The 52453-nt window shown below is 54.7% G+C and carries 70 protein-coding genes and 1 pseudogene (2 of these 71 only partly in view); 21 read left to right on the plus strand and 50 right to left on the minus strand.

All coding sequences use genetic code 11. The features are described 5' to 3' along the window. From ACVBEG_RS14720 to ACVBEG_RS14730, 3 genes are all read right to left on the minus strand, one after another. Positions 1–852, minus strand: partial view of a YagK/YfjJ domain-containing protein gene (locus tag ACVBEG_RS14720; RefSeq protein ID WP_322178692.1) — the 5' portion only. Its footprint begins 114 nt before the window's first position; only the first 852 of its 966 coding nucleotides appear in the window; the start codon lies at positions 850–852; its stop codon lies beyond the left edge, outside the window. Between the two features lie 378 nt (positions 853–1230). Beyond that, on the minus strand, positions 1231–1431 hold the full coding sequence (locus ACVBEG_RS14725) for an AlpA family transcriptional regulator (RefSeq protein WP_322178691.1): 201 nt from the start codon (positions 1429–1431) through the stop codon (positions 1231–1233). Between the two features lie 55 nt (positions 1432–1486). After that, the gene (locus ACVBEG_RS14730; protein ID WP_322178690.1) at positions 1487–2869 is read right to left on the minus strand and encodes a hypothetical protein; all 1383 of its coding nucleotides are present in this window, start codon (positions 2867–2869) and stop codon (positions 1487–1489) included. 144 nt (positions 2870–3013) lie between these two features. On the opposite strand from ACVBEG_RS14730, the gene ACVBEG_RS14735 reads away from it, so the two are divergent. The 8 genes and pseudogenes from ACVBEG_RS14735 to ACVBEG_RS14770 all read left to right on the plus strand — a co-directional run bounded on the left by ACVBEG_RS14735 (position 3014) and on the right by ACVBEG_RS14770 (position 11912). Further along, positions 3014–4093: a hypothetical protein gene (locus tag ACVBEG_RS14735; protein WP_322178689.1), complete on the plus strand. Its 1080-nt coding sequence runs from the start codon at positions 3014–3016 to the stop codon at positions 4091–4093. Positions 4094–5748: 1655 nt separating this feature from the next. Continuing rightward, entirely contained in the window at positions 5749–7287 is a 1539-nt protein-coding gene (locus ACVBEG_RS14740; RefSeq protein WP_322180550.1) for a cryptochrome/photolyase family protein, read from the plus strand. Further along, positions 7284–7424, plus strand: a complete 141-nt coding sequence (locus tag ACVBEG_RS14745) for a DUF2256 domain-containing protein (protein WP_443690643.1) — start codon at positions 7284–7286, stop codon at positions 7422–7424. The genes ACVBEG_RS14740 and ACVBEG_RS14745 overlap by 4 nt, the downstream gene beginning before the upstream one ends. A gap of 118 nt (positions 7425–7542) precedes the next feature. Further along, a pseudogene (locus ACVBEG_RS14750) lies at positions 7543–8013 on the plus strand (hemerythrin domain-containing protein). Between the two features lie 558 nt (positions 8014–8571). Then, the gene (locus ACVBEG_RS14755) at positions 8572–9336 is read left to right on the plus strand and encodes a COG4705 family protein (protein WP_447107942.1); all 765 of its coding nucleotides are present in this window, start codon (positions 8572–8574) and stop codon (positions 9334–9336) included. Positions 9337–9365: 29 nt separating this feature from the next. Continuing rightward, a complete protein-coding gene (locus ACVBEG_RS14760) occupies positions 9366–9803 on the plus strand; it encodes a hypothetical protein (RefSeq protein ID WP_447107943.1) in 438 nt (145 codons plus the stop codon). Between the two features lie 106 nt (positions 9804–9909). Continuing rightward, entirely contained in the window at positions 9910–10575 is a 666-nt protein-coding gene (locus tag ACVBEG_RS14765; RefSeq protein ID WP_322180558.1) for a response regulator, read from the plus strand. Beyond that, positions 10551–11912 carry an ATP-binding protein gene (locus tag ACVBEG_RS14770; RefSeq protein WP_322180560.1) on the plus strand — a complete coding sequence of 454 codons (1362 nt, stop codon included), beginning with the start codon at positions 10551–10553 and terminating at the stop codon, positions 11910–11912. Before ACVBEG_RS14765 ends, ACVBEG_RS14770 begins: the two co-directional genes overlap by 25 nt. Here the strand turns inward: ACVBEG_RS14770 and ACVBEG_RS14775 are convergent. After that, positions 11902–12864 (minus strand): IS30 family transposase, encoded by a 963-nt coding sequence (locus ACVBEG_RS14775; RefSeq protein ID WP_322178783.1) that lies wholly within the window; start codon positions 12862–12864, stop codon positions 11902–11904. The genes ACVBEG_RS14770 and ACVBEG_RS14775 overlap by 11 nt on opposite strands. Positions 12865–13033: 169 nt before the next feature. On the opposite strand from ACVBEG_RS14775, the gene ACVBEG_RS14780 reads away from it, so the two are divergent. Beyond that, complete coding sequence (locus ACVBEG_RS14780; protein ID WP_322180563.1) at positions 13034–13252, plus strand: hypothetical protein; 219 nt, start codon at positions 13034–13036, stop codon at positions 13250–13252. A gap of 946 nt (positions 13253–14198) precedes the next feature. On the opposite strand, the gene ACVBEG_RS14785 is transcribed toward ACVBEG_RS14780, so the two are convergent. The 44 genes from ACVBEG_RS14785 to ACVBEG_RS15000 form a co-directional block, all read right to left on the minus strand. Beyond that, positions 14199–14507, minus strand: a complete 309-nt coding sequence (locus tag ACVBEG_RS14785; protein WP_447107944.1) for a hypothetical protein — start codon at positions 14505–14507, stop codon at positions 14199–14201. 285 nt (positions 14508–14792) lie between these two features. Further along, on the minus strand, positions 14793–15050 hold the full coding sequence (locus tag ACVBEG_RS14790; RefSeq protein ID WP_322180567.1) for a hypothetical protein: 258 nt from the start codon (positions 15048–15050) through the stop codon (positions 14793–14795). Next, the gene (locus ACVBEG_RS14795; protein ID WP_322180569.1) at positions 15047–15421 is read right to left on the minus strand and encodes a hypothetical protein; all 375 of its coding nucleotides are present in this window, start codon (positions 15419–15421) and stop codon (positions 15047–15049) included. Before ACVBEG_RS14795 ends, ACVBEG_RS14790 begins: the two co-directional genes overlap by 4 nt. Next, positions 15418–15753 carry a DUF6527 family protein gene (locus ACVBEG_RS14800; protein ID WP_447107945.1) on the minus strand — a complete coding sequence of 112 codons (336 nt, stop codon included), beginning with the start codon at positions 15751–15753 and terminating at the stop codon, positions 15418–15420. Before ACVBEG_RS14800 ends, ACVBEG_RS14795 begins: the two co-directional genes overlap by 4 nt. Then, positions 15750–16187, minus strand: coding sequence for a cell wall hydrolase (locus tag ACVBEG_RS14805; protein WP_322180573.1), 438 nt, complete (start codon positions 16185–16187; stop codon positions 15750–15752). Before ACVBEG_RS14805 ends, ACVBEG_RS14800 begins: the two co-directional genes overlap by 4 nt. A gap of 243 nt (positions 16188–16430) precedes the next feature. Continuing rightward, positions 16431–17219, minus strand: coding sequence for a DUF2793 domain-containing protein (locus ACVBEG_RS14810; protein WP_322180575.1), 789 nt, complete (start codon positions 17217–17219; stop codon positions 16431–16433). Beyond that, positions 17216–18832, minus strand: coding sequence for a phage tail protein (locus tag ACVBEG_RS14815; RefSeq protein WP_447107946.1), 1617 nt, complete (start codon positions 18830–18832; stop codon positions 17216–17218). The genes ACVBEG_RS14810 and ACVBEG_RS14815 overlap by 4 nt, the downstream gene beginning before the upstream one ends. Further along, positions 18829–19407: a hypothetical protein gene (locus tag ACVBEG_RS14820; RefSeq protein ID WP_322180579.1), complete on the minus strand. Its 579-nt coding sequence runs from the start codon at positions 19405–19407 to the stop codon at positions 18829–18831. Before ACVBEG_RS14820 ends, ACVBEG_RS14815 begins: the two co-directional genes overlap by 4 nt. Then, positions 19407–20339, minus strand: a complete 933-nt coding sequence (locus tag ACVBEG_RS14825) for a hypothetical protein (protein ID WP_322180581.1) — start codon at positions 20337–20339, stop codon at positions 19407–19409. The genes ACVBEG_RS14820 and ACVBEG_RS14825 overlap by 1 nt, the downstream gene beginning before the upstream one ends. Further along, positions 20339–21352 carry a hypothetical protein gene (locus tag ACVBEG_RS14830; RefSeq protein WP_322180583.1) on the minus strand — a complete coding sequence of 338 codons (1014 nt, stop codon included), beginning with the start codon at positions 21350–21352 and terminating at the stop codon, positions 20339–20341. Before ACVBEG_RS14830 ends, ACVBEG_RS14825 begins: the two co-directional genes overlap by 1 nt. Continuing rightward, entirely contained in the window at positions 21349–21756 is a 408-nt protein-coding gene (locus tag ACVBEG_RS14835; protein ID WP_447107947.1) for an NlpC/P60 family protein, read from the minus strand. Before ACVBEG_RS14835 ends, ACVBEG_RS14830 begins: the two co-directional genes overlap by 4 nt. Next, positions 21753–22670 (minus strand): DUF2163 domain-containing protein, encoded by a 918-nt coding sequence (locus ACVBEG_RS14840; RefSeq protein ID WP_322180588.1) that lies wholly within the window; start codon positions 22668–22670, stop codon positions 21753–21755. Before ACVBEG_RS14840 ends, ACVBEG_RS14835 begins: the two co-directional genes overlap by 4 nt. Beyond that, positions 22667–23260 (minus strand): DUF2460 domain-containing protein, encoded by a 594-nt coding sequence (locus ACVBEG_RS14845; RefSeq protein WP_322180590.1) that lies wholly within the window; start codon positions 23258–23260, stop codon positions 22667–22669. Before ACVBEG_RS14845 ends, ACVBEG_RS14840 begins: the two co-directional genes overlap by 4 nt. Further along, positions 23260–26601: a phage tail tape measure protein gene (locus tag ACVBEG_RS14850; RefSeq protein WP_322180592.1), complete on the minus strand. Its 3342-nt coding sequence runs from the start codon at positions 26599–26601 to the stop codon at positions 23260–23262. The genes ACVBEG_RS14845 and ACVBEG_RS14850 overlap by 1 nt, the downstream gene beginning before the upstream one ends. Positions 26602–26610: 9 nt before the next feature. After that, positions 26611–26868 carry a hypothetical protein gene (locus tag ACVBEG_RS14855; RefSeq protein WP_322182778.1) on the minus strand — a complete coding sequence of 86 codons (258 nt, stop codon included), beginning with the start codon at positions 26866–26868 and terminating at the stop codon, positions 26611–26613. 23 nt (positions 26869–26891) lie between these two features. Next, positions 26892–27248: a phage tail assembly chaperone family protein, TAC gene (locus ACVBEG_RS14860; protein WP_322217290.1), complete on the minus strand. Its 357-nt coding sequence runs from the start codon at positions 27246–27248 to the stop codon at positions 26892–26894. Further along, positions 27248–27745, minus strand: a complete 498-nt coding sequence (locus ACVBEG_RS14865) for a phage tail tube protein (protein ID WP_322180596.1) — start codon at positions 27743–27745, stop codon at positions 27248–27250. The genes ACVBEG_RS14860 and ACVBEG_RS14865 overlap by 1 nt, the downstream gene beginning before the upstream one ends. 58 nt (positions 27746–27803) lie before the next feature. Further along, positions 27804–28169 (minus strand): tail completion protein gp17, encoded by a 366-nt coding sequence (gp17, locus tag ACVBEG_RS14870; protein WP_322180598.1) that lies wholly within the window; start codon positions 28167–28169, stop codon positions 27804–27806. An 8-nt stretch (positions 28170–28177) separates the two neighbouring features. Beyond that, positions 28178–28642: an HK97-gp10 family putative phage morphogenesis protein gene (locus ACVBEG_RS14875; RefSeq protein ID WP_322180600.1), complete on the minus strand. Its 465-nt coding sequence runs from the start codon at positions 28640–28642 to the stop codon at positions 28178–28180. Continuing rightward, the gene (locus ACVBEG_RS14880) at positions 28635–28973 is read right to left on the minus strand and encodes a phage head closure protein (RefSeq protein WP_322180602.1); all 339 of its coding nucleotides are present in this window, start codon (positions 28971–28973) and stop codon (positions 28635–28637) included. Before ACVBEG_RS14880 ends, ACVBEG_RS14875 begins: the two co-directional genes overlap by 8 nt. After that, positions 28973–29314, minus strand: a complete 342-nt coding sequence (locus ACVBEG_RS14885) for a head-tail connector protein (RefSeq protein WP_322180607.1) — start codon at positions 29312–29314, stop codon at positions 28973–28975. Before ACVBEG_RS14885 ends, ACVBEG_RS14880 begins: the two co-directional genes overlap by 1 nt. Position 29315: 1 nt before the next feature. Continuing rightward, positions 29316–29576, minus strand: a complete 261-nt coding sequence (locus ACVBEG_RS14890) for a hypothetical protein (protein WP_322180610.1) — start codon at positions 29574–29576, stop codon at positions 29316–29318. Between the two features lie 64 nt (positions 29577–29640). Further along, positions 29641–30834 carry a phage major capsid protein gene (locus ACVBEG_RS14895; protein WP_322180612.1) on the minus strand — a complete coding sequence of 398 codons (1194 nt, stop codon included), beginning with the start codon at positions 30832–30834 and terminating at the stop codon, positions 29641–29643. Between the two features lie 69 nt (positions 30835–30903). After that, positions 30904–31767: a head maturation protease, ClpP-related gene (locus ACVBEG_RS14900; protein ID WP_322217297.1), complete on the minus strand. Its 864-nt coding sequence runs from the start codon at positions 31765–31767 to the stop codon at positions 30904–30906. Between the two features lie 2 nt (positions 31768–31769). Further along, a complete protein-coding gene (locus ACVBEG_RS14905) occupies positions 31770–33071 on the minus strand; it encodes a phage portal protein (RefSeq protein ID WP_322180617.1) in 1302 nt (433 codons plus the stop codon). Continuing rightward, positions 33064–33225: a hypothetical protein gene (locus tag ACVBEG_RS14910; RefSeq protein WP_322180619.1), complete on the minus strand. Its 162-nt coding sequence runs from the start codon at positions 33223–33225 to the stop codon at positions 33064–33066. The genes ACVBEG_RS14905 and ACVBEG_RS14910 overlap by 8 nt, the downstream gene beginning before the upstream one ends. Beyond that, positions 33222–34910: a terminase large subunit gene (locus tag ACVBEG_RS14915; RefSeq protein ID WP_322180621.1), complete on the minus strand. Its 1689-nt coding sequence runs from the start codon at positions 34908–34910 to the stop codon at positions 33222–33224. The genes ACVBEG_RS14910 and ACVBEG_RS14915 overlap by 4 nt, the downstream gene beginning before the upstream one ends. A gap of 58 nt (positions 34911–34968) precedes the next feature. Further along, complete coding sequence (locus ACVBEG_RS14920; RefSeq protein ID WP_322180623.1) at positions 34969–35154, minus strand: hypothetical protein; 186 nt, start codon at positions 35152–35154, stop codon at positions 34969–34971. Next, positions 35155–35643 (minus strand): terminase small subunit, encoded by a 489-nt coding sequence (locus ACVBEG_RS14925; RefSeq protein WP_322180625.1) that lies wholly within the window; start codon positions 35641–35643, stop codon positions 35155–35157. It abuts the gene before it with no gap. Between the two features lie 159 nt (positions 35644–35802). Further along, a complete protein-coding gene (locus tag ACVBEG_RS14930) occupies positions 35803–36123 on the minus strand; it encodes an HNH endonuclease (RefSeq protein WP_322180627.1) in 321 nt (106 codons plus the stop codon). Then, a complete protein-coding gene (locus ACVBEG_RS14935) occupies positions 36116–36307 on the minus strand; it encodes a hypothetical protein (protein ID WP_322180630.1) in 192 nt (63 codons plus the stop codon). Before ACVBEG_RS14935 ends, ACVBEG_RS14930 begins: the two co-directional genes overlap by 8 nt. Before the next feature lie 198 nt (positions 36308–36505). Further along, positions 36506–36787 (minus strand): phage holin family protein, encoded by a 282-nt coding sequence (locus ACVBEG_RS14940; RefSeq protein ID WP_322180632.1) that lies wholly within the window; start codon positions 36785–36787, stop codon positions 36506–36508. Next, on the minus strand, positions 36788–37162 hold the full coding sequence (locus ACVBEG_RS14945) for a putative holin (RefSeq protein ID WP_322180634.1): 375 nt from the start codon (positions 37160–37162) through the stop codon (positions 36788–36790). It lies immediately after the preceding gene. A 241-nt stretch (positions 37163–37403) separates the two neighbouring features. Beyond that, positions 37404–37745, minus strand: coding sequence for an antiterminator Q family protein (locus tag ACVBEG_RS14950; RefSeq protein WP_322180636.1), 342 nt, complete (start codon positions 37743–37745; stop codon positions 37404–37406). 10 nt (positions 37746–37755) lie between these two features. Then, positions 37756–38070: a hypothetical protein gene (locus ACVBEG_RS14955; RefSeq protein ID WP_322180638.1), complete on the minus strand. Its 315-nt coding sequence runs from the start codon at positions 38068–38070 to the stop codon at positions 37756–37758. A 4-nt stretch (positions 38071–38074) separates the two neighbouring features. Beyond that, entirely contained in the window at positions 38075–39355 is a 1281-nt protein-coding gene (locus tag ACVBEG_RS14960; RefSeq protein ID WP_447107948.1) for a tyrosine-type recombinase/integrase, read from the minus strand. Beyond that, positions 39352–39783: a VRR-NUC domain-containing protein gene (locus ACVBEG_RS14965; RefSeq protein WP_447107949.1), complete on the minus strand. Its 432-nt coding sequence runs from the start codon at positions 39781–39783 to the stop codon at positions 39352–39354. The genes ACVBEG_RS14960 and ACVBEG_RS14965 overlap by 4 nt, the downstream gene beginning before the upstream one ends. Further along, complete coding sequence (locus ACVBEG_RS14970) at positions 39780–40151, minus strand: Ref family recombination enhancement nuclease (RefSeq protein WP_447107950.1); 372 nt, start codon at positions 40149–40151, stop codon at positions 39780–39782. The genes ACVBEG_RS14965 and ACVBEG_RS14970 overlap by 4 nt, the downstream gene beginning before the upstream one ends. Then, positions 40148–40351, minus strand: coding sequence for a hypothetical protein (locus tag ACVBEG_RS14975; RefSeq protein ID WP_322217318.1), 204 nt, complete (start codon positions 40349–40351; stop codon positions 40148–40150). The genes ACVBEG_RS14970 and ACVBEG_RS14975 overlap by 4 nt, the downstream gene beginning before the upstream one ends. Beyond that, the gene (locus ACVBEG_RS14980) at positions 40344–41132 is read right to left on the minus strand and encodes a hypothetical protein (protein ID WP_447107951.1); all 789 of its coding nucleotides are present in this window, start codon (positions 41130–41132) and stop codon (positions 40344–40346) included. Before ACVBEG_RS14980 ends, ACVBEG_RS14975 begins: the two co-directional genes overlap by 8 nt. After that, positions 41125–41988, minus strand: coding sequence for a helix-turn-helix domain-containing protein (locus ACVBEG_RS14985; RefSeq protein WP_447107952.1), 864 nt, complete (start codon positions 41986–41988; stop codon positions 41125–41127). Before ACVBEG_RS14985 ends, ACVBEG_RS14980 begins: the two co-directional genes overlap by 8 nt. Further along, complete coding sequence (locus ACVBEG_RS14990) at positions 41985–42686, minus strand: phage antirepressor KilAC domain-containing protein (protein ID WP_447107953.1); 702 nt, start codon at positions 42684–42686, stop codon at positions 41985–41987. The genes ACVBEG_RS14985 and ACVBEG_RS14990 overlap by 4 nt, the downstream gene beginning before the upstream one ends. A gap of 69 nt (positions 42687–42755) precedes the next feature. Beyond that, complete coding sequence (locus ACVBEG_RS14995) at positions 42756–43181, minus strand: phage regulatory CII family protein (RefSeq protein ID WP_447107954.1); 426 nt, start codon at positions 43179–43181, stop codon at positions 42756–42758. 140 nt (positions 43182–43321) lie between these two features. Continuing rightward, positions 43322–43555, minus strand: coding sequence for a Cro/CI family transcriptional regulator (locus ACVBEG_RS15000; protein WP_447107955.1), 234 nt, complete (start codon positions 43553–43555; stop codon positions 43322–43324). A 65-nt stretch (positions 43556–43620) separates the two neighbouring features. Here ACVBEG_RS15000 and ACVBEG_RS15005 point away from each other — a divergent pair, with 65 nt between their 5' ends. The 12 genes from ACVBEG_RS15005 (at position 43621) to ACVBEG_RS15060 (ending at position 52035) form a co-directional block, all read left to right on the plus strand. Continuing rightward, entirely contained in the window at positions 43621–44493 is an 873-nt protein-coding gene (locus ACVBEG_RS15005; RefSeq protein ID WP_447107956.1) for a S24 family peptidase, read from the plus strand. 117 nt (positions 44494–44610) lie between these two features. Further along, complete coding sequence (locus tag ACVBEG_RS15010) at positions 44611–45255, plus strand: BRCT domain-containing protein (protein WP_447107957.1); 645 nt, start codon at positions 44611–44613, stop codon at positions 45253–45255. A gap of 41 nt (positions 45256–45296) precedes the next feature. Continuing rightward, positions 45297–45521 carry a hypothetical protein gene (locus ACVBEG_RS15015; protein ID WP_447107958.1) on the plus strand — a complete coding sequence of 75 codons (225 nt, stop codon included), beginning with the start codon at positions 45297–45299 and terminating at the stop codon, positions 45519–45521. Continuing rightward, complete coding sequence (locus tag ACVBEG_RS15020) at positions 45522–45788, plus strand: hypothetical protein (RefSeq protein WP_447107959.1); 267 nt, start codon at positions 45522–45524, stop codon at positions 45786–45788. 10 nt (positions 45789–45798) lie between these two features. Then, the gene (locus ACVBEG_RS15025; RefSeq protein ID WP_447107960.1) at positions 45799–46038 is read left to right on the plus strand and encodes a hypothetical protein; all 240 of its coding nucleotides are present in this window, start codon (positions 45799–45801) and stop codon (positions 46036–46038) included. A gap of 146 nt (positions 46039–46184) precedes the next feature. Further along, positions 46185–46388, plus strand: a complete 204-nt coding sequence (locus tag ACVBEG_RS15030) for a hypothetical protein (protein WP_447107961.1) — start codon at positions 46185–46187, stop codon at positions 46386–46388. A 62-nt stretch (positions 46389–46450) separates the two neighbouring features. Then, positions 46451–46690: a hypothetical protein gene (locus ACVBEG_RS15035; protein ID WP_447107962.1), complete on the plus strand. Its 240-nt coding sequence runs from the start codon at positions 46451–46453 to the stop codon at positions 46688–46690. 279 nt (positions 46691–46969) lie between these two features. Then, positions 46970–48088: an AAA family ATPase gene (locus tag ACVBEG_RS15040; protein WP_447107963.1), complete on the plus strand. Its 1119-nt coding sequence runs from the start codon at positions 46970–46972 to the stop codon at positions 48086–48088. Between the two features lies 1 nt (position 48089). Then, positions 48090–50324, plus strand: a complete 2235-nt coding sequence (locus ACVBEG_RS15045; RefSeq protein ID WP_447107964.1) for a S8 family serine peptidase — start codon at positions 48090–48092, stop codon at positions 50322–50324. A 204-nt stretch (positions 50325–50528) separates the two neighbouring features. Beyond that, positions 50529–50741, plus strand: coding sequence for a hypothetical protein (locus ACVBEG_RS15050; protein WP_447107965.1), 213 nt, complete (start codon positions 50529–50531; stop codon positions 50739–50741). 171 nt (positions 50742–50912) lie between these two features. Continuing rightward, positions 50913–51254, plus strand: coding sequence for a helix-turn-helix domain-containing protein (locus tag ACVBEG_RS15055; RefSeq protein ID WP_447107966.1), 342 nt, complete (start codon positions 50913–50915; stop codon positions 51252–51254). A 304-nt stretch (positions 51255–51558) separates the two neighbouring features. After that, positions 51559–52035, plus strand: a complete 477-nt coding sequence (locus tag ACVBEG_RS15060) for a hemerythrin domain-containing protein (protein ID WP_447107967.1) — start codon at positions 51559–51561, stop codon at positions 52033–52035. 62 nt (positions 52036–52097) lie between these two features. Here the strand turns inward: ACVBEG_RS15060 and ACVBEG_RS15065 are convergent, their stop codons facing one another. Beyond that, complete coding sequence (locus tag ACVBEG_RS15065; RefSeq protein ID WP_447107968.1) at positions 52098–52385, minus strand: type II toxin-antitoxin system RelE family toxin; 288 nt, start codon at positions 52383–52385, stop codon at positions 52098–52100. Next, positions 52375–52453, minus strand: partial view of a type II toxin-antitoxin system Phd/YefM family antitoxin gene (locus tag ACVBEG_RS15070; protein WP_447107970.1) — the final stretch only. It continues 209 nt past the right edge of the window; 79 of the gene's 288 nt are visible here — the last part of the coding sequence; its start codon lies beyond the right edge, outside the window; the stop codon is at positions 52375–52377. Before ACVBEG_RS15070 ends, ACVBEG_RS15065 begins: the two co-directional genes overlap by 11 nt.

Here is a 52453-nt window from a genome sequence, read left to right on the forward strand (position 1 = left end):
ACATGCCTCGCTGTCAGCTCGCTTGATCACCCCGATTCCGAGCTCGTCACCATATCTGTCCTTGTCATCGTTGCAGCTGAAGAAGTAACCCAGGCCACAAGTGATCTGCTCCCACAACTCGCCAATCTTTCTCGCTTTAGCAAAATCGCTGCGTACCCCAGCACCGTTGAAGAAGAAGGCTGCATGGATATGAAAGCCTTTATCCTCTCCGTGCTCAACTGAGCAGATATAGCCTGTCTCATGCTCGAAGATGGGATTACGCTCCCGCGCACGAATGAGCTTATCCAAGTCATTGAACACATGCTCAATGCGCAAGCGTGGCCAAGCCATCGCTCGATAATGCAGATCAACACGGACGACCACCGTGCGTGAGTAACGATCAAGCACCTGGCTGACGTACTCGCTGAGCGTGGCTTGCTTGCGACTAGCCTCGTAGCGGCGGTCATCCGCCTTGCGCTTGTACCTCTTGCTGCTGATTAGCTGACGAATCCGAGCAACCAGTACGTTCATGGCATGATAGAAATCCAGATAGGCCGTCCCTTGCACATTCAGGCAGGTCACTCCAGCAGGACTACGCTCCAAGCCAATGTCCTGACAGGCTTCCCAGAAGGCTTGCAGGTGCTCGCTATAGCCGTAGGGGTGACGATCATCGAAGAGATCGAACATCTGCTGCATGGAGTCGACGTATTTGGAAATCCTGGTCCGTTGTACACGTTCGTATCCAGATTGAGTTTGGATGATCTCGAAAGCCGGCTTGTCAGTACGCTCAATGGACTGAACGAGTCGTTCGATCCTGATCGAGGCTTGAGACTGGGAGAAGCTGGCGAAAACGGTAGTGTTGAATGAGTACATGATTGAGTACCTGGTTGGTTGGATGCACACCAGATACTTAGTGAGTGTGTTTTAACTGCTGAGACGTTCTCTGCTTGAGACTATTGAAAGGGGGTAGCTTATTGGATATGGCTATAGTTGACTGTAGATATGCCTATGCCTATATCAATAAAACCAGCTTTGTCAAGGGAGGTACTGCCCGGAGAAGCCGGGCAATGGAAAGCGATAGAGCCCTGCCTATCGAGACTTTTTGCTATGAGTCGACCGAGGGTGTTGTCTGAGATGCCACCATGGCAGCCGGCTGATGTGGCATATAGGCCATGACCGGGGAAGCCCCAGTCATGGCCTATTGAGACTGCCGGGAGCGCGCATCCAAAGCTCACTCCGGATGCCTGCGAATCACGCAGCGCTTCCCTCGTGAGCATCACGCGCCTCGATTCGGGCCATGACCCAGCCCATCACTTCGCTTTCAACCCACGCTACAGCTCTCTCACCCAATGACACTGACTTCGGAAAGCCCCCTTCTTCGATGTACTTGTAGATCGTGGACCGACCTAGGCCGGTGGCGTGCTTGACGTCTTTCAGGCGAATTAACCTCATGAACTGGCTCCTCTGTATTCCGTTCAGAGGATTCGGGTGGCCTGTAAGAAAATACCTACGGGTTCTTCACTTTGCTGCCTGGCCGGGTCAGCAAGCCAAATCGGTATCGATCCTCAAGGGGAATATCGGACTCGCAGGGAAAGAACTGCGGCTCCACCCTATTGTCAGCATTCGGCTCAATGACTACGCCGCCACGCCAGCCATCTGACGAGCGGGGCAAGGCAAGCAATGTGAGAAGAAAATAACCAGACCTCAAAAGTCTAGGGATGATGACGAAATCCATTGCCCCAAACGGAACCCCTGATACTTGGTCAAATAGCTCAGTAATCCAGATCGCCAAGCTATAAGCACCATGATAGAGCTCATCGACTAAAATGCCGCACCGGTCTCTGCCGAATACTTTCAGACAATCATCACCAGAGTCTGAGAGCCGAGCCGGAGGCCGAAAGTCATTACGAATCCGCGCCTGTAGCTCTTGATCATCAATCCACTGACTAGAAGGGCAGTTAACAAGCACAGACCAATATTTGGAGAGCAGATGAGCGGCGTACTTCTCCAACATGACCTGTAAAAAATGAAAGAACGAGGGTTGCTGGTCCTTACAGAGGCTAAGAACCTCTCCGTATGGATAATTCTGATGTGTCGTGGGATTTTGACGAGTATTCCTACGGATCGTATCCGCATGCTGCGCTCTAGTGGGAAAATCAAGTCTCGTCGTGCAAACCAAAACTGAAGTGGCATTGTCCCCGCCTGATAGCTCTGGATGGTTCAGATTGAGGAAGTAGATGCTTTTCATTTTTTCGAAAAGAACCGAGCTGGTTGCACCGGGCACATAGGTTCTTATCAGGCCCAGGTCAATCAGGCACAGCACTCTATTCTTCAATCGTTCTTTACTGAGCCCCGTGATCTTGCATAGAGCTGAAAAGCCCAGGCCACTGACCACCCCTAGACGGTCAGCGCGACACAACAGCACGCTCAGCAACAGGCTATTCACGATACTCAACCGGCCGGGCTGTCTTTTCCTCCGTGCGTCGGCCGCCAGATCCACACCCTCATTATGCTCCTCGGCTTTTTCGCTTGCTTGGGCAGCCTTCCTATTTTCGTGCTTCAGCAGCCTGCTGACAGCTTCCTCATGGTCCGTGGCTGGCTGCGCGGATGCTTTATTGAGTTTGTTGTGAAAGTCATCCGTGAGTTGGTAGCTCCTTTTTGGTCGCCCCTTACCCGCAGGAGTGGATAAAAAGGTCATCACGCCGCGCTTATCCAACTCTTTTAGCGACGCAGTCACATGGCGATCAGAGAGCCCAAACTGCTTCGCCAAAGCCTTCACACCAAGCTCCACCGGCTCTTCTCTTCCGAAGTGCTGAATGAAGCGCACCAGGAAATATTTATCCTCTGGCTCAAGCCCTTTCACTTCATAAAACAATGCAGATAGAAACACGCCAATCCTCCATAGGCCCAGGACAGAATATGGCTATTTTATCGCAATAAATACAGCCTGTTTTCAATACTTAGTCATGATGCTGAAACGTGACGATAAACGTGATGAAGTAACGTGATGAATAAGGAGCTATAGTTTCACAAAATGACGCTAAAAATTTGGGGAGGGGGTTTGGGTATGAGTCGGAGGTCGCTTGGACTTACATGGCTTGATAGCAATGATCACAAGCAGCAGAAATGGGCTCACAAATATCTGCAAGGGAAAGACGAAATAGACCAGCAACATCGCTCCTCAACGATCGATCAGCTCCTTCGGATCGGCGAGAGACTGGAGGATTCAAAAGAGGGCATATTGATCATTGGCCAGATGAGAGGCGCATGGCGGCAGGTAAAATGCAGCGCTTCAGATAAAGACCGAAAGACCTATGCCTTCAAGCTCAAAATCGATGTAAAAAAAGATCTGGTATGGCTCGCCAAGAAGAACAAGATCACTGCAGCCGACATGCTCAGCAGGTTGATCTCTATGGAGCAGGATGCTCATGTAAGGTTTGAGGAGAAGCTCAACGAGGTAAAAAAGACGCACAAAGAACTGCTGAGCCGCTCCAGAAACGTCACTGCCCACTACAGACAGATCAACGGGACTCTAAAGGAGTTGCTGCACGTCAGTGTGGCGCAACTGTGTCAATCTGAGATTCTGCTGGAAGATGCCTCAATCTCGACAGAGAGCATCACCGAGGATCAGCAGCGCAGGATAGAAGAGCTACGCAAGCAAACAATGGCCGAAGTTGGCGCAGATATAACAGGTGAGATTAGGCTTCGACGCTCAGGGCTCCTTGATCGCCCCATAAAAGGAAGCAATGCCAACCGCCAAGTAGCGAAAGAGGCAGAGCCCAAAACCACGCGCAGCACACTAAAGCACCAGGCGGACTTGACTGGCCAGAAGCCAGCCACCCGTCAACAGACCCCAGAAGCAAAGCCAAAGCCCAGCTCGACGCTCGTAAGCGATAGCGCCAGCCCAATAATCAAACATCCTGCCAGTGAAAATCTAGAGGCGCAGCCTAATAAGAATGTCTCATCTCACATCAAGACAGGCGGAGCACTCCAGGGCGCCCAGATAGCCACACAAAACCCACCCGGCAGCTTTAGGGTCTATGTAACTACAGGGGCAGATGGAGTCATGAACTTATTTATAAAGAAGCATCCCGCCAGGGCGAGGGCTGATTAGAGTCAGGCTGAACGCCTCCTTGGGCAGGCCGCCCAACTGCTCCTCCTGGGGCCGCTCGTGAAAGCCACGGTGTATCCCTGGAGAGTCTGTTTTGAGCTGGCAGGAAGGGCCAACCTTGCATCGGCACTGACCCCTATTCGGTATCGATGGCGATTCAATACAGTGATTGCGACATGACGACGATAGCGTACTGACTGAGCGCAGCCGTAACGCCTCAGGGTGCTAGAGCGGGCATGTCATCATCCACCATTATGATTTTCTAGACCTAGCGCTCACACTGCTGCATCCATGCCCCTTAAAAGGCCGTAGAGTAAAATCACGCAAAAAGAGAGCGGGGGAACATATGGGGGAACAGAAACAACAGAAAGCAAAAAGGCCCCATAAAATGGGGCCTTTAGGTACAAATATGGCGGAGGCGATGGCCCGCTACTGGAGGACTCAATCTCAGCATAGTGAAATACCCCCACTTAAATGATGGGGGAACGCCAGAGAGTCAGCAAATCTCAATTCACTACCAATTCACTACCAAAAAGCAAAAATCGCAAAAATGAAAAAGCCCAATCTTTTCAGACTGGGCTAAGTCATTGAATTATATGGTCGGGACGGAGTGATTCGAACACTCGACCCCTAGCACCCCATGCTGGGGACGGTAGCGAGCTAACCTATTGAATTAAAACGGATACCACCCCTTTTAAGGGTGGCAAAACATCCGTTTTTTTGTGCTTATGCAAACGTAAACTCGTGGCCTGCAGCGGAGGTTTTGCGCACCTATTCTTCAGGCTTCTAGCCGACCGGACACCGCGCAACTATTGATTGGCGGCTATGGTTACGACTCATATGTGTTCATGCCCAGGAGAAGATCATGACGAAATCTGGCGGAACAAAGAGTGGATCGGGAGGAAAAGGAACGGGAAGCGCGCCGAAGAGCGCTCCGGTTCCAAATCTGCCCAGCACAACAGGGAATAAATCTGGTGGCGGACGTGGGAATGCACCGCCGAAAGGTAAGTAGGTGCATCATTTCGGCGCCTTCGCGAAAGGCGCCGAAATTGTTTGAGCCACCATCATGTCAAGGTGACTTCTATTAAAGCCTATCCTATTGAATGTAAAAGAAAATATCTACTTTATTAGCTACCAAAAAAGCCCCAATACACACTATAAGAATCAATAACTTAGCGTTGTATTTTCATACAGTAGTAGCCCCTACTCCGGCGTCCTGCCGACCGAACACAATCCCCACCAAACACACCAACTGCTGTGCTGTTCACTCCACCGAGGAACACCAATGCCGAACTCTGACCTGCTCCCGCCCCTGCTCTCAAACTCTACGAAAACCAACTAGCCTTGAGGCTCCATCATTATGGCGTTGATCGATTAGGGCGAGAAGGTGACCTTCGCTCAAGATCGAGAAAGCATCTAGGGACTTTCCATCAGCGTTGGCGATCCTGATCCATCGCAATAAAACCGTTTGGAGCTAGCGGCTTGCGCATCCAATCTGAAAAGACCGCTGGCGTTTTCCAGCAAAGGCGATATAAAAAACTTGTACATTATTTTTTATTTGTACAATAATTCGCAACTTCCCTTCTCACAATACGTTCTGTGGATTAAAGCTAGGAAGTCCCTGGGCCTTTACGCTCACCTCAACTGGATTCTGTTTGATGAATACGACTCGCCAGCTATGCCTCGTCTTGGGCGACCAATTATCTTTCGACCTTGCCTCACTGCAGGGTCTGGATAAGGAGAGCGATACGGTGCTCATGGTCGAGGTGATGGAAGAAGCTAGCCATGTCCCACATCATCCGCAAAAAATCACCCTGATCTTCAGTGCTATGCGCCATTTCGCCGAGGCTCTGCAGCAGCGTGGAATCCGAGTTCAATACGTCACCCTTGATGATCAGCAAAATAGCGGATCGGTGCCGAGCGAGTTACGCCGCTGGCAGGCACTCCTACAGCCAGATGAGCTACACATGACTGAATGCGGCGACTGGCGTTTGGAGCAATCAATCAAGGACTGCGGCTTAGCGATCGAATGGCATTCCGATACTCGCTTTCTCTGCACGCGCACCGAGTTCTCTAACTGGGCGAAAGGCAAAAAGCAGCTGCGCATGGAATTCTTTTACAGAGAGATGCGGCGCAAGAGCAGGTTATTACTCAATGGCGACGGCAGTCCGGTCGGGGGCGCTTGGAACTTTGATACAGAAAACCGCAAGGCATTACCAAGGGGAGTTAGGCCGCCTTCGCCTGCCCGCTTCACGCCCGACGCAATCACCCAGGATGTGCTTGCGTTGGTGGCAAGACACTTCACCAGCCACTATGGCACCCTCGACACGTTCGACTACCCGGTAACCCATGCGGAAGCTCAGGCCCTATGGGATTACTTCCTCGACTGGGGCATGGCAGCTTTCGGCGACTATCAAGACGCCATGGCCAGCGACGAGCCCTTTCTGTTTCATGCCCGTATAAGCGCTGCACTCAATATTGGCCTACTGGATCTTCGTCAGCTTTGCAGCGATGTGGAGTCAGCGTACTGGTCGGGCAGCATTGCACTCAATGCTGCCGAAGGCTTTATTCGCCAACTAATCGGCTGGCGGGAATATGTCCGGGGCGTCTACTGGCTGAAGATGCCTGACTACGCCAATGGCAATGTGTTCGGTAACACAAGGTCGCTTCCAGAGTTCTACTGGACAGGCGAGACCAAGATGAATTGCATGCGCCAAGCTATCAGCCAAAGCCTCGAGCATGCCTATGCTCACCATATCCAACGGCTGATGGTGACCGGCAATTTCGCCCTGCTCGCGGGCATCATACCGAGTCAAATATGCGAGTGGTATCTGGCGATCTACATGGACGCCTTCGACTGGGTGGAGCTACCCAACACACTGGGCATGGTCATGCACGCCGATGGCGGTTACCTGGGCTCTAAGCCTTACTGTGCGAGTGGCCAGTACATCAAGCGGATGTCTGACTATTGCCGTGGCTGCGCTTACAAGGTGAGCGAAAGCACCACTGACGACGCTTGCCCCTTCAACTCGCTCTATTGGCACTTCCTGATGCGTCACGGCGACCGTCTGCGCGGCAACCAACGCATGAGCATGATTTATAAAAACCTCGACCGGATGCCTGAATTCAAACAGCAGGCGCTTTGGCAACGTGGCCAGTCATTGCTCGCCAAATTAGATGGAGATGAGTCATTTTGAAAAAGAGTGAACTCCCAGTCAAAACTTGCGTGATCTGCGGCCTCCCCTTCACGTGGCGGAAGAAATGGGCTCGCTGCTGGGAGGAAGTGTGCTACTGCTCGGAACGTTGCCGACGTAGTAAATGTCTAATGTATTGATAGTAAAGCTGATTGCTTAAATTTTTGATTGGCACAGCTAATGCATTTCTACCTAGGAAACAAAGCAGTGACGGCGACGACCGTCCCACGTCATTCCGAGATAGATGAGGCAACCAAAATGAATGCCATCGATCTTTTAAAAGCTGACCACGTACGAGTAAAGGACATCCTCGCCCAATTGAGCGAGTCGACTGATCGGTCCCAAAAAAAACGTACTGACCTGCCTGGTAGCCAAGCTCGAAATGGAAATCACCATCCACACCAAGCTGGAAGAAGAGATCTTATATCCCGCCTTCAAGGAAGCAGGTGGTAAGGAACAGGAGGAAATGTATTACGAGGCCAAGGAAGAACACCGCACTGTCGACTCTCTGGTACTTCCCGACCTCAAAGCGACAGACCTGAGTTTGCGGGTCGCACAAAGTTCGTTAAGGAGTTGATTGAGCATCACATTGAGGAGGAGGAAACCGAGATGTTTCCTCAGGCGAAAAAGCTGCTCGGCGAAGCGACACTGGATGCGCTGGGCGAGCAAATGGAAGCGATGAAAGCCGAATACAAGAAAGCTCTCGGCACGCCGAATAATGCCGCTTAACAGGCCAGCGTACAGCCCGGCCCAGCGCCGGGCTTTTTCGTATCCACGACATCCTTTTCACAAAATACTCACAGACTTTAGCGCAGATTGAGCGGTCAAAAAGGACTTGGCACCATTGGCCCAGAAACTGGCCCAACCTCTCCGGCGTCCTGTCGACCGAACACAATCTCAATCACGCGGCTTGCAATACCACGACTGCGCATAAAGAAAGCAGTCGATCTCTTCCACGCTACTCAGTGCGAAATTGCACTCCACTTGATTCCCGTGTTTGCATTTGATCTGACCAACGATTGCTTCGGATTTGACCAACACGCTTCGTAGCCATGATCGGTACAAAACTGCCGATCGGTTCCGATTCAGACAATTGCGCATGCCAGCCTCCAGAATAGGCTGCGGAAGTAATATGTAACGTTCCCAAATCCGGAGTAATGCCTTCAGCGATCTACCCGGCAAAGGAACCGCGGCAATCGTATTGCCGTCCCTCAGCCTCAGCTAAGTTTCGCTAAGTATCTTCTCCCCTGCGCAAGTTCAGCGCCGCTCAGGAGAGGCTACCCGCACATGAATCCCGAAAAATCCGGATGGCTCAACAAAGTACCCGAAGTGACGCTGTCATTCTGGGTGATCAAGATTCTGTCCACGACGGTGGGTGAAACCGGCGCGGACTTTCTGGCCGTGGATGCCAGTTTGGGCGCTGGTTGGACGAGCATCGGCATGGCCGTCTTGCTAGCGCTCGCGTTGTGTTTTCAACTACGTACCAAGGCCTATTCACCCCGGATCTACTGGTTAACCGTGGTGCTGGTAAGCATCGTCGGGACACAAATCACGGACATCATGACCGACATGCTCGACATCAGCCTGTACACCAGCACGGCGGTCTTTGCCATTCTGCTGACGATCAATTTCCTGGTCTGGTACCGGGTGGAGCACAACCTGTCGATCCGCGAAATCGTCACCCCGCGAAGGGAGCTTTTCTACTGGACAACCGTGCTTTGCACCTTTGCACTCGGCACAGCAGCGGGCGACCTGGCCACCGAAGCGCTGGGCCTGGGTTTCACCCTTGGCGTCGTGATTTTCGGTGCGCTTATCGCCACGACTCTGCTGGCTTGGCGCTTAGGCGGCAATGTGGTGCTGACCTTTTGGATGGCATACATCCTGACCCGTCCATTTGGCGCCTCTCTCGGTGATTTGCTGACCCAAGCTAAAACTTATGGTGGCCTCGGCATGGGAGCCGCTTGGACGAGTGCCATCTTCCTGTGCGTCATTGTTCTTTTGGTCGCGGCCGCGCAAATCAGTGTTGGCAACCGTAAACCCGTCAATCAATAACCTGTCAAAAAGCCAATCAAGGAATCGTCATGCGTCCACTTCAAAATGTCATTCGCCACGTTGCCATCGTCTCGTCGATCTTTTTGCTCAGCATCGCCACCGGCTGCTCGAAACCTGCCGACAAACCTAGTGCTGGCACGCCGACCACATCGGCGAGCGCATCCGCCCAGCCAGGTTCAAAACTGGGTGATCTGTCTGAGTTCCGCACCATCGCCGCTGATGTTGCCGCGCTCGTCGATAAAAACGACCTGCCGGGGGCGAAAACCCGCATCAAGGATCTAGAAACGTCCTGGGACTCCGCCGAAGCTGGCATCAAACCCCGGGCTGCAAGTGACTGGCATGTGCTGGACAAAGCCATTGACCGGGCACTCGACGCCCTGCGCGCCAGCACACCGAAACAGGGCTGTTGCAAGGCTTCGATGGATGATCTGTTGAAAGCCTTCGACTCCATGAAGGTGAAGCAGTGACCGACAGCCGCACATTGCGTTGATCCGGCGACGGACAAACGCCGACCCAGATGCTTCAATACAGGCGCGACGGTCATGATCGGCGCGCCTTTTTCTGGAGTGATAAATGCGGATATTGCTGGTCGAAGATGACCCGATGATTGGGGATGCCATTCAAGGCGCGCTGAACGATGCTAGCTACGCCGCAGACTGGGTAAAAAACGGACTCACCGCCCTTGCAGCACTGGAAACACAAGCTTATGACATGGTGCTGCTGGATCTCGGCTTGCCCGGCAAAGACGGGCTCGATGTGCTCGATGGCATTCGTGGACGCAACAACCCGGTGCCGTTGCTGATCATCACCGCAAGGGATGGACTCGATGATCGCCTGCGCGGCCTCGACGGCGGCGCAGACGACTTCCTGCTCAAACCCTTCGCCATGGCGGAGTTACTGGCACGCATCCGCGCCGTTTTACGCCGCAAAGGCGGCAGTGCCCAGTCAGTGCTGGACAACGGTGTAGTGTCGCTGGATTTGCTATCCAAACAAGCGGCTACTGCCGAAATCCCCGACATTCAACTCTCCAGCCGCGAGTTCGCCCTGTTACAGGCCCTATTAATACGACCTGGTGCCATTCTCTCGCGCAGCGAGCTGGAAGACCGTATTTACGGCTGGGGTAATGAAGTGGAAAGCAATGCGGTGGAGTTTCTGATTCATGCACTGCGGCGGAAACTGGGGAGCCATGTCATCAAGAATGTCAGGGGAATGGGATGGATGGTTTCAAAAAGCGCTTGAATGATTCGGTACAGATGCATTTGTCTGTAACGCTGTCGCTAGCCATCCTGATCGTGGCGGTACTGGCAGGTTTTTTCGCTTTTGTCTCTGCGATTAACGAGACGCACGAAATGCAGGACGAGACCTTGCGTCAAGTGGCCATCCTTTTTGATCGGCAAAAGATGACCTTCCACTATCCTGTGGTTGAACAGGTAGTTGGCGACGACGAAGAGTCCAGGGTTATCGTCCAATACCTGACCGACAGCAGTAAAGCGACCGGAAGTGATGACGCAACAACACCGTTACCCTTCCCGGTAAGACTAGCCGATGGCTTGTCGACCTTGAGCGTGGCAGGCGAAAATTTTCGCGTGCTGGTTAGAACAATGGTCGGTGGCGAACGCATCGTTGTCGCCCAAGAAGCTGACGTGCGTGAAAAAGAGGCGCGAAAGAGCGCTTGGCGTAGTCTGTTGCCGTTTCTCATTCTGTTTCCGGTGCTGTTGCTGGTGGTGAGCGATCTGGTACGCAAACTGTTCCGTCCCATAGCAACCCTCTCGGACGAAATCGATCAGCGCGACGAACAGGCGTTGCATCCTATCGACGATAACCACCTGCCAACCGAGATCCGACCTTTCGTCGTGGCCATCAATCGATTGTTGACGCGCGTTGCGCAGTCCATGGAAGCCCAGCGTCGCTTCATCGCCGATGCAGCCCACGAACTGCGTTCCCCGATGACGGCCCTGTCACTACAAGCCGAGCGACTGTCGGCCATAGAAATGTCGGCGGCGGCCTATGAACGTTTTTTGCCATTGTCTCGGGGAATTGAACGCAGCAGAAAACTGATCGATCAACTGCTGGCCCTGGCGGCAGCACAATCAAGCTCGGATCGATCACAGACATCAGTTTCAGTCCATGAAGTCTATCGACGGGTACTAGAGGACTTACTGCCGCTGGCAGAGCGCAAGCGCATCGATATCGGTGTTGAAAGCATCGAAGACGTACAGGTCAATATCAACGCAATGGATCTGTTAATCCTGGTCAAGAATCTGGTGGATAATGCTATCCGTTATACCTCCGTTGGCGGACGAGTCGACCTGACGGTAGAGTTGGCGCAGGAAACAGTGATCCTTCAAGTCAAGGACTCAGGCCCAGGCATCAGCGCGGAAGAACAAATGCTGGTGTTCGATCCGTTCTACCGAAGTTTGGGAACCGATGAAGCAGGCTCCGGGCTGGGTTTATCGATTGTAAAGGCGATAGCCGATCGTGCGGGGGCGCACATCCGATTGAGTTTTTCGGATGAGATGAAGAAGAGCGGATTATGTGTTTCGGTCTGTTTTAAAAGACCTGAATTCAACACATAAGTGCAACGCTCACCCCCGCATAGACTTCATACGGTGTCTTCCAGCCCAGGCGTTTGCGAGGGCGTAAATTTATCTGCGCGACCACACGGTTTACAGCAGCAACCGTCAGCTTGCTGAAGTCACTGCCTTTGGGAAAATACTGGCGGAGTAAACCGTTGGTATTTTCATTCGTGCCGCGCTGGCAGGACGAATACGGGTCGGCAAAATAGACCTGGCAACGGCTCTTGTTCGCGATGCGCTCATGGCCGGCAAACTCCTTGCCGTTGTCCAGCGTCAACGTATGCACCACATGCCCATTGAACTGTAAATTGATCGCCCGAGTGACTTGGCGGCTATCTGAGCGCTTGACCGGGTAAGCGCTCAGATAGCCGCTTTTACGCTCAACCAGAGTGACCAAATTACCGCCCACCCCATGCACTGTGTCACCTTCCCAGTCGCCCAGCCGTTCTCGAGTTTCGACCTCAGCAGGACGTTCAGTGATCGACACCCGATTTCGCAACTGTCCCCGCCGGTCGTGGCTTCCATAGCGTTTACGGTAACGCTTTCGACGGTGCCGCAGATGCGTATAAAGCTCGCCGCCGCCCTGTTTGTCGGTGGCAATAAACCGATAAATCCACTCATGACTGACCGCCTGATCTGGTCGCTCTTGCTTGAGCCGATGACAAATCTGCTCTGGGCTCATTCCATGGTTGAGCCATATCGCAAGGTGATGACTCAACCAGGTAACCGGTTTGCAAAACTTCCGAGCCCCAGCGCGCCGGACATCACTTTCATGGGTCGCCGAAACCGCCTCGTAAACATTTTCAGAACGGTTGCGGCGAACCTCACGACTAATCGTCGAAGGGTGCACGCCCACCTGTTTAGCAATGTTTGCTTGGCTCTCTTTAGCCCTCAGACCCGCTTCAATCTGGTAACGTTGGCCATGAGTCAGCTGCCGGTAAGGCGTGGTCATCTGCGCTTGAATCCTTTGGTGTGAGAGCCTGGATTCTACCGGTGGCTGGCTCTCTGCCTCTCGTTTCAAGCGTTGCAGTTATTCTATGAATTCAGGAGAGGTAAAACGTGAAGCTTTTGTGCTGGATTGTGAAGCGTCTCTAATATCCTGGAAACCATAACGAGCAGCTATGAGTCGACTTCTGCCGGTCAAGTCCGATGCAAAAGGCTGGTCAGGTCGAATGCTAACGGGTGGGCAAGTCAGTGCCATTACCCAACTCAGCGCGAATCCACCGGTAGCCATTCCTGACAGCCTGACATCGAGCAACGGGTTGAGCGGCTCCGGCCCGACCGGATTGCTCTTCCTGACGGTGGCTATCTCCGCATTCCGGTTCAACGCTTCGCACTGAGCTGGCTGGACATAGATGACTAAGTGATTCGAACACTCGAGCCCTAGCCTCCATACTGGGATTAAATACGCATAACATATTGTTTAATAAGGAATAAATACCATATTCAGAGTGACAAATTATCCGCTTTTGTGTGCTTATGCAAACGGTAAACCGTGGCCTATAGCGGAGGTTTTGCGCAATCCCTCCCCCGGCGTCCTGCCGACCGGACACAATCTCATATCGACAAGCGCTCGTACCCCACCAATGCTCAGAACCTAAGACCGGCCTCACAACTTCCTCCCGTAAAATGAGAAACATTCTGTAATCCTATCGGACTTGTTCGTAGCTGATGACCATGTAATCAATAGAACTTTTCATGGAATATCACTATGCCTGCCGCACAAATCATCCTCGTCGCTATTTTCGGAGTGGCCATACTTGCCTGGGGTGTCCGCCTGGATATGAAGAACCATAAGAAAGAACAAGCTGAACGATCGAAGCCTAACGAAAGTACACGGTGAATTTTCAGATCCTTCGATTTTGCGCAAGTTGACAATGACTCACGCTTGACGAAAGGCGGAATCCCCCATAACGGGGTTCGGTCCGAACGACCAGCTTTACATCAGGTGTAACGGCGTAAAGATCAACAGGAAGCGCACCCGCACGGGCTAAATGCTAATTTTTCGGTATCCGTCCGGGGAATACACCTACCGGCCCCCAGCATTAAGGACGATTGTGCAGGCGTATTTTTAAGCGGACGCCATCACCCTTGCCTAACTGCTGCCGCATAGATGACAACCGGTTTAGTTGCGCAAGACCGGATGCCCGGACGCGTACGACTATCAGGCTTAGGTCCAGGAAGTCTCAAGCACGTAGCAGAAGTGGCGTATTACTGTGCGTTGAATGCAACTGGAAAACCTTGCTCGCACAGGGTTCGCCAGCCTTTTGCAGTGCATCCGGGAGATTACGCTTTAGTGTTTATGGTCTCGCCGGTTATCTGCCCGTTACCATTCACAACACCAGCCGTCGGGGCTGCCGTGTTTGCGGGTTGATGGTTCTGCTTTTGCATCAAACGCTGTGCCTGACGATCACCATGCCCCGCCTCTTGAGCGGTTTGCGCGGCAGTCTCAGTAGCTTCTTTCAGCGCTGCTGCGACATTACTGGCTGTGGTAGAGGCCGTTGCCTGATTTGCTTTCGCCTGAGGCTGACTTTGGGCAGAACTTAGCCCGTTGATAGTCACTGGATTTGAAGCTGATACGGATCCGATGGACATAGGTAACTCCTGAATGAATGGATCTCACGTGCGTTTTTAGTCATTGCGATTACGTCAACGTTACCCTTCGAGTCCCCGCTCTCAGGACTGCTTTGCTTACCCTCCTCGATATCAACCTATGGCAGCGCCCAGAGTAAGCACCCAGTTGTCTGGCCTCTGTCGGATAGATGTGAAAGTTTCGTTGTTTTCAGTGACGAGAGTACCGAGTTACTTGGGGATAACCACGCAAGGTATGTTGGGTAGACGCTTACGAAAAAATTAACATTCAGTCGTAGAAGTCGAGCTTTACTGGCAAGCGCTCACCGCCGCGACTAACTCCTTTTCGTAACCGATATGCTGCCGACGCTCAGCCAGCAGCGCCCTCACCTTCACCTCGAGCGAATCCGCTTTCTTCAAGCCAGCCGCAGCGAACACCGGCGCCGCAATGATTGGTGCCTTGCACGGAACCTGCACTGGAACCTCCACTCGCACAGTGCGTATTTCGGGTTCCTGCCCAGCGCATCCCGCCAGCAAAAACACCACCCCCATCAGCAGCAGTCTCATAACCCTAGTTCCTGATCAATGATCGACGCCGCAGCCATGGCCGGGTCACCGCCTGTATGTCCCTGCTGAATCGTGTTTGCCGCAGCATAGTCAGGCTTCGCCTCTTCCTTCGCCGTAGCCACTGCTATTTTGGCGGCCTCCTGTCGTTTCTCGCCCGCCTGCACCAACCCACCAAGCGCCAGCCCCTGCTCAGTGGTAAGCGCTAGCAGGTTGCCATTGACGGTCTTGGCCGAGGCTAGATCTGTCTCAGCGGTGTCGAGCAGCGGTCGATAATGTCCTGATGCCAGCCATGCTCCGCAACCGGCACCCAGCGCCAGCAGCAGTGCGATGGCCAAGCCCAGTCCGATCAACTTCCACGCGGAGTCCGTCATAGCCCCTCCTCGTCCCAATCAGGAATATCCACGGTCTGGCCAGCCAGGCCGTGCGTGCAATCGCCAAAAAACTGGATGCGGCCGTCAGTCACGAACGAATGACATATCCGGGCGGTGCGCCACTCCTTGAACTCTTCCCCCGCATCCGGGTTGGCTGGATAGCTCACCAGAATCGACGGCGTGAAGGTTGGTTTCTCAGCGTTTCCATTCCAACCCCAGCGCGGGCCAGATCCGGCACCATGCTGGATGCGATGCGCGCCATCGCAGCCTGGGCACCAGAACATCAGGCCATAATCGGCGCTGGATCGCAGCACTCTGGATAGGCAGCTCATGGCACATCCTTAAAGAAAATATGATGCCCCAGCTTCAGGGTCTGCTTGGCCTTCGACGCCCACGCTGGGGCCTTGGGCATGGTCGTGGCGTAGTAGTGAGTCGCACCGCCAGTTGGATCTGGCGCCGTACCATCGATCACCGTCGCCGCCGCACTCTGGCAAGTCGCAAACTCACCAGAAGGGATCGGCTTCGCGCCGATCAGGAATGGATAGTTCGGGTCGTTTTTGTTCCAGCAGCTGAACTGCCACGGGGCTTGGCAGACGCCGATATAGCCTTCGCCCCACCAGTCGGGCTTGCCGTCATTGTGCAGGTCGGTATCCACTCTGTTGCGGATAGACCAGGCCACGGCGATCATTCCGGCGAAGCCCTCCCCGCGCGCTTCACCCCAAAGTGTTCGGGCCACCACGTCTCTGTCGCGATCTGTTGCAGTCATCACTTTTCTCCAGGCGAAAAAAACCCGCTCAGTGGCGGGGGCGGTGTTCGACTTAAACTGTGCTGCTGTCAGCGTTGTTACTGGTCTCTGACGTTACCAATCCAGGTACTACTTACGTTGCCATACACTTCTGTTCGAGATTGTTGAGTGGTGTTGCTTGCACATCACGTTGCCCAGCAGGCTGGTGTAGCGCCTGTAGATGTGGACGAGACTGCCCCGCCAACCTCGCGTATTTCCCAGCAATCATGCGGCCACCGTCTGGCCGAGTACGTCCCAAACGTTGATCGCTACACGCTTGAGCGTGACGGTCATAGCCGCTGCCATGGTCAGCGTGCCGCCATTAGGGGTATTGAGCGTTACACCCGATGCGGGCGCCAACGTCAGCGTTCCCGCACCTGCGTGACGTATCGTTATCTCGGTGTTGTCGACCCACGCAATAGTTGCCTGCAGAGGCACCGTGATCGCAGGGGCTGCACCAGTCATTCGCAGGTATGTGCCAGCATCCGCAAGGATCAAGGTTCGCGCCGTGGCTGCCTCGATCACAACTGTTCCGTACGTTGAAGGTGCTGCCCACTCCAGGCCTTTAGCTGTGCGCGTCAAGACTTGCCCGGTTACACCCGCAGCAAGTCGCATAGGTGCGCCAGCAACGCCGCCAATAATCAGGTCGGCCGGTGCAGTCATTGGGTTGCTCAAGCCCGCAGCGGCTAACGGCGCCCATAGGTTACCGTTCCGCACATACAGGGTTGAGTCTGCCAAGTTGTAGCCGTACCGGGCCGCCTGAAAAGTCCAAAAACCAGGTGCCGCCGTCCAGCTTGCGATCATGCCCGCCTTACCCGCCCACAGACCCGTTGGCGCCGTACCGACTGCATAGCGTGCACCGTCAGCAGGTGACACTGCAGGCGCGTTCAAGCCGACGCTTACGAAAGCCAGTTGCAACAGCACGTCGATAGCAATCAGGGCGTTATTGATCCCGGCCGCTGGATCTATGGTGTTCTCTGGCACAAAGGGGATCGCGTTGCTTATCGTATTCATAGGGTGAGCGCCGTTGCGGGACCGGTGCCGGTCAGTTGATTGATTTGCGCAACGCTGATGATCACGCTGCCGCCTGGATCTGGAATGGTGAGAGTCCTTGCGATAGTTGTTTGGGTTACGCCGTTAATCGTCACCTGAAAGCCCTTGAAGAACGTACCCATGGCCACGTTTGCCCCGCCCCCGACTCTTCCGATTCCCTGCCATGTGATCACAATATTGCTGCCCACTCGGTGCGCAGTGAGATAGGCCGGAGCCTGCTCGGCCTGGGACATTCCGGTGAAGGTGTGGGTCGAGACGATTCCAGCCGATCCACCGTTGGTGGTGACGCGGAAGGTCAGCGCACGGTTGAGGCTGAACATCTCGGCATCGATGAAGAACAGACGATTGCGCTGAAGCATCACGAACCGTTCGCCTACAGGGTGCGCAGAGACGGGCGAACCCTTACGCCCGCGCAGCAGGTTGCTCAAGTCCCAGGTACCAGGGCTGGTTTCGTCGGCCTCGGCAAAGTTGATGATTTCGTTGCCGACCAATGCCAGATTCAGACGATTCATCATCCCGGCCAGGTTGGTGCTTTGCAGGTCGACGTCATCGCGCAGCAGTTTCACGCTGACAGTGTTTTGCAGATCGGAAGTAACCGGGCGGCTGTGATCACCAACTGGAGCAGTGAGCGAGCCCATGGTCGCCCGTATGCTGCCGCTGGAACGGTCGATGTAGTTCGCCCCACCATCAAGCGACAGCTCAATGACGGCGCCATCCCACGCAGGGGAAGTGCCAGATACAGCCACGTAGTAGCCGAGACAGTCATCAGAATCACGCAGGATGTGGCTGTCGATGAATTGCAACACTGTGTCGCCCACCACCAGTGTCGGCGGCTCAGCCTGTGGTGCTGCAGGAATACCGATAACGCTTGAGATGTATGCGCTGGCTCGGTCGAACGAGCATTTGTACTTCTGGAATCCCTCGTCGATTTCCACTGAGGTGATCCGCAGGCGCTCGCCGTCAAGCATGATGGTGTCCGCTACTGACAACCAGCACCATGAATCCGGCAAGCTGAATGCGTACTCGCCGCGCTGCTCTTCAATGGTGACCTTGTGCGTCACCACCACCGAACGAGCAGCGTCGTCAGCACGCATGAGCACGGTTGTTTCTGATTGCGCCTCTGACTTCGACCGGCTGTCCAAACTGCGGTCGCTGGTCTGTATATCAGCCTGAAGGCCGCCGTCGATGTCGAAGTACTGCAGGCTGAGCACTCGCGGGATATCGATAGCATCACGCCGGGTCAGCTTCTGGATGTCTTCACCGTCGTCGATCAGGTCGCCAATTTCAATCGTGGCAATCACCGGGCGCCCGCGAGGCACGAAATGCAGCGCTCCATCCCAGTTGGCCGCATCGAACAGAAAGACATTACCGAGGTTTTCAAGCCCGGTGAAGGCCCCATATTCGCTGGTCATGCTGAACCCGTCGCACATCCCGCCGAGGCCCGCCAAATCGATCTTGGCGGGCGGAATACCTGCGCGCTGGCAGATCTCGGCAACAATGGATGAAACGGCCCAACTTGCTTCCAGCGGAGCCAGGCCAAGGCCCGGCCTTGTCCACTCAGGAGGCAGACTCATCGGGCAACCTCCATCATGAATTGAAGACGCAACTGATCACTAAAGCCAATCCGCAGCAGGCTGGTGGTTACGCCGTCAGTGAGTAGTCGTTCAATCTGGTAGCGGTCGCGCTGTTGGCGGTAGTACAACCCCCCGCCGCGCACATAGGCGAGGATCACGTCGCAGCTGCTGGTCTGGGTTTGGCGCTTGTCGTCGAGAATGACCTTTGGCGTGATTGAGCCTGCCGGGAGGTCGGTAACAATCTGCGCGCCAACAGTTGGGTCATACCAGCGATAACGTGCGACACCGCCCTGCACGAACGCCAGCACCGGGCGCATGTTCTGATCGAACGTCAGGCTAATTTCCGTCAGGCCAGGCCCCGCAAACATCACGAATTCTGGCGTGTTTGGCGCGCTTACAAGCACTTGATCCTTGATTAGCAGCGCCTGCCAGATTTGGTACTGATTGCCACGGGTCGAGTCGTTAAGCGCTACGCCACCGTCCTCATAATCGACGATAGGTGTTACAGCGAGCGCACGGGCGCCCACTATATTGCCGCGCACTGTCTGAGACGAAAGCACGTTATCGGGCATCATTACAGGGTTTTCCTTGCCCATGAGTGTTTGACAACTAGCGTCAATACGTCTTCACTAGTTTTCATAATCTGAGGCGAAAACGAAATTTGACTAACACCAATACCATGCACAGTAATTATTGCACCGATGCCAGTAGCGTAGTTCGCTTGGTTCAAACCAAACGTTAACGTCCCTTCACGTGCGTAGCTCCCTGATGAATACGCGGCATCTGAGATAGATGATGCGGCTGTCACGTCGCCGGTAGGCGCGCCAGTAACAGGGCCAATTGTTCCGTCTGTAGCCTGATGCACACCAGGGTTACTCATAAGCCAAGCACCGCGCGGCATATACCAACCCTGGTATATGTTCATTGATGTAACCATTGCTGCGCGTGAAGTCCATGTATGGGTAACGCCGCGCAATACGATAGTGCCCATCACATCAGCAGTAGGCGCGTAGCAACGGAATTGATACGTTACATCCAGAATTTCGTCAGGCAATACGGTTATCGTTGTCGGGACACCCGAACCATCGACGATAAGTGCACGACTAAATAGCGACCCGGTTTCAGCCCAGCCAACGCCAACTTCCGACAAGTTGCCGACAGCCGTACCAATTGCAAATCGGTATGTCGTTGTTGCGCTGATGTAGTACGGCGCTGTTGATTGCATGGCCTGTACAGGGGTGGGGCCGCTAGCACTTCCAACACGGGCCGCTAGTGTTGTGTCGGATACGTTGGCAATAGTAGACCCGCTGCCAACTTGACAATACCATAGCCAGTCAGCGTATGCGCCCATCCTATCTAGCCCAGCGTTGGTGATAAGATTCCTGAAATCTGGAACAGGCTTGTGGCGTGAACCTTCAATCTCATTTCCATTACTATCGACTTTAAATTTCTCGACAGAAAACCAACCCTCAACAGCCTGCTCTGTATTTAGTTTAACTACACACATCAGCCTAAACTCCCACGCTGTATAGATTCGCCAGTGACGATAGCTTCTGGCGCATAATTTGCGTAACGTATAAGCGTTCGAGTCAGCGTGCCACTAACAAGTACACCGCTATCATTTACAGCTTCTGGCGCATAATTCGGATACGCTTTAAGTATTGAACGCAGTTCGGCGCGTATCAATGTTTCAGCGATAAGCTGGGTGCCCTCAGGCGCATAGTTTCGATACGTTTGAAGCATTGAACGCATCGAACCCGTGACTAATGATTCGCCCGAATCGACACCCTCAACCCGATTGATAAATGGTGCCCCGCGCAAACCAACCGTACCGTTTTCCTGGACTGCCTGGATATCCTCAATCGGATAAATACGCGATGTAAGCGGCATGCCCTCGGCGCGCTCAACCTCGAAAATGAACTGCGGAATTGCACCGCCCAGGTCGGTCAGGTCTTCGTCACTCATCGTCATGTAGCAGGTACCACGGTGAGCCGTGACCGCAGCTACGCCGAAGATCGATTGCAGCGCCGGCGATGGAAGCTGATCCCAGCCGCCCAGGTAGAAAGTGGCCTTGGTCAGGAACACACCATTATTGGTCGCGCCCCAGGCATTGCCGCGCCCGTCGTACACCAGCTTCGTGTTGCGCCAGACACGGCGTATGCCGGTGATTGGCCCCTCACAGATACGAATTGCGTAGGTGCGATAGACCGCATTGACCATCGTCTTTTTACTCTTGCTACCCCCGCCCTTCCCGCCGCTGTCTGTTTCGGACTCGATCTGACGAATGATCGGCTCGGAGGTGGCAATTATGTTGCCACCGATGGGCCGGACGATGCCCCATATGATCGGACGGGCCACCCCTTCCTTGCTGGTCTGCGATGCCATCTCACCCAGCGATGCACCTTGCAGTGGCTTGGCACCGAACTTCCTGTCCAGCCAGCCTGGAATGCCCAGGCCGAGGATGTTGGTGGCCTTGAATATCGCGCTGTCGCGGCCAAAGAGCGTTGCGCTGAGGCTCATGGTCGATAAACCTCAATGATGCGTTTGTTCCAGGCCTCGTCGATCCGGTGCTCGCAGACCGCAACCAGGCTGTAGGAGTGAATCAGGGACAGTCCGCCTGGGTAATCACCAATGACGCCGACGTGTGAAGGCTCGGCGCCGCCATCCCAACTGATCAGCGCGATATCGCCCGGTTGCCATGCCTCTACTGGCTCGCCAAGCTGGTCGCGCATCTCTTGCCGCAAGCCGTCATTCCACGGCTCACGGCCGTAGTTCTGCCGGTCGACCATCTGGAGCCCGCCGGCGGCCACCGCGCGAATCACCAGACCGATGCAGTCCAGCGACCAGGACTTGCGGCCACGATGGCGCCATTTCACGCCGATGTAGCTGCGGGCCTCGGCAACGCGAAGCTCGGCGGGCGTCATTCGACCACCTGCGAACCAACGAAACCGCCTGCTATCTGGCCACCCGGTGTTAACAGAGGGACGCCGTCACCAATCGGAATCAGTGGCTCGCCCTTGTAGTTGATGAAGTTGCCGAAGGCAGTGCACGCCGTAGGGTTTTTGGGGCAGTCGCGGCGGATGTCGAAGGTGTCGCCGACCTGCACGTCGAACGGAAGCGGCTCAAGTAGGCCAATAGTTCCAGACACCGAGCTGTACGCCTCGATCTGATACAAGCGGCTGGCACTGGCATTGCGGCCGCCAGTCCAGCGGATGCGGCCAGGGATCGGCGAAGGGTTCAGCAGGAGCGCGCTGTCTGCAAATACTCGGCGTGGTTCATCACCCATGCCCGTCACAGCCGCCGACATCCATAGCACCTCGGCATTCACGCCGCAGCCGGTCTGTGTGTTGGCCGGAGTGCCGAAAGTTGCCCGGCAGGTCCGACTGTCCACATGCCCGATTGCCTGGCGCAAGCGCATCGCATAACTGAGCAGCTCAGGCATGTAAGCCACACCACTCTGGGTCGTAACCTCCCCGGTGTCGCCCGCATCAATGATCATGTGACCCATGTTCAGGTCGCGATAATTGATCAGCAGCATTTCCCACTGGGCATTGTCGAGCTGGCCAGAGACCACTATTTCAAGAGTAATGCCCAAGGCATCTGCCGACAGCAGCGCATAGCCTTCCGAGTTATCGACGCTCAGTCCGGCGTCCGTGGCGATCACGCTCGAGTCAAAGCCGTTGACCGATGAATAGGTGACGCCCTGGTACACAACATCCCGGTCAAGCGAGGTCAGGCCAAAGATGCGGCCGTCAGCCAAGATGAAGCGAAGGATGCGGCAGGTCGTGGTGACGGGTTGCTGCAAGTGAGCGCGTAAGGCTGTTGGAATAGTTCTCACTGGCGATCCTCCACAAGGTCAACATCTGCGGTCAGCACATACCCATTGCTGAATCGGGCGATGGGGTCGCAGTCGAGACGGTCAGATTCAAAGCGAACCGGAACATCAAACTCGCCTGACCAGGTGATCGGCGAACCCGGTGGGGCCGTGACGGTGACCATGCCGGTCGTGTAATTGACACTGGCTGCTACCGGCTGGCCACCCTCATAAATAACGATCGTCCCGGCCACCGGTTTGGTAATCGGACGGGCAAAGCTGATGGGACCAAAGGCATAAGACTTCGACAGGGCAAGGGTCTGTGCAACACCGGTGCCCTCCCCAATCAACTCATGTTCGCCGAGATAATCCGTCCAATCCTTGAACCGGAATGCAATCAGACTTCCCATACAGGCCATGTGTGCGCCGCGAACCAATAGATGGTCCTCAGGCTTTAGCGCCTGGTAGGTCACGCTGTATCTGCCCAATGGCAGAGCCCAATCCGCATTACGGCGCTCACGCCCATTACGCAACTGGGTGATGCGTGTTTTGAATTCCTGCCCGAACTGCGACCCGTAAGAGACGCAGTCCAACAGCCTGGTTTCGTTGAACATCAGCCAAGCCTCGCTTGAGCGATACGTTGTTTGCGGGCAGCGTCATTGTTGAGCTGTGTAGAGGTGCGGCGGTCTACACGACCCTGGACGTTGATGGTTTGGTTGACTACTGATTGGCGCCCGCTGTTGCCCTGGCCACCTGATGACTCGATACCCGCAAGGGTTTTGTCCAGCTTTGCGCTGGTCTGGGCAGTTGTGACGCGCTCGCCCTTTTGCAGGAGCCAGGTGCCGTCTTGCGGTACAGAGTCGATACCGTCGTGCGCCATACCCGAGAGTGCAGCGCCTTTGGCAACGGCGTTGGTTGCCAAAATACCGGCAATGGCTGGAACAGAGTTGCCACCGAAGGACGCGAGCGAAGCGGCGGCGGCAGCAGGCGCGTACGCCGTAGCGATTGCAGTACCTGTAATGCCTGCACTGGCGATGGCCGCGGTATCACCAACTCCACCAATAACCAGTTTTATGGCTTGATGGATTAGCCATTGCGCAATCATGTCGGCCAAGCCTTTGACCAGCGAAGTCACCATGCTGTCGACGATGTTCCGGAACGAATCGCCAAGGCTCTGGTTCTCAAGAATCATTGCTGAAATGGCATCGCCAAAACTGCCTTGCAGGGTATCGAGCTGACTTGATACCTGATCGTTTACGATTTGCGCGTAATCACTCGCCGTATCGGCATAGTTCGCCCACGCCTCAGAAACGCCATCAAGCCAATCGTTCTGTGCTTGGTCCTGACGCTCATAGTATTTTTCTTGCAGCTCCATGCGCTTATCGAGGTTTTCGCTAAGCAAGTCCGTCTCTTTAGCGTAAACATCATCTGATATGGCACCGCTGTTCTGCTGTTCTTGCAGGTCTTTAATGTCCTGCGCATATTGTTGACGAATCGCAAGGTCTTGCTTCAGTCGATCCCTGACCTTGTCACCCATGCCCGCCCCAGCCAGCTCCAGGTCGAAACCGTTTTTCTGGGTCTGGTAGGCAATGTCCTGCGCGGCCGCAAACGCTGCAACTTTGGCGGCGTCCTCGTTGGTTTGCTTTAACTGCTTCTTGATGTCCAGCTCGGCAGCGAGCCCTTTAAGTCGCTCCTGCTGCTCAGCATTGATCCCAACCAACTTTCCCGACTCAATTTCGAAGGCCAGCTGAGAGACTTCACTCGCCTTTTTTCGCTTATCGGTGGTGGTGTTGATCAGCTCAATTTCTCGCTCATATCCCTCCGCCGAGTTTTCGAAAGCGGTCAGCAATTTTTGCGCAGCCGCAGCGGCCGCCGAAATTTCTTTGTTGCTTTCGCGCTGACTGCTTATCAGCAGCTTATTGGCGGCGACCTGCGATTTGACAGCCGTCGCAGCCGACACAATGGCAACACGGTCAGTCTCGGAAAGATCGGCATGTTCTGCGATGTAGCGGTTCGCCTCTTTCACCGCATCGCCATTGTCTTGCAGGCTTCCGAGCTGTTTTGTCAGCGTATCGAGATACTTTTGCCCGGCCCCAGTAAAGCCAGCTTTGGCGATATTATTGGCATTTGCCTCGGCCGTGTTGCGGGCTAAAATATCGCTCTGAAGTGCCAACCTATCGTTAACTTGGCGCAATACAACGTCCGCGTCTGCCACGACGCTCGCTTGCGTTTCCCAACTTTTCAGCTGTGCCGGACTGATCTGCCCACTGGAGGCTGCTTCGCGAAGGATTGGCCCCAACGCTTCGCCATTCGCTTTCGCCTCATCCAGCTTTCCAATAAAGGCATCGTAGCTGCGAACCTGATCGGCGACTTTTGCCAGATCGACCATTTCAATGTTGGAAATGTCGACAAGCCCACTTTGGACGGACGTCTTTAGATCGGCATAGGCGTTATCCACGGCCATCGTGGCGCCCAGCTGCTTGTCGCGCCAGACATTCACCTGATTTTGCTGCTGGTCCGCATTTAACTTATTGAACTCAAGCCGTACTTGATCGACAGCGGTACCCAGGCTGCTCAGGTCCCCCTTCAGCTTGTCCGATTTGCTGCTGAAATCAACGAACGAAAGCGCAACAGCTCCTGCAATGAATGCCAGCCCGACTGGCCCCCCAAGCAGCGCGAGCAATCCCGAGCCGGCACGTACTAAGCCGGCGCCAGCTGCGCTTGCTGCCCGCAGAGCAAAGCCGTAAGCAGTTGTAGCGGATGCGGAGAGCGTTGCCGCAGTCGCTTCAGCTCCTCGTGCCCCAGAAAGTGCAGCACTCGCCGCGAGTGCCTTGGCCTTGGCCGCATCAAGCAGCCTCTCAGCAATGGCTATGTCATTCACGCTGGTAGCCAGCGCAAGATTTAGGCGAGCGTTGGTCACTGCGTTTTTTGCGGTGACTAGATCCACCTCAGCTTTACGCACGGCAGCCGCCGTGGCTACAGCGTTGGCGGCTGCAACTTCACCCATCGCGAGGACGTTCATGCCGGCAGCGATGGCTGTATTTGCAAAGCCGGCGGCAACTCGACCAAGGGCACCAACTAAGCCGACCCCCAGTACAGATACGATTTTTTCGATGTTGGCCGTATCAAGCGATTTGGAAATACTGACCAATGCGCCAGCCGCCTCCACCGAAACGCCCGTCAACTGATCCATGGTCCCGACAGTGCGGGTCACTGAGTTTTGAACGGTCGTGAAAGCATGCGCAATAGTGGTCTGTGCTTTAGCAAACGCCGCGTCGATTGCCTCCGTTTGCCCAAGAATCGCGTTAAATACTGCCTTGGATGTGAGCGTGCCTGCTGCACCCAGGGTGCGCAGCTCGCCAACCGTGACACCCATGCCTGCCGCAATAGCATTCGCCAGAGCGGGTGCTTGCTCCATCACAGAGTTCAGCTCTTCACCGCGAAGCACACCCGAGGCAAAGGCCTGGCCTAACTGGACCAAAGCAGCTGAGGCGGACTCAGCAGAAACACCTGATGCCGACATGGCTTTGCTGATCGATTCGGTCACCCGGATTGCTTCAGTCTGTGAGACACCCAGCACCTTGGTGCTGGACGCAATCCGCTGGTACAGCTCGGCGGTAGGCTCGAGCGCAGAGGTTGACCGCTGAGCAACGTCGAACACCGCCTGCGTGGCTACAGCCAGCTCCTGCTGAGTACCAGTGACTTGCTTCAACCTGTTTTGGACGGAGGTCCAGGTTTCGGCGTACTGAACGATCTGCTGCGTACCCAGGTAGCCAACAGCAGCCACCCCGATGGTTTTCAGCGAATTGGTAACCGACTGGCTAGCATTCTTGGCACTACTTTCGATCTGGCCCATCGACTTTTTGGCGGATTCACCGGCCTTGTCCATTGGCCCGGTAAAGCCGCCGATTTTTGCTATGAGGTCGAGCGTCAGAGTGCCCAGCGAGCGAGCCATGCGCGTTCCTTACTGCCATGTTTCCATAGCGCGTTCGAGTGTCAGTTCTGGTAGGTCCATATGAGGCGCGAAGTCCTCAATGGCGAATGTTTTTTTGCCGGTTTTGACGTTGCCGTACAACGTCATGAAACGCGCTATCGCCACCTCGATACGCATCCCCTGATTCAACGATCCGCGCTTGCCGCGAAACTTGCACCAGATCATAAATTCAGGGTACGTAATGTTTTCTTGCGCTTCGGCGATGGTGCGGCCGCCGATTCCGTTCATCACCAGCTCGCACCATATTTCGTCTATTTTTTCGAGGTCGGCGTCTTTCCCAGGTTCTGCACTTCACCAATGGCGATCAGCAGAGCGTGAGTCAGCGAGTCGGCGATAGGCCCGCGCTCGGGGTCGTTTTCGCCGGTGAGGTCTGCCACGGCAAACACAGGCTTTCCGTCGCCATCACAGATGCTGGAGGCGATCCTTGCGGCTAAGAAATTGTCATTGCGAACAGAGCTGATATCACCCACGGCCGTGTGATAACCCAGCGGGCGGATATACGTTTTAAACTTGTGCTTCACGCCGTCATGTTCCCAAACGATTTCCTTGGGTACCGGCTTCGATGTGAACGCTTTGGACTTGGTGAGGTTTTCAATACTCAGGTCCATCACACGGCGACCTTACGAATCCAGGCTGAGCCGCCCGAGCGCTGGATGGTGGCTGCGGTGGTCACGACAGTGTTGGCTGCAAAGTCGAACGGAAAGTCGCTGACATAGCCATCGAAAACGAACCAGGTGCGCGTTTTGGGCAGCACGAAGTCATCGCCTTCAGTGCTGAGGGTTGGGGGAATATCTTTCCCATCAGACCAGCCAACAACCCAGTGCACACTTTCAATCGTGTCGTCTTCAGACAGCTGATACAAGCGCACATGGGATTCATTACGCGGGTCAGCATTGAGCGTCAGCGAGGCCTGACCAGGCGTGCGCAAGCCACGCATATAGCTGCGAACCATTGCGCTCAGGCAAGTGGTCTCGATCTGGTCAGCAGGATTACCGCCTGGACTGAATGCCGTTGCGCACTCGATTTCGATGACTTCCAGCTTTGCTGGGTCAGCTATGGTGGGTACGAGAGCATAGATCTGCGTGCCCTGGGCAAGAATGGACATAGGTGTCTCCTACAGACGAAAAAAAACCCGCATAGGGCGGGCAGAATTTGCGGGTGGGTTAACGCGGGACTAACCAGTCAACATCGAAGCTGTAGCGGTAGGTTTTGGTTTGAGGATCTCTCGACTCACCACCCCAGCGGATGATGTAAGCCTGCAACTCGATGGCGTCCCGGATGGCCGCTGCAATTGCTCGCACCTGAGAACCTGTCGGAGCATAGGCATCCACTTGCAGCGTGAAACCGTCCACGTCCGGGCGACCAGCCAGGTAGTTTTCCGGGCTGCCAGTGATCATTTGCCACACTGCGTAAGGGTTTACGGTGTCTTGGGGTGCCTCGCCAAATGGATAAAGTCTTGTCGGGCTGGTGCCCAGCAACGCGGTCACGCCCGCATCGGCAGCGCAGACCGCAAATATCGGTGCAAACATCGGCCACCTCAGACTAATCGATCAATTTCGCTACGAAGTTCGGCAGCAAGCTTTTCGGTCACCGCTGCGACATTGCTTTGCAGCGCGGGCCGCAAAAACGGATGAGCCTGCATGTGCTCTGTACCGAGCTCAATGTACCTCCAGTGCCGGGTGTCACCGCCGGGATTACCGGAAGCGTCCTGGCTGTACTGGTTTCTGCTGGCACCGCCACGAACGCCAACACGCATCATGATCCCGCCTTCGCGCTTGCCGCCGCGCGGAGACTCCTGGGTCACGATGTTTTTCCAGACCTTCTCCTTGGTTTGCGGATCATCGATCGCCTTGGCATTCGCTCGAGCAGCATCGCGGACGATGTTCATTGCTTTGCGGGAAGCACGGCGCAGACCTGTTTTTTGCAAGCGAGGCGCGAGGGTTTTCAGCTTTTCGATAACGCCATTGAGACCTTCAACTCTGAATTCAATGCTGTCAGCCATCATTCACCCCTGCAGCGACAAGCAAGGTCAGGTACTCCAGCCCTGATACCTTGTCAGGGAGTGGTAGGCCTTGGATGTTGTAGATCACGTCGCGGTGAAGGATGCGCATCGTCGGCAGGATGCCAGTCCGGTACCGGATAACGATCCGGGCGCTGACCTCTGACTGGCCTGCCTTAGCTGCGATGAGATCGCGAGCGCTGAGTGCCTCAATGGAAGCCGGAACCTTGCTCCAGACTAATGTCCAACCCTCAAGCATTTCACCTGTGGCCGGATCCTGCTGCAGACCTGGTGCTTCGAAGTCCAAACGATGCCGCAGTTTTCCTGAGCGCATCACACCCCCCAGCCAATACGATACGGCGTGAGCAGTGAGCGAGAACCCATCGGCAGTTGAGAAGAGGTCGCGCCCACAATGACGTCTTCCCTGCTCTCAAAAAGGCTGCCCAAGATCAGCAAGCAAGCAGCACGGACAGACGGATTTATCAGAATCGGATCAGTACCAGCAACGCCATCCAATACCGCTTGATCCAGCGCCTGCTGGTCAGCATAAAAATGTCTGTTAAGAAATTGTGCAGCGCTGTCCTCGGCAGCCTCGAGCAACAACACTACATAATCCGAATCTTCCTGCTCAGCCCGTAAGTGCTGCATGGCAACATCGACGGTGATAGCAGTCATTTCAAGCTCCCGGTTTTTCGTCAGTTGCCAAACCTTTGGCTATGAGCTGCGCAGCTTCATGCTTTGGCGACTCATATCCTTCACCTCCTGCGCGCTTGATCTCTTTACCATCCAGGTAGCTGCGCAACGGGTAAATCGTTACCCCCCGTCTCGCCCCTCCCGTTTCCGGCTGAGGCTCTTTGGCTTGAGGGGTTACCGAAGCTGTAACGCCCTGCTGATCTTGGGTACTTGCTGGAACATCACTCTTTGAAGTGCGAGCCATTTCCTCTCTCCTGCGTACAGCAAAGCCGCCCCGTGGACGGCTGGCTGTTGTTTCGCGGTGCGAATTAAGCCGCGGTCAAATCGCCAGTGACGAACGCTTCTGGGCGATAAACCGCGAAGGCCAAACGCTCTTCAGCACGGATGGTCACCATGTTGTTTTCGAAGTCCTTGTCGTTCTCGGTAGAGACCAGAACTTCGATGCCCATGCGGTCAAAAATCTGCGCTGCCAGATTGAAAGAGCCAACCAGGAACTGGTCCTGAACAATGGCCTGGGTCTCCACTACAGGCAGGTTCCACAAGCGTGGCGACGTGCCTTCCTGAGGCTTGCCGATGATGTAGCGGCCTTCGCCGTCCTTGAGCAGCTCAATAGCAGCCCAGTCAATCGGGTTGAGCACGATGCCTGTAGATGGGAACTCCGCCAGGGTGGCCTGCAGCAGCGCCAGACGAATACGGTCGATACGCTGCGCGGCTTCCACGGTGATGCCGATCGGCGCTGCATAGGCCTGAGCCTGGGGGATGATGCCGTGCAGGTTATTGCCAGTGCCGTTGCCGTAGAGCAACTGCGCTTCTTCGGCCAACAGCAGACCGTAACGAGCTCGGGCATCGATGTAGCTTTGCAGCGCCGCGGCGTCGTCCAGAATTTGGCGGCTACCTTTGAACAAGTGAGCGATGGTGCGAACGTTCGCGTTTTCCAGCGCGAAGGTCAGTTCACTGTAAGGCTTGGCCAAGCCCTCACCCACGATCGCCGCATTGTTGGTGAAGCCGGTTTCACGAACGTATTCGACAGCGTTGCTGCCAGTAGTCCCTGGTGCGAGCAGGTCGCGAATGGTAAGCCGGCGCTGAGGTGCCAGAATCACACCGACGCGATCAGGTGCAACCAACGCTCCACCAGAGGCCGGAGCCGAGGTGATGGCCGCGCGCGGAACTTCCACACGACGCGAGCCACGAAACGAGCTGGTCATACCCTCTTCTGCCAGCTTGGCCGCAACCAACTGACCGGCAGAAAGCTGTTGCTCAGGCTCATGCTGTTTGCCTGCATTGACCAGCTTCTGCTCGGCATCCTGCATTCGTGCTTGCAGTTCGCCTTGCTTGGAAAGCAGTTCGTCGACCTTGGCGCGGGTCTCGGTTTGCATTTCACCCGAGAGCTTGATTTCTTTCTCGGTACGCTCGGCGTAAGTCTTGATCTGATCGCCGACAGCTTTGAGGTCGGCCTGAGTTTGCTTCTGGGAAGCTTCGATTTGAGAAAGATCTGCGGGCATTTTTGTGTTCCTTTCAGAAATGAAAAAACCGCCACTCGGGCGGTTCGTAATCAATTGCGAGAACAGTTTTCAGCGAATGGGAAGCAGCCCTTTCAGTGCTGAAGCCTGGGTTGCGGTTTCTTCAAACGCGGATACATCAAGGGCAGCGCAAGGCGTACCCACAACGACAGCGCGGAGCGTGCCGTCACCAGCAGCGCCAGGCGTGCCAGTTTTGATTTCGGATAAAAGCTTTCGGCGTTCGCTGCGTGGCATCCCGGATTTAGCCAGGGCCGCGTCGAGCTTGCGGGCGGCGTGCGCTTGCGACTGCCCGTTATCGGGCGCCTCCGTAACCTCGGCAGCAGAGATAAGCCCCGTTGCAAAGCCCTTCTCCAAGGCGTTCGCACCATTCATGTAGGTCTCGGCGTCGAGCATCTTCTCTACGGCTTTTTCATCCTGCCCGCTTGTGTCGGAATACAGGCTGATCATCGCTCGGTCGAATTCCTCCATGGTATCGGCCAGTTCGCGAATCGCATGCCGGTTACCGGCGAAGTACGTCCAGCAGTTGTGGATCATCAGGAAAGCCGTCTTGGCCACCTCCCGCTTAGTGCCCGCCATTGCGATCACGGACGCGGCAGAGGCAGCCAACCCGAGCACTTTGATGGTGATCTCCTGCGAATGTTCGAGTAGGCGGTTGTAGATCGCGATACCTTCGAACATATCGCCGCCGGGCGAGTTGATGTAGACAGTGACTGGCTTGTCGCCAATAGCCCGCAGGGCAGCGTCGACACGCTTGAGTGTTACACCCTCTCCGTACCAGTCCTCTCCGATGATGCCGTACATGGTGATGGTGTCAGTACCGGCCTCCAGTGCAGCACGAAGGTCCGGGTTCCACATATCGAGCGCGCGAGGGCTCAGCTCACAGCGAAAGCTGCCGGCCTTGATGTTCAGCTGCATGGTTACTCCTGGTTCTGGCCAAGCCAGTTTTGTAGGGCGGCCTGCGCGGCCTGGCTATCGGTTGACTTGCCCAGCTGGTCGATGGGAGCCAGGTTGGTTTGTACGGTGAGCACCGCGGCATTACCGCCATGACGTGGAAGGTTCTCTTTAACTCGACACTCGTCACGGGTCATGATTCCGTTCTGGGTCATCTGGCTGTACCAGGCTGATCGCCCGGCGCTGTCCGCCTTGAGGAAAGCCTCCAGGGAGAACTCAGCGTAATAAGACTGGCGCTCAACCGGCGTGAGCAGCCGCTTGTTTACGCATTGCTGAATCTGGTTGGTAATGGAACTAATGCTGAAGGTCAGGAACGCAATCATCTGCTGCTCCAACCCCGTCCCCCAGTTGCTGCCAGAGTCCGTCTTGCCAACCATCCAGGGTGGGACGCCAAACCAGCGGCAGACCTCTTCAATGCTGTAGGCCCTGGACTCCAACAACTGAGCATCAACCGGGTTGATGCCAATGGACTCGGGCGTAATTCCCTGTTCGAGCACTGGTGAGCGCCCTGCGTTCAGTGCGCCTGATACCTGTTTCACGTAGTCGCGGAATTCTTCACGCTGTTCCGGTTTAAGTATCCGGTCGACCTTAAAGGCCACTGCCGGCAACAGCCCATTCTTGAAGGTGCCATTCGCCGCGTCGTCCGCCGACATCGCGGCGCCAAAGACGTCAGCGCCGTAACGGATAGCTGAAAGACCCACACGGCCATCAAGGCTAAAGGCTGGAATATGCAGCATGTTCTGGCGCTCGATCTGTCGGCGAGCACCCTTCCGTGGTCTGTACCAATATGTGATGCGCCCGTCGTCATCGAGGTCGAGATCAACGCGCGATGGCAACAGAAAATCCAAGGCCACAATGCGAGATCCGATACGCAGGATCTCTGCAAAGGCGTTTCCGCGCAGCAGCATTGCCGCGACCATTGCCTGCCAGAACTGGAACGCGGTCATGTCCTCGTTGGGGCTGTTATGGATGACGTCGTACAAGCCAAAGTCGCGAGCATCCTTCCTGCCGCCGTCTGCCTCGCGGAGATAGACCCCAAGCGGAAGCCCTGCGACCGATGTCGAAATGATCCGTACACAGGACCATACCGCCGATAACTGCATGGCGTTGTCGACGTTCACTGTCTTGCCAGAACTTGATTGTCCGCCGAGAAACTGTCCCCAGAACCCGCCATCGCCCAGCTTGATAGACTTTCCAAACCATTCGCCAATGGACGCACTGGGCTTGCTGGCAGCGCGACCTATCACGGCCGATAAGGATCTAGTCACCTGTCAGCCCCTTGCGTACAAAACCAGCGATGAGAAGTAACGAGCCTGCGCCCGCCAATAATGCCCAGCCCAAACCGAACAGGACGTATACGCCAGTAACAGCCAGGGCGAACCCGGACAAGGCGGTCAGAATGAATACGTACAATGGGTTCATACGATGATCGGATTCCGAATGGCGGCCATGAAGTCGTCATTGCCCCGACCTTCGGGGTTCAAGGAAATCAAGGTCACTGCGTTGAATAGAGCCATCAATGGATCGATCTTGGCCGACCCGCTGGCCTGCTTGGTGATCAGGATGGAGTTGGCCCGAGGCTCGACCTTTGCGTTGCTCACGCACCAGGCCATCAGCGGTTGGCCTCCGTGTTTCAAGCCACCCTCGGCGAGCTTGCGTTCAGCGGTTTTGATGGCTCCGCCCAGTTTCCAGCCCTGGCTGATCGCAACTATCTTCTCCGCCGGTATCTCCCTCTCAATCATCGCGTCGTAGATCGCGCCAATGCCCACCGGGTCGCAGCCGACCTTGTCGAGTAAGCCGGACGCCTCAATCTGCTCGACAAGGTCGGCGACGTCCGCCACGTCGTCACCAATGCGGATAGACAACGTCAAATCGCCGTCCTTCTCGAAGTCGTGGAACCGAGGCGCTTCGGCCTTGCGGCGCTCAAGCACTGAAGGGTGAGCCCAGGCGTGGGTCCAGATCAGCCAGTCACGCGTACGCTTGTCCCGGCCTACTGCTGCGAAACCCAACAAGTCGTCCAGGCCACCGCCATCAATACCCACATCAATCACTTCGGACATTGAGATAAGCATGTCGAGTGTCAACACCGGCACGGCCGCTGCAACCCAAAAGTCCGCGCCGGCCCATCGATCTGACCGCAGCGCGAGACCAATCTCGACGTTAAGGTGCTTGGACATGAAGCCCAGCACCTCAGCCTCTCCAGCCTCCTCTGCCTTTTTCATCTCCCTGATCAGGAATTTCTCGCTGACCGAATACCCCATGTTGGGGTTGGTGATGTAGAAGTTTTCAGGTTTACGATGTTCCTTGGCATCCAGGATGTGCTTCGGGAATTCGTAGATCACCGGCAGAAAGTTTGGATCGATGATCGTGCCGTCCCGAACTCCACGGGCGTACTGCAGCTTCTCCCGGAAAACCCCTGCTGGCGGTTGGTCGGACTGAGTGGTCAGGTAGATCACGAAACCTTCCGGCCTGGAGGCCAAACCGCCGGTGGCTTCCCGCAGCATGTTCGCCGCGTTCGGGTTCTTGCCGAACAGGTGAAGCTCATCCACAAGGACGACCGCTGCCTTCTTGCCGCCGACCGTGTTCTGGTCGGCCGCCACAACCTTCAGCGTAGCGCCGGACTCTCGGTGAGTGATCGTACGGAGGTGATCCTGAACATGCAGCAGCGCAGAAAGCTCTTCATCGTGCTTGACCATGTCGCGGGCTGGCGCGTAAGCGTTGTTCGCAACCTCAATCGTTGGCGCCAGGATGATGAACTCTGCCGACTGCCGCCAATTTCGGATTAGAACGGTGAGCATAATTGCCGCAGCGATTGTGCTTTTAGCGTTTTTCTTGCTGATGAGCAGGAAGAACTCTTGGATCAATCGCTCACCGGTACCGGCGTTGTAAGCCCCAAAGATGGCGCTGGCCAGGTCGTTAATCCAAGGCGCAGATGAATCGCCAATCAGAGGGCTGCCAGGAGCGTCGACAATTTTCAGATTGTTCAGGACCTGCATACAAGCTGCAGCCTCGCCCGGAAACAGCGGCGGGAACGGCACCAACGATTGTCGATTGACGACCCTCGACTCCCAGTCCGGGCACGAGGTGTCCCAGGTGGGTTCGTTCACTTATGTCACCTAGCGTAAATGAGATGGAGGCGGAGGCGCTGCGCAACGGTAGTGCCTGTCAATCGCTCGCTTCTTCCTCCTCGAAATCATTAAGCGACTCGTGGAAATAGGGCATCAAGGCCACTGCCGCAGCTAGCCGATCTGCCCGAGATGCGCTTGCATCGTTCATCTCTGCCAGCAGGTAGTCCATCGGATCGCTATGTACACCAGGTGCAGCCGTTTTCTTGTCTTCGTCACGATCCATCTATTTCACCGAGCGTAATTGGATGGGTGGTGGGGATGACTGGCCAAATCGGCCTTTGGCTGCCTTTTGCGCGTCGGCTTCTTTTGCGTCCTTTTTGCCAAAATCGGCCTTTTTCGGGTGATCGTACGGCATCAAGCCTAGGGCTATCTTGGCGGCCAGCTCTGGGTTCAGTTGCTCATTATCACGCGCAATCCGCTCAAGCAGAGCCCGACTATCGAACGTCGGCGCATCCAGAGTCAAAGCATCGTCGAGGTTAACTTTTTCAACTTCAGACTTAACTTTCTTAACCTCGGACTTAACTTTTTGCGGAGGGGCATTTGGTGCACTGCGCCGCTGGAGGTAGCCGGTCACGTCTTGGTCCTTGAACAGCTTGGAGCCCGCTTGTGGCGCGGTCTTCACGCTATAGCCAGCATCAATAGCAGCTTGGGATTTACTCACTCCAGACAAGAGAGCGTCAGCAAACCGGCGCTTTTTGTCAGTTAATGCCATTTAACTTTTCCTGAGCGAGGGGAAAAAATCTCTACGTGCGGTGGGGGGCGGTGTCCGACACAAAAGGCCCCATGGTTTCGACCCGCCCCGTGGGCGTGTGACGTGCCACACCAAACCGGTGCATTTTCCAGCTTTTCTAGCACGCCACTGACGTGTCAGTCACCAACCGCCACCCTGCGCTGCCTCGGCCGCCGTCTTGGCGTGGTGGCAGGGCACGCAAAGCGCCTGGAGGTTGGCGTCATCGTCGTTGCCGCCTTGGGCAATGTTGACGATGTGGTCGACCTCAAGGTCCAGCGTAACCACGCCGCACTTCTGACAGGTGTACTTGTCGCGCAGCAGGATCGACTCGCGCTTACGCCGCCATGGACGGCCGCCGCGACCTGAACCCCAGCCGCCCGCACACTCTGCGGGAGTCAATGTCCCGAGCTTGCGGCCCTCGACCTGGGTCATTCGTGACTTGAGTGTGGTCAGCCTACTCATTGACCGGGCTCCCATCCATGTAGGTCGCGGGCAGTGCATCAGGGTCCTCGCCATCAGGATCAGCCAGTGCCTCGATCAGCAGGATCTGCTGCTCTGCCAGGCGTTCGAGGATCGCCGTGTGCTTCACCTGCTCGCCCAGTATCTGGCTCAGCAGGTTTGCCAAAGAGTTCTGCTGCTCGCTCATATCCAACCCTCATCCACTTCTTGGCCCATTCGCGACGGGCGGAACATCCACTGCAGGCCATGGCCGCACCTCACTCAATAGAACAGGCAGGCCAAATCGACCGAGCAAAGGCCAGCGCATCAGAGTGGCTATGGTCTTCAGGCATGATCATGGGGAATGGTAGATAGCCTGGTGCAGTCACACGCCAAGACTTCTTCATCAATCAAGCCTCAGGATGCGCGCCACATTGCCCTTGGCCCGCCACACCAGCATGGCAGCCAAACAGTAGAACGCTGTGTTGAACCAAGACGCATCGGCAAAGTCATCGTGCAACACCATGCGACCAACCAGGCTCATGAACTGCATGCCGGTGATTGCGCATGCAGCCCAGGCCATGAGGCTGATCGCTGGTTTGTAGCGTGAGTCAGGGAGCGGGCGGTAGTGCAGGCCGATCATGATGAAGATCAGCGCACAGAGCGCGGCTTGTAGGATGGCAACCATTCAACCCTCCTTCCCGGCGAACCGGCTGAGGAACCATTGAAGCCAGCGCGGCATGGCGCCGGTCTGCATCCATTCGATAACACTGGCCAGTAACACGACGCAGAAGGCGCCGCAAAGGAATGCACTGAAACCTGCTGTCTTGGTCCAGGCCCAGCCCATGACCTCAGCAGACCCGAAGTAGCCGCCAATCCAGCCAGCGAACAGGTAGCCAACGCGCCGCCACGACGTGATGTCCTTGGCGAATACGACATAGAAGAAAGCCCCACCGAATGCCCCGACCAATGCGGCCAAGTCAATCTCAGGGAAGGCAGCACCCAGGCTCACGCTGCCAAGCACGCCAGCTACTGCGAGGGCGCCCGTGCTCGGTTCGGCCATAGGGTGTGCTCCATGAATAAAAAAGGCTGACTGCCAGCCAAAGGAATAGGTGCCTCCTATCTACGCGTTGCCGAAGCAAGAGGCTTGGAGGTCTTTTGGGGAAATCGAGAGCAATAAAAAGCCCCGCTCAATGGCGAGGCAGAAGGAATCATAGAAAGCAAAAAGCCCAACTCCAGGGTCGGGCTTTGCTCGCGGAAAAACCGCAAAGTAACGTGAAAACTATATGTAAGGACCGGGGCTGTCAAGCAGCCTTGCGACGAAAATCAAGCGCGCCATCAACCCATGCAACGCCGGCCTTCCAGAGCTGCCTGGTCTTCTCTTCGCCGAACCCAAGCTTCTTACCGACAACCATTAATGAAGTGTCGCGGGACGTGTAGTACTTGATGATCACGTTGCCTGACTCGGCATATCGATTACGTAGGCGGCCAACCAGGCTATCCATTAATAGAGCATCGTCGTCCGTGATCATTGGCTGGTGTAGGTCGTTCTCGCGGGATGCGCAGCAGGAGACGCCTGAGCCCAACACGACCCAGCGGCCCCAGTGTTCCAACAGGTCTTCAACGGTTCGGTCGTTCCTATTCATGGTCATCCTCTCAATCCCCAGTGTAGTTGGTACCGCCGGCACCGCGACGGTTGTTCTGTTCGTATTGCTGACCAGGGCCACTTGCTGGCCGCTGGAGTGATCGAATTATTTGCTCTGCCACCTGCAACTTCATATTCAGCTGCAGGACCAGATCGGTGAGCGGCAGCGCGGCGCCGGTCTCTGCGCAAATCCAGCCCGATGCATTGCAGGTGGCACACTCCATTTCGTGGAAAACACCCCGGACTACACCAACACCACGGCAGTCGAGGCATTCCCGAAGCGGCCTGAGCGCTTTGCGGAAGGCGGGACCGTGGCTCTTTTTCACGTTTTTAAACCTCGCCTATGGTGGTGTTGGCAACTGCGCCAGAGACCACGCCATCCGTGGGCTGTAGCTGATTATCAGAATCTTCGAATCTAAAGCCGGTCAATGCGTGAATCAGGTCAAAGCCCTTCCCGTCTAGATGGGCGTTCCACTTCTTCAGGGCATCACGCTTGCGGGCCATCACGCCCGACTGGACGTAAACCTTCACGTTGTGGCCCATGGCATGGTTGATCAGCAGCTCACCAATCAGGTGATCGATCCCGATGTCTGCCCAGCAGGTGCGAGCCAGTTTGCGCAGGTCATGGCTGGTCCACTCACCCTTCCCTACCCGAGCGAATACCGCACTGGCCCGGCCCTCGCTGAGACCTTCACCGCCGCGACCGGGGAACAGGAACTGCCCGTCGTAGCCAGCGGCCTGCTGTTTGTCGCGGTACCAGATCAGCAATTGCCGCACCTGGTCTGTCAGTGGCAGATGATGCTCAACGCCGGTCTTGGTGTTCTCGCTGGGAATGAACCACTCGCGCTCAGCCAGGCTGATGTGAGACCACCGGGCCTGCCGGGTTTCGCCAATGCGTGTGCCATGGCAAAGCATCATCATGGCCAGCATGCCGTCATGGGGATTGGACGCGATGACCTCGGCCAGATGGTGAAGCAGGTCCTGCAATTGAGTGCCGCGAAGCCTGGACGCCTTGATGCCGACCTTAGCTGTAGAGAAGTCCTTGAACTTCATGTCCTTCATCGGATTGGCCGAGATCAGACGCAGCTTGAATGCCTGCCGGAAGGCCAGCGCAAGCAGCTGGAATGCGGATCGAACGTAGTCGATTTCAACGGTTTGCTGCATCGGCCAAATTAAGCGGCTGTCCAGCGTGGCTTTGTCGATGCTGGCCAAGGCTACTTCTCCCAAGCATGGTACGAGGTGACGCCTGAGCATCGACGCACTTGTGTCCTTGCGCTTTTTCGACAGGCTTCGGTCGCGCGAATACCGCTCGGCAAACCAATCAAGCAGCTCACCTGTGGTCGCCCATTTGGATAGTGTTGAGTTGGCACCTGCCTCGATGCGAAGGCGAATGCCCGGAAGCGCTGCTACCACCTGCTTTGCTGTCAGATCAGGGAAGCTGCCGACGAGGTTCCATTTCCCCTTGCGCACCAGGTACCACGACGCACGGGCGCGGTCCCGAGTGAAACGCAGGTACAGCCCGCGATTCTCAACATCGCGCAAATCCCGGACATCACCGGAGACCTGCCGCTTGATCTCGGCATCGGTGATCTTTACGGCGACGGTGCTCATGCGGCCACCACGGTACGGGGCTGTTTCAGATAGGCACCGATCACGTCGAGCGCCTCGCGGTGCCCACGGCATACGACGGCGAGATAGCCCTGCTCATTGAACGTATGAAGGCAGGCATCTTGCTGGGGAGAGACCGGAGAATCGTGCGGCGGCGTGGCTTTGAATTCGATCAGCAGGCCAAAATATCCGCCCCGTGCCATTGGTAAAACCAGATCGGGGATCCCCGCTTTGACGCCCTGCTTTTTCAACTCAATGGCCACCAGCTTGTGCCGGTGTCCGCCATTGGGCACATGGAAAATCAGCTTGGAGGCCATCGGGTGCCGCAACGCCAGTTCGAGCAGAAGCGTTTTCTGCTCCATGCCCTCCCAGTCGATAGGCTTGGCCCGTGCGACCTTGACCTTGAACGGCTTGATGACCAGGGGCTTCACGCTTCCACCTCCGAACCATCTAGCCAAGCGAGGAAGCCCGCCGGCACATCTTGGCCAGCCTCGGCGATGAACTTGGCGCAGAAGTTCAGCAGTTCCGATTGCTTTCCGTATGCCTCTTCAAACTGCACCTTTTGCCCGTGCACAGCGTAACCGGGGAAGCCCTCGGCGCCGTAACCATGCTGGTGGTGTCCGGCGCACAGCGGCAGCACATACCAGTGCGCGCGCGGCTTGGTGCGGCCGTCGACATGGTGAATGCTGCTCTGGTCGTTGTAGATATCCTGGCCGACGCGGCACGCGACGCATCCGATGGTCTGTACCAGCATGCTGTGCCAGCGCTTCTGCTGGGCAGTGACGGAACGGCCTTTCATACCTTCTCTCCGGTGACGATATCGATTACTTCAAAGGTGCTTGGCCACAGCGCGCGGCCAAATTGAACGGCGACGGAGCGATGTTCAAAAAGACCCACGGCGCGGTCGGGCTTGTCGGTGAGATCCCACTTGTAGCCGCAGCAGTGCACCGCGAAGCGGTAATCGGCAGGATTGGTATTGGCGAGGCGCTGATCAGACATGAGCGTCTTCCTTTGCAAGGGCGGCGATTGCCTGCTGAGACAAAAAGGCCCGGCGCGCGGCGAACTCCTGCTCGGCTTTTTCACGAGCCTCTTTCTTCCGCTCATCGCTGACACCTCGCATTTCGAGCATGCTGGCTTTGATGCCTTTCAGCTTTTCCCTTATCGCGGCAGTTGGCTTCACGACTTGCCCGGTAATCAATCCAGCGAGCGCGCGACCGTCTTCAGTGATCGGCTCATGACTCAAATCAGCCAGGTAAAGCCGGCCGCGCTCTTGCGGAATGCGTTGCATCTGCACAGCAGCGTTTATGGCTTCGACTCGGCGATTTGCATCAAAGCCGATGGAGACATGCCAATTGACTGACTTGGTTTCGGCCCGGGCCCGGGTCACAAGCCGTTCGTAAGCATTGATGAATGCCATGCGGGCACCGACCTTGTCGCCAAGACTCAACACAGGGCGGGCCGCAGCGAGTGCAATCTGAATCTCGTCGGTCATCACCACAGTGTCGAATTCATCGTTGGAGGCCAGCGCAATAGCCCATGCCTCGTCCTTGTCCGGGCGGCCATCGGCTGCTTCGATTCGCGACAAAATGTCCGACATCGTCAACTTCCCACGAACCTCTTTCCGGCAAGCCTTCAATGCCCTTTCGATCAAGCCCAATGGGTGCTCACTCAAATCGACTGCCATGATTGCTGCTGCGTTTGGACTCAACGTCACGCCCATCGCTTCGGCGGTCCCGCAGAGAAGATCGATCGCCAGATCCAGCTCGTTCTGGTTAAGCATTGCCGGTACCACGCTTACGCAACATTGCTTTGGCCTGTTCGGCCGTCGACATGTTCGCCTGGGTGTTTTCCATCTGCTTGGCAGTAGTGCCATTGATCTGGGTATTGGTAGCCCACTGGGTCCGATAAGCCTCAGCCTTTGCCAGCAGCGAACCCATGTCGTGGCAAGCGCGGATGAGGTAAGAGTCGTTGATCGAGACGTAGTACTCGGCCACAAATCGAGCCTCGTCGGCACCGAGCCGCTTCAGCAAGTTATTGATCTGGGTGTTCACCGTCGCATTGCGAACTGGTTCGGTGCTGTAGCGGTTGAAGTACGCTTCGGCGTAACTGATCCAGATTCCCCGGCAGGCTTCCTGGCGATCAGCCTCGATTTTTGCCTTGGTGCGTTTTTCCTGATCAGGGTCGATCAGTCCACTTTTGCCCTGCCCGACTAGGGCTGGGAAAGAAGATGGTGGTTCTACTGACGGATCAATGGCGGTTCTATTACGGTTCTGGGTGCAACCACTGCGGGGGGGTGGTGCATCATTTGCGGGGGACGGGCGCAGCGATTGCGGGGGCTCTCCCGCACCATCTGCGGGGCGCATATCCTGCGGGGGTGCAAATGCTGCCGGGGTTATGGTGTACATAGTCGAGCGGCCCATTCGCTCCCGAACCGAAAGCACGCCAGTCGAGCAGAGCCATTTGATTGCGCTTTGAACGGTGCGCTCAGCCAGGCAGGTTCTTTGCCCAATCTTGGCGACTGACGGCCAGCACACGCCTTCATCGTTAGCGTTGTCGGAGAGAGAGATCAATACGGATTTTTGAGCAGGGCTCATGCCCTGGAGCGGCCAGCAGGCACTCATGATGATGGTGCTCACAGGGGCGTTCCTAGGATTTGTTCGGCCAGGGTGGTGATGCCGCGGCGAGTGACCATGACTTGCTCGACGACTTTGAGTTCTTCTGGATTGCCGCCGACCTTCACCAGCTTGTGCTCGAGCAGACCGCTGGATAGCCGTGGCTGGAAAGCAGACCAACTGGCGTGACTGGCCCGACGATAGATCCAACGGTTGTCGCTCAGCCACGTGAACAGCCGCATAGGTGCCACCCCAAGCTGCTTGGCGGCATTGGTGATGCAGACGGAACCATGGGTATTGGCAAGGCGATTCAACGCCTCGACCTTCGGCGCCTGCTTCTGGATGACTGCCTGAAGCTGAAGATTATGCTCGGCCTGGTCGGCGGCGAGTCGGAGGGCTTCCGGAAGTGTTTGTGGAACCGTGACAACCTGTCGTGACACGTTTTCGAGTTCGCTCAAACGTGTCACGACACGATAGCGAAGCGGGATGCTGTAGCCGGTCAGAAGCGTTTCCGTCAGCAGGCGATCAAGACGAAACTCGGCGGTGTAATCCCGGCCATCCTTGATCTCGTGGAGATGGCGCAGATCTGCGCCATCCGACTCCAGCGCTTTCCGCATCGCGCGAACATCACGGATCACGTCTTTATGCTGTTTACCTGTGAGTTCGGCGATTTCCCGGCTACTCATGGTTACCGTGTTGCTTGATGTGGTGATCGTGTTCATAATGGCCCCACGTTGATACACCGTTGTTGAAGAAGCCGACCTCGCCGTCGGCTTTTTTGTGTCTGAAATTCAGGCAGCCTTCAGCGATTCGCGCAGAACGTTCAGCGCGTCGATGGCTTCCAAAATGGCTTTATCGCCCTGGGCTTTTTCGTGCTGACTGATGTGGTTATCAGCCGTGGCATCAAAGATAAGCCGGCCCACGTCTCCGCATTCGGCGGACAGGAAGCCAAGCGCAGTCAGGAGTGGTTTTGGTGCCGGGCGCTGACGCGACACCAGGTCAAAACCGAAGCTGTCGGCCCATGCGATCAGGGGCCGAAAGTCTTGGGTGAACTTCATGATCCGGTGTAGCTCCGGAACATTCATGCTATGGCTGTCGTAGTCTGGATTCGCCTTCTGCGACAGAAGCGTCCTAGATGTGAAGCTGGCACCTTCGGCGATCTTCTTGGTTCCGAATTCATCCACTACGTCATAGATCGCTCTCATCAATGCCTGCATGTAACACCTCTAAATTTGTTACGTGGCTTGATGCCACTAGTTCCGCGATCATTTGCTTACTGAAATTGATCAAGGACGCATCCGTGACCAAACCATCCGAAGCGCAAGGAAAAGCTGCTCCTTGCTTTGGTTAAATTGGTTTAAGCGGCTGATTTTTGAGAGGGAAACGGGCGCTGCTCTTGAGCCTGAAAACTTCCATCTGGAAGCTCGAGCACGCGGATGTCCCGTTTCGCTGATAGGGCTTTGTGAATGGCTGGGGCTGTTACCCGAAGAAGCCGTGCGGCTTCGGACTGCCCTTTGTCAGCCACGAACCTATCGAGGGAAGTCTCATTCATGGTCACGCCTCTGCTGGATATGAGGCAGATATTAACCATCTGTTAATTATTAATCAATACCGATGGTTTCTTCTTATTTTTAACCATTGGTATAAATTCGCGCCATGACGAAAAAACGAATACTCCCGCCCGACCGACTTGCTGAGTGCAAGGCGGCACATGACCTGTTTTTGGCGAAGAAAAACGAGCTGAAGCTTAGTCAGAAGAAAATTGCCGATGAAGCCGGCATGACGCCGGCTGCGGTAAATTTGTACTTCAAGGGCATAAATCCACTGAACACGCAGTTCGCAGCAGTGCTCTCGCGAATGCTTCAGGAGCCCGTTGAGAGGTTCAGTCCGCGCTTGGCAGATGAAATCGAATCACTGACCAGTACGACTAAGCCAGCCGCTACGCAGTCATCTGCCGATATCGTCCAGCAGATGCTTGCCAAGCATGGCAAGAATCTTACGGAGGACACCAGGCAGAAGATTGCCGATGCGGTCCAGGAAACAGTGATTAGTGTGAGCAGCGGAAATGTGATCGTTGCCGACTTCTCCCGCCATGGCCTGGTCGGTGACGAAATCCGAATCGCGCACTACGACATCCGTGGCTCCATGGGTAGCGGGCAGAAAGCAGCTGATTTCCCAGAGATGCTCAAGGACGTGCGCGTCAGCCAGAAGCATCTACGCGAGCTGGGAGTTGAATACGAGGATTACAACTACCTCAAACTGGTGACCGGCTGGGGCCAGTCGATGGAGCCCACCATCAAGCATCGTGATCCTCTGATTGTAGACATCAGCATTCGCGACTTCGTTGGCGATGGCATCTATCTATTTGCCTGGGATGACTTGCTCTACATCAAGCGTCTCCAGGCGACGGATTCAGATAATTTCGAGATGATCTCGGACAATACTCACCATAGAGCCAAGCCGATCAGGCGTGACGACACACACATTCTGGCTCGCGTGCTACTGGTGTGGAATGCCCATCTAGTCTAGCACCGCATACTGGCCAGGTGACCTGGCGCGGCGGGAAGTTATAGGCCGTAGCGTACCCCCTGGGAAAGACTCGGATTCGACCTCGGCAGTAAGTATTTATAATTCAAGGATGATCATATGACTGATATGCATGGTGAATTTGAAAGCAGCAAATACTTTCATAGTGCGAGGATCGATAGGCGCTCAGCTGACGCATTGGTTGGCTTAGCTGCCGGACTTGCAGCCGATGGCGTTGTCTCTACGTCTGAGGGGCTGTTCCTCAAGGACTGGCTCGAGACCAACCTGGCCCACCTTGATGATCCAGTGATCAATTTGTTATATGCCCGCCTCTCAAACATGCTCTTGGATGGAGTGCTTGATGCGGACGAATCAATTGAGTTGATAGGACTATTACAGAGCTTTTCTGGCTTGAGCATCAAGAAACCAAAGCCTAGCGATCAGAGGCATGCAACACCCAATGACTTACCCTTCAATTCGCCCGAGCCTGACTTGACGTGGAATGGCCGGCTGTTCGTATTCACTGGAATCATGGCCTACGGCCCACGGAAAGACTGTCAGATACTGGTAGAGGAGCGCGGCGGAATTATTGGAGGTGGCGTTAGCAAGAAAATCCACTATCTGGTTGTCGGAAGTGTCGGGAATGAGCAGTGGCGTCACAGTAGTTACGGGGTGAAAATCATGAAGGCTGTAGAGCTACGCCAAGCCGGCTCCCCTATAGCTATCATCGGCGAACACCAATGGCAGCGAGCCCTGTTCGAATAAGCGCGAGCGGTGTGGGAATTTGTAAAATCAGGAGGGTGATTGTGAGTACCGAGATTGCTAGGGCACACATGATTTCCGAGCTTTCCAGGCTCGCGGAAGAGTTCGAGTTTTCTGCGGCAGGCTTGAGCGCGCTCAGGAAAGCGGAGGGATTAATTGATACAGAATCAGCAGACCTGATAAGTCAGCTTCTTTACACCTCCTCCCAGCTGAGGGCTCTTGCTGATGCAGCCGAAAAGGGCATCAAGGATCAGAGCAAGGCTGAGTAAATGGCGCGACGGGAATTCGTAGCTGATCTGGCGCAAGGATTGATAGGCATGGCACATTCACCTCAATACCAGATAGCAGAATCCGTTCGTACCATTGAGATCGAGGTGGGCAAGCTGCTTGACTTGGCCGCAATGCTTAAAGAGGCTGGCAATGAAAACCTGGCTGCGGATGTCTCGACCCAGGCGCATAAGCTTCTTGGGGCTGCGGTAGCGCTCAGAATGGCTACTGCAGAAGGAATGCCGGGCTGGCACGGCGGAGATTTGTAGGGATGTCGCAATGGCCATGAACAAACCAACGCAATACATGCGGCGTGATCTCAAGAAGGTCGCCGGAACGCTAAAGTGGTCCTCGGTCGATCTTTTGGGCATTGCTGTCCGCCTGAGCGAGGCTGGCATTGAGGATGAGGCTAAGGAGATCCTGAAGCTGGTTCAAGGCTTCAATGAGGCTGAGGAAGTGTTGCTTGGGTACACGAAAGAAATCGGCACGGGACTGATCGTCAAGGCGAGTACTCACTAACCGAAAAAATATGCCTCACCTCCGCTGAACGGGCGCACCAGATCACATCGGACAAAATTTCATCGATTAGCCCAAGCATTTTGGCGGGCGACGTATTCGCGCTAAAAATTGAAAGACAAAGCAATGCCCTGCAGAAGGGTTACTGAATGCCGAAGAAACAACCGGAAAGTAAAGTTGCAGTGACTGCTGCTGAAATTGAGCGCTCTATCCAGGCCCTGAACAAAATGGCGGAACGCCTTTGGGGAGATGGTCGAGAGGCTGAGGCGAAAGCTCTCCTTGACGCCTTGGACGCATTAAACCGGGCGCTTGATCGAATCAGGATTGGAGAGAGTAGAAGGATTCTCCATTGAGGGTACAACTTAGCTGGCGGCTGGCGGCTGATTTCAATGGACGGGGATTTGTAGGACGTCGAATGACCATGAACAAACCAACGCAAGACATGCGGCGCGATCTCAAGAAGGTCGCCGGAACGCTAAAGTGGTCCTCAGTCGATCTTTTGGGCATTGCTGTCCGCCTGAGTGAAGCTGGCGTTGAGGATGAGGCTAAGGCGATCCTGAAGCTGGTTCAAAGCTTCAATGAGGCTGAGGACGTGCTGCTTGGGTACACGAAAGAAATCGGCACGGGACTGATCGTCAAGGCGAGCACCCACTAACCAACGCAAATCGTCGAGTCGCTGAGCCTGGCCAAGAACGATCCAGACGCCCAGGCAGTGCTACGCATGTGCATGATATTCGTTGCAGGCGAAAGCAAGCTGAATGGATATGCGAGGTGGCTGATGTCGGACTAATTTTTGCGGGGAAAGGCATAATAGCTGACACTCCAACCACCTAACCAAAATACGAAAACCCTTAACAAACAACCCATAATTCTTGACATTAAAGGCTGCAAAGCAGACAGTTCAAGGCTGAAAATCAAAAACCGGGTCTGAACTGTGGAACCACTTGTAGAAATCCAGGGGCAAGACCTTGTATCCCTAATAAATGCGGCACTTGAAGCCAATTACACCGATGTGCGCAAGCTAGGAAGCAAGCTAGCCTCCCAAATCGGCCGAACGGATATCGGGACTGCGCAGCAAATCAAATCATCATTAAAAAAAAGAGGAGTGCCACTTCGCACCTCTGGATATACAGAAAGCTTGCCTACCGACCCCAAATCCAGAATCCCCCTAGTCGAGGAGCAGCCTTGGCCAGTTACACCCATATTCCTCGAAGACAATCTTAAATCTACATTTAAAGCATACATCAGCGACATCAAGAACCATGAAAAACTAGCATTACACGGTCTCACAGGAAAATCTAACCTTCTTATGTCGGGTCCTCCTGGAACGGGAAAAACATTGGTTGCTGGGCATATTGCATCGCAACTAGGGCTTCCCTTGTATATCGTTCGACTTGACTCGCTGGTATCTTCTCTCCTTGGCGACACAGCAAAAAATATAAGAAACGTATTTGACTATGTTCCGCAGATGGGCGGCGTTCTTTTTCTAGACGAGTTTGATGCTATTGCTAAGGTTAGAGATGACAAGCACGAGCTAGGCGAACTTAAAAGAGTTGTAAATACACTCATCCAAGCGATAGATGCGCTTGATGATCATGCAATATTAATTGCCGCCACCAACCACTCAGAGTTGTTAGACAGGGCGATTTGGCGACGATTCCCTTATAAAATGCATTTTTCTTTACCGTCCCTTGAACTAAAAAAACACTTATGGAACTACTTTCTTTTCAAAGATAGCGGATCAGATGCTGACCTCAATATGCTGGCTAAGCTTTCGGCAACTCTTTCGGGCGCCGATATCGAATCAATTGCTCTAGCCGCAAGAAGAGATGCTGTAATAAAGGATACGGAACTAGATATTGGGCATGCTTCTTTGTCGATCCTTGATCTAGAGATGAGAAGTGCAAGCTCTCCTTTTTCCGAATGCGACATATCCAGCAAGAAAAACGCTGCAAGATTTTTGCACTCTAAGTATGAACTGTCACAAGCAGACATAGGCAAAATCTTAAATCTAAGTAGACAAACAATAGCCGGTTACCTCAAGGAAAAATAAAATGGACACAGGGAAGCCACTAATAAATCCGGTGTTAAAATTCATGCGACAAGCGTCTCCATCAACGGTGTCGGGAGGCGGTAAAAGTGCAAAAAATATTGTGCTCGCTAGACTTCAGTCTCAGCAAGAAAATCTATCAGAGGCTGTCCTCAATCTAGATAAAAAAAATAAGACTGCTCATGATGGCATGACGCACCTGATTGCCAGGATGTTTGATGACTCTCACGCGCCTTCTTGGACACCAAGTGACGTTTTCGGCTTGAGTGCTGGCTGCAGAATCATTGCTCCAGCACATGAGGGTTATCTCATCGAGGTGGAAACGTCTGCATTTTCGACTTTGGCGAATAATATCAAGCGACCCCGGACCGTTAACGAAAAGGTTGACATATCAAGAGTAAGCGAAGTCAACCTTTTCGATTCAAACGAGGTAATGAGGAGCTTGCCCGTTACACAACTATGGAAAGAATCTAGAGACAATGGTGGTGACGGGTATTTTAATGTATGGCTATTGCCTTTTACTAATAAAGCGCCCCGGGAATCCGTAGCTAATAGCCTTCGTAATATTCATAAAAAGCATAAACTTAGTTTCGGGGACATTGAATTCTCCAACGCATTTAAAAAATCTGACAGCGTACCGATTACACAAGAAAATTCCGACACACTTTTCCTAGAATCGCTGCTGACGAACTATATTTTGCAGGGTCATGCTATTGCATCCATCCAGCTTCATACCGAAGCCGCGCTTTCAGATTTAGTCACGTCGGGATCCGTTTATCGTGTTGATCCAGTAGCACCAATCGGTTCGGTTTCTACACCAGGAGCCGGCGCTGAGCCTACCCCTCCGTCTCAAAAAAACAACCTACCGACTGTCTTGATAGTGGATGGCGGCACTAATGCATCAAGCTACCAACACCTTCAAACATCAAAGATTAATGTGCTCGTAAATGATTTCAATGCTGATATAAAGCACGGAAATCAGGTTACCTCGCTGATTTGTCACGCCCACTCTTGGAACAATAACAGATCTCTGCCCCAGCTAAATTGCAAGTTTATATCAGCCCAAGCAATTGCCAAAAGGTCAGCGGCAAAATCACCTTCACTCAATCAATTAATTTCATATTTAAAAGCTGTCGCCAAGGAAACTGGGCAACACTCAAAAGTCTGGAACATGTCGTTCAACCAAGAAAAACCTTCACTTTCCAAAACGGAGGTTAGTTACCTGGGGCATGAAATAAGTAAAATAGCGAGGGAATACGGAATTTTGCCGATCATCTCCATCGGCAACGTGCTTAAACTAGGGGACAAAGCCCTTTGCCCTCCTGCTGATTGTGAAGCTGCTTTAACCGTTAGTGGCCGAATTGCAAACGCAGACGGAACTCCAGGCGTAGCATGTAAGACTAGCCTAAAGGGGCCGGCTCCAGCGGGCATGATAAAACCGGATCTTTCGTGGTTTTCAACCCTTCGGATGATTGGCGGCGTGGTAGAGACGGGGACTAGCTTCAGCACCCCGCTAGTATCCGCGCTCGCGGCGCACACATTTAATAATCTTAAGGAGCCGACGCCTGACCTAGTTCGGGCGTTACTTATTAATACATCGGAACTTCACACGCACGACCAATCACTAGGCTGGGGCACACCTTGGAGCGCAGAAAGCTTGCCGTGGATGTGCGAAACCGGCGCAGTGACTCTAGCTTGGACAGCAAAAATTAAGCCTGGTTTTTCGTATTACTGGAACGACATTCCACTACCTGTAGATATGATTGAAGATGGAAAGCTAACTGGAACCATTGCGTTGACGGCAATACTTAAACCTGTCGTCTCCAACCTAACCGGACCAAATTATTTCTCGACTCGTCTTCAGGTCGCACTGCAAAGTACCACAAAGGCTGGAAGAACAGAAAACCTACTTGGTTCTATGAAGGAACATAAAGAGAAAGAGCTATCCGCCCGAGAAGACCTAGCAAAATGGAGTCCTATCCGCAGACATGTAAAAGAATTCTCATCGAAAACCTTGGGTAAAACAACAGCTCGACTACACGCACGAATATTCGCCCGAGATCTTTATCAGTTCCAAATGGCACACCATTCCGAGCTCGGAGATCAAGAAGTTTCATTTGTACTCACATTTAAAACCAATAAAACTGGTGAAGATATATACAACAACATGGTAACCGAGTTGGGTAGCGATATAGAAAGCGCTATTATTGAACAAAATATAAACCTAGAACTTCAATAACAGCTCGACGATTTTATTTTAAAGTCTTAGGCCCGGCCAAGCGCCGGGCTTTTCGTATATGCCTGGCCGTCATATATTCATCACACTAGCCGAGCACAGTACACCTCGCCAAAAGGACTTGGCACCATCGACACAGAGCCCGCTAGCATGCGGGCTTTTTGTTGTCTGCTGCTAAGCTTTCCTTTTTCAATGGAGAACCAAGCCATGGCAGACAAAGATCTTCTCCCTTCCCTGCTCTTCAAGCTCAACGAGAATCAGATCGCCCTGGAGGCTGCCATCATGGAGCTTGCGCTATGGGTTGAGCAACGCGGATCCACAGATGTCGGCGGGAACGTACGTGGGGCGCTGAGCACCATCGAGGACAACCTGGAGTTTATGACGCTCGGGATCGCTGAGCTTATGGGGCCGGAGCGATAGGCGCTTTCGTTAACTATCGTCTCGTCTTGCCCGCCTGTACGTCGCGCAGCTATCCGGACTGGCGCCGTATCCCCTATGCCTACCGCCCGACCTTTACTTGCGCTTAACACCATTGCAAGGCGCTGCTAAGCTGGAGAACACCCTTCAAAGCAGTGCATATGGAAGACAGCCATGACTGAGATAGGCGCACGCCTGAAAAGTGAGCGGATTCGGCTTAACCTGACCCAGCGGATGCTTGCGGATGTCGGCGGAGTCCAATCCAACGCGCAAGGTAAGTATGAGAGTGGTGAGCGATGTCCGAGAGCGGACTACTTGGCAAGGATATCCTCAGCAGGCATCGATGTTTTGTATGTGATCACGGGGTGCTACACCCCGCCGATTAACCCGTCAGAGCCGACCACCTTGTCCAGCATCGATGATTTTAGATCGAGCGTTTCCATGTTGTCCGACGCATTAGAGAGTTTGGTATCGGACCAGAGGCGACTCAAAGAGCCAGGTAAGCACCAGCGCTGATTATCAGCCGGAAGTAGAGGTTGATTCAGAAAACTGACCAAGACTTGAGTTAAGGCCTGCCACGCGCGGGCCTTTTGTTGTCCGCCCCTTCCTATGCCCGCTATTTGCAATACCGCGAAACATCCCTCGTGCAGCATGCATGAGCCCTTACTGCCATCACCGCGCCTAAGGCATTGAAAGTTAAGCTGATCGCTTATTGCTGCGATTGGCACAGGTAATGCTCCTCTGCCCAGGTACCCAGAAAAACAAAGCGGTGCCGGTATCCACTGGCCCACGTCATTCCGAGATAGATGAGGCAACCAAAATGAATGCCATCGATCTTTTAAAAGCTGACCACGTACGAGTAAAGGACATCCTCACTCAATTGAGCGAGTCGACTGATCGGGCCCAAAAAAAACGCACTGACCTGATAGCCAAGCTCGAAATGGAAATCACCATCCATACCAAGCTGGAAGAGGAGATCCTCTACCCCGCCTTCAAAGAAGCTGGTGGTAAAGAGCAGGAAGAAATGTATTACGAGGCCAAGGAAGAACACCGCACTGTCGACTCCCTGGTGCTCCCTGACCTCAAAGCAACAGACCCATCGACTCCTGAGTTTGCGGGTCGCACGAAGGTCGTTAAGGAGTTGCTTGAGCATCACATTGAGGAGGAGGAGACCGAGATGTTTCCTCAGGCTAAAAAGCTGCTCGGCAAGGAGATGCTGGATACATTGGGTGAGCAAATGGAAGTAATGAAGGCGGAGTACAAAAAAGGGCTCGGTGCTGGAAGCATCGCGGGATGAGTACCGCCAACTGACAAAGTTTTTATTAAAGCCCGGCCCAGCGCCGGGCTTTTCGTATCTGCCTACCGCTTCCCTGCCTGCTCATACACTGAGCTGCGCTCACGCTTACCGATAGCCAGCACCAGGATGACAATCCGCTCATCCTCAACGCGATACACCAGACGATAACCCGCCCCGCGCAGTTTGATCTTGTAGCAATCCTTGAGGCCGTGGAGCGCATCGCCGGGCACTCGCGGGTGACTCTGCCGCTCCTGAAGCTTTCGCAGAAACTGAAGGCGGACGGCGCCGTCGAGCTTTCGGAGTTCCTTCAGTGCCTTCGGGTCCCACTCAACGCCGTACTCATCGCTCATTAGCAATATCGGCCTCAGCCTCGCCAATGAGATCATCGAGAGACACTCGAACAGGCGTCTCGTTGCCG

This window comes from Pseudomonas sp. GG8 (genome assembly GCF_052976945.1).

Excerpts from the sequence above, each read along its gene's own strand:
- ACVBEG_RS14725 (WP_322178691.1), bottom strand. The coding sequence starts at position 1,431 with ATGAGGTTAATTCGCCTGAAAGACGTCAAGCACGCCACCGGCCTAGGT.
- ACVBEG_RS14735 (WP_322178689.1), top strand. The coding sequence starts at position 3,014 with ATGACGCTAAAAATTTGGGGAGGGGGTTTGGGTATGAGTCGGAGGTCG.
- ACVBEG_RS14740 (WP_322180550.1), top strand. The coding sequence starts at position 5,749 with ATGAATACGACTCGCCAGCTATGCCTCGTCTTGGGCGACCAATTATCT.
- ACVBEG_RS14755 (WP_447107942.1), top strand. The coding sequence starts at position 8,572 with ATGAATCCCGAAAAATCCGGATGGCTCAACAAAGTACCCGAAGTGACG.
- ACVBEG_RS14760 (WP_447107943.1), top strand. The coding sequence starts at position 9,366 with ATGCGTCCACTTCAAAATGTCATTCGCCACGTTGCCATCGTCTCGTCG.
- ACVBEG_RS14765 (WP_322180558.1), top strand. The coding sequence starts at position 9,910 with ATGCGGATATTGCTGGTCGAAGATGACCCGATGATTGGGGATGCCATT.
- ACVBEG_RS14770 (WP_322180560.1), top strand. The coding sequence starts at position 10,551 with ATGGATGGTTTCAAAAAGCGCTTGAATGATTCGGTACAGATGCATTTG.
- ACVBEG_RS14775 (WP_322178783.1), bottom strand. The coding sequence starts at position 12,864 with ATGACCACGCCTTACCGGCAGCTGACTCATGGCCAACGTTACCAGATT.
- ACVBEG_RS14780 (WP_322180563.1), top strand. The coding sequence starts at position 13,034 with ATGAGTCGACTTCTGCCGGTCAAGTCCGATGCAAAAGGCTGGTCAGGT.
- ACVBEG_RS14785 (WP_447107944.1), bottom strand. The coding sequence starts at position 14,507 with ATGTCCATCGGATCCGTATCAGCTTCAAATCCAGTGACTATCAACGGG.
- ACVBEG_RS14790 (WP_322180567.1), bottom strand. The coding sequence starts at position 15,050 with ATGAGACTGCTGCTGATGGGGGTGGTGTTTTTGCTGGCGGGATGCGCT.
- ACVBEG_RS14795 (WP_322180569.1), bottom strand. The coding sequence starts at position 15,421 with ATGACGGACTCCGCGTGGAAGTTGATCGGACTGGGCTTGGCCATCGCA.
- ACVBEG_RS14800 (WP_447107945.1), bottom strand. The coding sequence starts at position 15,753 with ATGAGCTGCCTATCCAGAGTGCTGCGATCCAGCGCCGATTATGGCCTG.
- ACVBEG_RS14805 (WP_322180573.1), bottom strand. The coding sequence starts at position 16,187 with ATGACTGCAACAGATCGCGACAGAGACGTGGTGGCCCGAACACTTTGG.
- ACVBEG_RS14810 (WP_322180575.1), bottom strand. The coding sequence starts at position 17,219 with ATGAATACGATAAGCAACGCGATCCCCTTTGTGCCAGAGAACACCATA.
- ACVBEG_RS14815 (WP_447107946.1), bottom strand. The coding sequence starts at position 18,832 with ATGAGTCTGCCTCCTGAGTGGACAAGGCCGGGCCTTGGCCTGGCTCCG.
- ACVBEG_RS14820 (WP_322180579.1), bottom strand. The coding sequence starts at position 19,407 with ATGATGCCCGATAACGTGCTTTCGTCTCAGACAGTGCGCGGCAATATA.
- ACVBEG_RS14825 (WP_322180581.1), bottom strand. The coding sequence starts at position 20,339 with ATGTGTGTAGTTAAACTAAATACAGAGCAGGCTGTTGAGGGTTGGTTT.
- ACVBEG_RS14830 (WP_322180583.1), bottom strand. The coding sequence starts at position 21,352 with ATGAGCCTCAGCGCAACGCTCTTTGGCCGCGACAGCGCGATATTCAAG.
- ACVBEG_RS14835 (WP_447107947.1), bottom strand. The coding sequence starts at position 21,756 with ATGACGCCCGCCGAGCTTCGCGTTGCCGAGGCCCGCAGCTACATCGGC.
- ACVBEG_RS14845 (WP_322180590.1), bottom strand. The coding sequence starts at position 23,260 with ATGTTCAACGAAACCAGGCTGTTGGACTGCGTCTCTTACGGGTCGCAG.
- ACVBEG_RS14850 (WP_322180592.1), bottom strand. The coding sequence starts at position 26,601 with ATGGCTCGCTCGCTGGGCACTCTGACGCTCGACCTCATAGCAAAAATC.
- ACVBEG_RS14855 (WP_322182778.1), bottom strand. The coding sequence starts at position 26,868 with ATGAACGGAATCGGCGGCCGCACCATCGCCGAAGCGCAAGAAAACATT.
- ACVBEG_RS14860 (WP_322217290.1), bottom strand. The coding sequence starts at position 27,248 with ATGGACCTGAGTATTGAAAACCTCACCAAGTCCAAAGCGTTCACATCG.
- ACVBEG_RS14865 (WP_322180596.1), bottom strand. The coding sequence starts at position 27,745 with ATGTCCATTCTTGCCCAGGGCACGCAGATCTATGCTCTCGTACCCACC.
- gp17 (WP_322180598.1), bottom strand. The coding sequence starts at position 28,169 with ATGTTTGCACCGATATTTGCGGTCTGCGCTGCCGATGCGGGCGTGACC.
- ACVBEG_RS14875 (WP_322180600.1), bottom strand. The coding sequence starts at position 28,642 with ATGGCTGACAGCATTGAATTCAGAGTTGAAGGTCTCAATGGCGTTATC.
- ACVBEG_RS14880 (WP_322180602.1), bottom strand. The coding sequence starts at position 28,973 with ATGCGCTCAGGAAAACTGCGGCATCGTTTGGACTTCGAAGCACCAGGT.
- ACVBEG_RS14885 (WP_322180607.1), bottom strand. The coding sequence starts at position 29,314 with ATGACTGCTATCACCGTCGATGTTGCCATGCAGCACTTACGGGCTGAG.
- ACVBEG_RS14890 (WP_322180610.1), bottom strand. The coding sequence starts at position 29,576 with ATGGCTCGCACTTCAAAGAGTGATGTTCCAGCAAGTACCCAAGATCAG.
- ACVBEG_RS14895 (WP_322180612.1), bottom strand. The coding sequence starts at position 30,834 with ATGCCCGCAGATCTTTCTCAAATCGAAGCTTCCCAGAAGCAAACTCAG.
- ACVBEG_RS14900 (WP_322217297.1), bottom strand. The coding sequence starts at position 31,767 with ATGCAGCTGAACATCAAGGCCGGCAGCTTTCGCTGTGAGCTGAGCCCT.
- ACVBEG_RS14910 (WP_322180619.1), bottom strand. The coding sequence starts at position 33,225 with ATGAACCCATTGTACGTATTCATTCTGACCGCCTTGTCCGGGTTCGCC.
- ACVBEG_RS14920 (WP_322180623.1), bottom strand. The coding sequence starts at position 35,154 with ATGGATCGTGACGAAGACAAGAAAACGGCTGCACCTGGTGTACATAGC.
- ACVBEG_RS14925 (WP_322180625.1), bottom strand. The coding sequence starts at position 35,643 with ATGGCATTAACTGACAAAAAGCGCCGGTTTGCTGACGCTCTCTTGTCT.
- ACVBEG_RS14930 (WP_322180627.1), bottom strand. The coding sequence starts at position 36,123 with ATGAGTAGGCTGACCACACTCAAGTCACGAATGACCCAGGTCGAGGGC.
- ACVBEG_RS14935 (WP_322180630.1), bottom strand. The coding sequence starts at position 36,307 with ATGAGCGAGCAGCAGAACTCTTTGGCAAACCTGCTGAGCCAGATACTG.
- ACVBEG_RS14940 (WP_322180632.1), bottom strand. The coding sequence starts at position 36,787 with ATGGTTGCCATCCTACAAGCCGCGCTCTGTGCGCTGATCTTCATCATG.
- ACVBEG_RS14945 (WP_322180634.1), bottom strand. The coding sequence starts at position 37,162 with ATGGCCGAACCGAGCACGGGCGCCCTCGCAGTAGCTGGCGTGCTTGGC.
- ACVBEG_RS14950 (WP_322180636.1), bottom strand. The coding sequence starts at position 37,745 with ATGAATAGGAACGACCGAACCGTTGAAGACCTGTTGGAACACTGGGGC.
- ACVBEG_RS14960 (WP_447107948.1), bottom strand. The coding sequence starts at position 39,355 with ATGAGCACCGTCGCCGTAAAGATCACCGATGCCGAGATCAAGCGGCAG.
- ACVBEG_RS14970 (WP_447107950.1), bottom strand. The coding sequence starts at position 40,151 with ATGAAAGGCCGTTCCGTCACTGCCCAGCAGAAGCGCTGGCACAGCATG.
- ACVBEG_RS14975 (WP_322217318.1), bottom strand. The coding sequence starts at position 40,351 with ATGTCTGATCAGCGCCTCGCCAATACCAATCCTGCCGATTACCGCTTC.
- ACVBEG_RS14980 (WP_447107951.1), bottom strand. The coding sequence starts at position 41,132 with ATGCTTAACCAGAACGAGCTGGATCTGGCGATCGATCTTCTCTGCGGG.
- ACVBEG_RS14990 (WP_447107953.1), bottom strand. The coding sequence starts at position 42,686 with ATGAACACGATCACCACATCAAGCAACACGGTAACCATGAGTAGCCGG.
- ACVBEG_RS14995 (WP_447107954.1), bottom strand. The coding sequence starts at position 43,181 with ATGCAGGCATTGATGAGAGCGATCTATGACGTAGTGGATGAATTCGGA.
- ACVBEG_RS15000 (WP_447107955.1), bottom strand. The coding sequence starts at position 43,555 with ATGGTTAATATCTGCCTCATATCCAGCAGAGGCGTGACCATGAATGAG.
- ACVBEG_RS15005 (WP_447107956.1), top strand. The coding sequence starts at position 43,621 with ATGACGAAAAAACGAATACTCCCGCCCGACCGACTTGCTGAGTGCAAG.
- ACVBEG_RS15010 (WP_447107957.1), top strand. The coding sequence starts at position 44,611 with ATGACTGATATGCATGGTGAATTTGAAAGCAGCAAATACTTTCATAGT.
- ACVBEG_RS15020 (WP_447107959.1), top strand. The coding sequence starts at position 45,522 with ATGGCGCGACGGGAATTCGTAGCTGATCTGGCGCAAGGATTGATAGGC.
- ACVBEG_RS15025 (WP_447107960.1), top strand. The coding sequence starts at position 45,799 with ATGGCCATGAACAAACCAACGCAATACATGCGGCGTGATCTCAAGAAG.
- ACVBEG_RS15030 (WP_447107961.1), top strand. The coding sequence starts at position 46,185 with ATGCCGAAGAAACAACCGGAAAGTAAAGTTGCAGTGACTGCTGCTGAA.
- ACVBEG_RS15035 (WP_447107962.1), top strand. The coding sequence starts at position 46,451 with ATGACCATGAACAAACCAACGCAAGACATGCGGCGCGATCTCAAGAAG.
- ACVBEG_RS15045 (WP_447107964.1), top strand. The coding sequence starts at position 48,090 with ATGGACACAGGGAAGCCACTAATAAATCCGGTGTTAAAATTCATGCGA.
- ACVBEG_RS15050 (WP_447107965.1), top strand. The coding sequence starts at position 50,529 with ATGGCAGACAAAGATCTTCTCCCTTCCCTGCTCTTCAAGCTCAACGAG.
- ACVBEG_RS15055 (WP_447107966.1), top strand. The coding sequence starts at position 50,913 with ATGACTGAGATAGGCGCACGCCTGAAAAGTGAGCGGATTCGGCTTAAC.
- ACVBEG_RS15060 (WP_447107967.1), top strand. The coding sequence starts at position 51,559 with ATGAATGCCATCGATCTTTTAAAAGCTGACCACGTACGAGTAAAGGAC.
- ACVBEG_RS15065 (WP_447107968.1), bottom strand. The coding sequence starts at position 52,385 with ATGAGCGATGAGTACGGCGTTGAGTGGGACCCGAAGGCACTGAAGGAA.